Genomic DNA, 57,671 nt, shown 5'->3' with positions numbered 1-57,671 from the left:
TCCGGAAATGAGAGTTCATCCAAATCAAACGCCGGCCCTTTGCTCGGTGCGGACTTGCCTTCGGACGGCGGTAAGAGAAGATGCATACGCCCAGTCTAGCCAAGCCGCAAAATCGACATAACCGAGCTCTGCGTTCAGAAAAACCCGGCGTTAGAAACATCACAAAACCCTTGTGCGACAAAGGCCGCATTGCTATCTTCTTTTACACACTTACACAGAAGGAGTTTCATTGACTGCCAATCTCAACAACGCATCCGGCCAGCCCTGGGCCGACAACACCCATTCGCAGACAGCCGGCGTGCGTGGACCTGTGCTGCTGCAGGACTACCAGCTGGTCGAGAAGCTCGCGCACTTCAACCGCGAGCGCATCCCAGAGCGCGTGGTGCACGCCAAGGGCGCAGGCGCCTACGGCACCTTCAAGCTGACGAAGGACATGAGCGAATACACGAAAGCCGACGTCTTCAACGGCGAGGGCAAGGAAACCCCGATCTTCCTGCGCTTCTCCCAGGTGGCCGGCGAGCTCGGCTACCCCGACACCCTACGTGACGTGCGCGGCTTCGCGCTGCGCTTCTATACCCAGCAGGGCAACTACGACATCGTCGGCAACAACACGCCGACCTTCTTCATCCAAGACCCGCTGAAGTTCCCCGACTTCATCCACTCCCAGAAACGCGACCCGCGCACCCACCTGCGCAACGCGACCCGCCAGTGGGACTTCTGGGCGCACTCCCCCGAGACCGTGCACCAGGTCACCTACCTGATGGGCGACCGCGGCAACCCGGCCAGCTACCGCACCATGAACGGCTATGGCAGCCACACCTTCAAGTGGGTCACCGCCGATGGCACCGCCTTCTGGGTCAAGTACCACTTCATGAGCGAGCAGGGCGTGGTCAACATGAGCGAGGAGACCGCCGCCAAGGCCGCCAGCGAGGACACCGACTACCTGCTGCACGAGCTCTTCGACGCCATCGAGTCCAAGAACTACCCGTCATGGAAGGTCTGCGTGCAGATTCTGCCTTACGAAGAGGGTCTCAACTACAAGCACGACATCTTCGACATCACCAAGGTCGTCTCCCACAAGGACTACCCGCTCATCGAGATCGGCGAGTTCACCCTGAACCGCAACCCCGACAACTACTTCGAGGACGTCGAGGAGTCCGCGTTCGCGCCGGCCAACTTCGTGCCGGGCATCGAGCCCTCCCCCGACAAGATGCTGCAGGGCCGTCTCTTCGCCTACAAGGACGCCGCGCGCTACCGCCTCGGCGCCAACTACGAGCAGCTCAAGGTCAACCGCCCCTTGGGCGAGGTTCACAACTACGAGCGTGACGGTTTCATGTCCAACAATGCGCAGGACGGCGCGGTCGACTACGAGCCAAACAGCTTCGACGGCCCGAGAGAGGACACCTCCGCTCGCAACCACGGCGACCAGCTCGAAGGCAAGACCGGCAACTATGCTGCCTACGAGCCCGACAACTTCGGTGCCGCCGGTGCGCTCTACAACGTGCTGAGCGAGGAAGAGAAGCAGCGTCTGGTCGCCACCATCGCCTCCAACCTGGGTCAGGTCGAAGGCGAACACGCCGAGGAAATCAAGATTCTCGAGACCAAGCAGTTCTATCAGGCCGACCCGGATTACGGCACCCGTGTCGCCGAGGCGCTCGGGCTGAATCTCGACGATATCAAGTGAACATCAATATCAACTAGTCAATAGAAAATGCTCCTGAAAAGGGAATCTCCTTCTCACCTAACGCGAGATAGTAGGTTCCCTTTTTCTATATCCTTATTTTTATTCTTGCCTCATTTCATACCCATCGTTGAGAAACGCCTCCTTCGGATCGGCAATTTCGTGGCTTTGTATTCAAATGTGTCTTTATTGAAAAACGATATGCCTTTTATCGAAAAACAATATGAAAAGATTATGATATGGAATCAGGAAGAAATCAGCCAGTCAAGGAGACCATATGGGATCCGAACAACCCAAAGAAACCCCGAACGCCCGGACTCTGCCGCAAAAATCCGGAAACAGCAAAAGCGGGCACAGTGCACACATGTCGCACCACACACTTGCCATCCTGCTTGAAGTCACCGACGCCTGCGTAGTCGCCGCGTGTCTGGCGCTGACAATCATCGTGATCCCAGCCGCGGAAAAGGTCGATGAGCTCAAGCAGGGATCGGCCGTTCTCACCGCCATCGGGATGTTACCTTTGGCCGTGGTAGCCGTATGCGCGTGGAAACTGTTCTCGGCAATCGGACATGAAGAAACCTTCACGTCCACCAACGTCCGCCGGATACGGATAATCGCCATGGCCTTCACCATCTCCGCGACGGTGTGGCTGGTCGAGCTCATCGTCTCCCTCGTCGCCGTCTCCAACAGCCGTCGGCTCGTCATTCTCGGGCTGGGCATGGCGTTTCTCTTCTGCCTTGTGCTCGCGGTGGTGTCCGCCGCTCTTGCCTCGCTGACCGCCACCGCGACGGAGCTGAAAAACGAAAACGATCTGGTGATCTGACATGGGACATATCACGGTAACCCTGGACGACATCCTCGCCGACCGACGTATGACGCTCACCGAACTCTCCCAGCGCGTAGGAGTGACGGTGGCAAATCTTTCCATTCTCAAAACCGGAAAGGCGCGTGCGGTGCGGTTTACGACTTTGGCCGCCATCTGCCACGAACTGGATTGCCAACCCGCTGACCTTTTGCATTATGAAGCGGAGGAATAGTCAAACCTTCCATATTTTTCGTCACGAAGCAGTGATTCCACAACAACCATAACCACACGATTTCAAAAGGAAGTCAGTCATGGATAAGGACAACTCTACCCAAAATCAGCCTGAATCCGCCAAAAACGCCGCACCCGTCAATTCCGCGAATCTGGCAAACCAGACAACCAACAAGCCGAACAGCGCAAGCAAACCAGCCACCGGCCCCAACTCGAACCCATATCTGACCGGCCCAAACGCGAATCCTTACATTACCGGCCCTAATGCCAACCCTTATTCCGCCAACTCCGCAGTGCAACCGTCAATAGCTCAAGCGATGAATCCAACCAACACCGCAGCACAGGGATCCGGCACAACGACCGCAACCGCCAAGGCTCCGCTTGCGCCGCTTACCAAAGCCGACAAAGTCTCGCTGCTGTGCGCATTGGGGCTTTCACTGCTTTGGTGTGTATGCGTCTCACCCGTCCTGTTTTCGGGATATTTCGCGTTAACCGGCGGCGCGGCACTCAGCGTCTGCCTGCTCGCCTTCCTTGGCTGCGCCTGGTGGTTGAGGCGAAAGCAAGGAACGCAGGCGGCGAAAAAGACAAACGTCCTCAAAGGAGCGAAACGGCTGAAACTGCAGATGCCGAAATCCTCATATGCTCTGCTGTTCTGCACGATTGCGCTCATGCTTGTTCCCGCATTCTCCCAAGCCGCTTGGATCAGGCTCATCAATGCCTGCGCTCTCGCCATCGCGCTGCCGCTCACGTTTCTGTTGTTAAGCGGCGCGGACGACAACGAATTGTTCCGCTTTCGTGGAATCTTGCACGGCCTCGGCACCTTCTTCGTCGAGCAGTTCCGTCACTGGTCGGTTTTGGGTCGGGTCGCTTCATCGTGGATGCACGGACGCGGCCGGACGGTAGGCAGCATTGCAATCGGCGCGATGTGCGCGGTCGCGGTGCTGTTCGTGGTGATTCCCGCACTTTCCTCCGCTGACGAAAACTTCGAATGGCTCGTCAATCGTCTTTTGGCAAACTTTCTCCATATCGATCTCGGACCTCGAGCTTTCGACATCGTTCGTTTCATTATGGTTATCCCAATCACCTTCTCGCTGCTCTTCGCCTTGCGCCACCCACGCCAAAAGACCGCTAATAGCGAGAATGCAACCCAGCACTCCGTCTCCACCTCGATGCTCAACACGATGCTCGCCATGCTCGACGCGGTCTATCTGGTGTTCGTGGCCATTCAGTCCTCGTATCTTTTCGGTGGGATCGACACGCTCAAACGGTTCGGCGGCTACGCCGCCTATGCCCGTGCAGGATTCTTCCAACTTGTCGGAGTCACAGCCATCAATCTTGTCATCGTGATGGCCTGCACCTATTTCCGCAAAAACCAGAAACGCGCGATATCCCTGCTTACGCTGGAACTCGTGCTCGTCGCTTCGACGGCAGTGATGCTGGTTTCCGCAGCTTGGCGCATGAACCTTTACGTACACAAATACGGCCTCACGCGCCTGCGCATCCTTACCTACTGGGGCATGGTGGCAATCGCTTTTCTGCTTGTGGTAACCGTGGTGAAACTGCTGCGACCGCGTTTTGAATGGTTCCGTATCGCTTTTTTCGGCACTCTCGCGCTTTGGCTTGTTTTCGCCTTCATCCAGCCCGACGCCATCATCGCCAACGTCGATGTGGACGGCTATCTCAACGGCAGCATCGAAGAGGTTGACACAGGTTATCTGGCAAAACTCCCCTCGTCTGCCATCGACCCACTGAACCGTCTGAAGCAACAAGCCCCGAACAAAACGACAAAAGATGCCGCCCAAATCGCGCTTGAACAAGTCTATGAAAACGCGAACGAGACAGTGTGGTCAACGTGGGGAATCTAGTTTCGGGCCAGTTTCTCTATAACTCACGATACCAGCCAAATAATAACCGATGATATTAAAAAATGGAGTGCGACCCGCATATCAATGCAGATCGCACTCCACAAAATCAGCCTGATCTATCTGCCTTGCTCAGCCACTAGGCAAGCAAGAAAATCAGACGACCGAAGCAAGAAGCTTACTTCTTGTCCGAGCCGGACGACGGAGGCGTAAGCCCCTGCGACATGGCCTGCGGAATATAACCGGTTACCTGCCCGTTCTGAATGGAGAACACGTACCAGTCATCTTCATTCCCCCAATCCGTCGGAATGACATAATGACCGACCTGCTCATTGCCACGATACAGATCCACCTGAGCGCCGGAAGTACTTAACTTATCGCCGGTGTAGTGATTGGTACGGCTGTAGTTGTGCACATAATAGCTGTACGTACCGTTGGCGTCCACGTCGAAAGTGACCGTTTCGGGACCATAGCTTGTTACGTCGTCACGATCCAGCCACGCGACACGCCTACTGCTGTTGTCATAGGCGTTCTTGTTGCGGTAATAGACGTGATAGTGAGCATTCGGCGTGTTGCCGATGAGGTGGGAATCCTCATCCGCGGGCTTTTCGCCCCACGTGAGCACCGCGCGATACTCGCCTATCGAGGACGTCGGTGTGGACAGCGAGCTGACAACATTCAAATCAAGATTCGAAGTCATATTGATATGCGTTGTCCAATCGATGTAACCGGGATGGGTGACTTTCACATCGTACTCGCCAGCAGGCAGGCCCATGGCGAACTCACCACGATCGTTGGAGGTCGTGGTCTTCGAGATACCGTTGCCGGTGACGACGATGGTGGCATCGGGAATGGCGTTACCGTTCGTCGCATCACTGACTTTGCCGGTGAGATCGTAGGTTTCGTTGCTCGTGTCGGAGGTGCCGCCGGTCCCGCTATCAGCCGGGCAGGTATGATCGACGTCGAGCTCGCTGTCGATGACCGTCGTTTCGACGTCACCGGAAGCCAAGGTCTTATCGAAGAGGGTCTTGTCGATGACGGGAACGGTGAACTTCGCCTTGACCTCGCCGTTGCCTATCACCTTCACGATGAACTTCCACTTGACGGCGACATGCCCGGCAGAACTGGCGTTGCCATCATAGTTGGCATTGGCCGTGGCCTTTATTCCCGCATTGATTTCAGGGCCGACCACGTCATAGATCTTCAGCGCGGCGTGCACGGTCGGGCCCGCTTCGGCGTCGACGCTACCGGACAACGAGGTCTCGTATCCGTTAGGACCACAAGGGGTGTTCTTGCTTGCCGAATCATGGTTTTCGTCGATCATCTTCCAGTTGCCGTCGGAGAATTCCGCACCCTTTTCGAACGAACGTTCCTGGGCGTACGAATACTCGACCTTCGCCGAACCGTTGACCTTCGCCGCGAAACCGAGCGAGGCTTCCGGCACAATCACGACCGGCACAGGGCCGACCGAGAAGCTGATGGTGGAAAGGTGCAGGTGCGCGACATCGTCATTGCTATAGCTTGCCGAAGCCTTGCCGAATGCCGACAGGGAGGCATTGGTTTTCTGATCACCGGTGATGGAGGTTCTGAACTTCTTGAGTTCCACCTTCGGCGCCCAATCAAAGGCCACGTCGACATCGAGCGTGAAATGCACGCCGAGCGTAACGGCTTCCTTGGCCGAAAGGGCGATGCCACTGCTGGCTTGGGCCGCTTTCTTCGCCTTGCTGTCGCCGTGATGCTGCTTGGCGTAATCCGTCGGCTTTTTGGCATCCGGATCGTCGTTGTTGCTCACGTTCGGACCCGGGAAGCTCATATTGAACGACGCTTCCACTCCGGCGCTCGCATCGGCATCAAACCGTGGAGCAGGTTTTTGTGATGAACCGGATCTACTCAGCTGGCCGGCAGACACCATGTTGACCCGTTGCTTGTCACCTGGCTTGACCACGATGTCAGAATTGGAGTTCGGTGTTTCCGTCGCGCTGGCGTCGGAGCCCATAGCGGTCTGATTATGATCGATATGTACCTGCTCGAAGACATCAGTCATCGCGGCCGACGTGGTGAAGACGATCCACCCGTGATCGCTGCGCTCGACGGTCAGGACACGCCTGATGAAGCCTTCGGGAACATTGGTGCCGACACCGGAAACGATGACCTTACCGACATCGAAACTCGGCTTGTTGGCAAAGACAATGTTGTCGCTGTTGACCTTCAGAATCGTGTTGACGCCATCATCGGGATTGATCACCACCGTATCGGGAGTGACCAACGTCTTTTGGGCATCCGGCAGAGTGACACGGACACCGACCTTGGATTCGGCCTGTCCCTGATCACGTGAGATGCCGACGGCCTTGTACGTCACCTGCTGGCTGCGAGGCGAGGCGACACGCATCGTCCACTTCGCACCGGTGGCCGTGTACTGCACATCGGCAGTGCCGATCTTGACCGAGTTGCCATACACTTCGACGCGATCGATGGCCGAACCGGACTTGACCGTACCCTTCAGAGTGACCATGCCGGTCTTCGCCAAATCCACATTGGCTCCCTCGCCGGGAGACGTGATGGCCAGATCGACCGAGCTCCTGGCCGTGCTGGGCGCACCGAGAACGTCGCCCAAAGGCAGGACGTTGACATTCACCGCATCGCCGCGCACACTCACCGGAGCTTGGGTGGCCGAGGATTCGACCACTTCGACCTGAGGCACCGCACCTTTTTGTCCATCGACAACAACACCATGGGCACGGCCGTTGAGGTTTTCGCCCACGTCGACGAAGGTACGGGCGGTATTCGCCGTCTGCTTACCGGCGCTGACCAAAGCCAGCGACAGCGCACGGTCCTTGTTGCCAGGAACGTTGACTTTGCCCTGGGCATCCGGCGAAGCCGTGCTCTTGGACCAATTTGCACCGGAAACCGGCACATAACTGCCCTCGACGTTGGCATGCTCTCTATTGGCGGCGGAGCCGGAGACCCAGCCACGCAGCGAAAGCCCGATAGTGCCCGGGGTCGTCGACGAGATATGGATCTCGCCCTTTTCGACATCCGGCACGACAAGCGTGGAGACCGCCGTACGGCCTTGCGGCAACGCGAACTGCTGGCCGGCAATCGTGACGGTTCCGGCCTGCTGCAAGGTGATATCCGCGGTGACATAGACGGCACGCACGTCAACACTGGGCACGCCACCCAAGCCAGTGACCGCGACCGTCTGCTCGGCGCCCAATGCGGCGGTGGCACGAGTCTTGAGCGTCGAAAGCGCCCTGGTGAGACCAGGGGTATTGTCGGAATTCTTGAACGAAGCGAGAACCTCGACGCGAATGTTGGCATTGGCCGAGGCCGAAATGGCAGCCTTGCCGCCGGAAATCGGGGCAAGAACCGTGGTCGACGCATCCTGGCCGGCGGACGCGATGAGCGCCGCACTGCCTGCAACGGTTATCGTCGTATCCTGAGCCGGAGCGAACACGCTCAGACGCAGAAGCGCCGAATCATATCCGTTCATGCCCGGCAACGCGACGCCATCATCGCTGTTCGTCGGAACAGAACCCACGCCGATTGAAGACTCTACGGCAGGGACGTACTTTTTCGACGAGTATTCGGCTTTGTTGACAGGAGTAAGTCCTGACGCGTTGGCACTGGTAGCTCCCGTCATGCCCATTGTCAATGCAAGGGCGGAAGCGACACTCAGTGCGACTGCTTTCTTAAGTCTGGAAGATGAATGCAGAATGCCTTTCATCGTGCCACCTTCTTCCTTGCATAAACCAGAACTGCGCCGACAGCGAGCGCTCCGAAGGCCATCGCAACGACCGGCAAAACCTCGGAACCGGTTTGGGCGATCGGGTCTTTCTTGGCAACCTGGCCGGTTTGTGTATTCTTGCCGGTCTGCGCGGTCTTGTCGGCTTGCGCGATCAGGCCGACATTGATGGTCTGCGGCTTTTCGGTGACACCGATGCGACCGGAGAATTCATAGAGAACGGCACCACTGCCATCTACGAAAGTAAACGCGAACAATGCGTTCGTCGGCTTATTCGCAGACAGGACGAACGAAGCCTTGCCCTCTTGCGCCGGCGCTATGGCCGTCAGGCCGCTGGGCGATGGCTTGAATTTCAAATCCGTCTTGTTGCCATTGTTGTTCATAGTGCCTTTGAAAGTCGTCGAGGATGCTGATGGAGTTTCAACATCCACCCACACATTCTGGGTTCCGGCTGGCACCGATATCTGCGAAAAATCATTCGCAAAAGCGGGTTGCGGGCAAACTATGGCCGCCAACAACGCAATACACAGCGTTGCCAACGTACAGATGGCCCCTCTTTTTCTAGTCATAACTTCCTCTTACTATAGATAACTCAACTTCGAATAATTTCTATTCGAATAAAGATTATCAAAGTGTGAGGATTTTCATAAATTATTGCTCGTCCCATGCGATTTGCCTCAGTAATTGCGTCATAAACAAGTTCGACTGTTGGAACATTTCTCGCAGGAAAAACAAGACCCCTCAAAAGTTCCAACCACCAAGCAAATGCCGTCTCAATGACGCCTTCGGCACTATGAACAAAAGGCCTATCGCACGTGGATCCCTGTACTCTCTAGATCAAAACGCGGCTTTTAGTTTTTGACTAATCATTCAAAAACTGGTATAGTGCCAAGTATGGCAAGACCAAGAAGTTTTGATGAGCACAAAGTACTCGAACAGTGTCGCAAGGTTTTCTGCACACACGGATACGATGCCACCTCAATCGATGACCTCGTTGGCGCAACCGGGCTCAAACGCGGGAGCCTTTACCAAGCTTTCGGCAGCAAGCGCGGGGTGTTCCTGAAAGTGCTGCAAAGTGCGTTGAATGCCGCGTCTGGGAACAAATCGGCAAATACATCCGAATCCAGCGAAGGCGAAAGCGACAACGTTTCCGCTGAAGCCACTTCCCCATCGACTCAACCTGAGGTTAGTGGAAAGACGATTCGGCCTGAACCCCAATTTCCCGCAAACAGCCTTTTCTCAGATGACGTTCTGACGCTTGTCATCATCGCCTGTCTGGAACTTGCGCCCCATGACGCAAAGGTTCGCGACATCATCGTCAAATGGCGCTCTCTGATTCCACGGGAACAAGCGGTTCTACTGTCACAAGCTCTCGGAGACAATCTGCTGAATCGTGCTGGGATTGCCGTCAAACCGACGCACGACTGAATCAACCAAATTTCTCGTTTATCCGAATCAACCAAATTTTTTAAAAACAACCATTACAAAAAGGAAGTATCACTATGTCTGGAATGCAGAATAATCAGGAAAATGGCAAAAACACAAGCCGCAACGACTCCGGGAACACGGGCAGCAATACCGTGACCATCGAGGGGAAAACCCTGAAAGTCGTTCCTAACGGTCTCAACAAACTCTGGTCGCTCAAAGGCAATCTGGAGATACCGTTGACCCACGTGGCGGGCGCGACGCTCGACCCCGGATTCAATATGTCCGGACGCCAGGCATTTCGCGATCCCGGCCTTGCCACGCCCGACAAAAAGGCCGGCACGTTCAAATTCCCCGACGGCGATGTCGAGTTCTGGAACATCGCCCAACCCGAACAGCCACTGGTTATCCAGCTGCGCGACGAAAAGTACAATCGCCTGGTGCTTGGTGTCGCTGACCCGCGCCAAGTCGCAGATGTCATCAACGCTGCTATTGAGTAAAAGACCGAACCGAAAAATTCAATCGGCGAATACGACATCTCCGACTGGCAGGCAACGCCGCTACTCGAGTTTCATGAGCAAGACCAATCATGGCACATGTCGCAAGGCTATCCGCGCATTCCGCTGACCTTCTCGATTGTGGCGCGAAAGGCCTGAGTTTCGCAAAGATGCCCACAAGTTCTATCAGGCCATCGGCTATACACACTCGACAAGATGCAGGCCCGATTCGGCAAGCGGTTGAGGTAAGCAGGGGTCAGTTCAGTTTGGAGTATTCTTCCGGATCGACCGGTTCGAGCCACTCGTTCGAAGCGCCCTCTTCAGACGTCATCACGGCTATGTGAGAGAACGGCTCGTTTGGGCTGGCGCCATGCCAGTGCTTGGTTTCCGGCGGTACGACCACCACGTCACCGGGACGCAGCTCGCGTACTGGTTCGCCCTCGAACTGGCAGTAACCGCGACCGCCCACAGCGATGAGAATCTGCGTCGCCTTGTGGTGGATATGCCAATGGTTCCTGCAGCCGGCCTCGAAGGTCACGTTGGCGACCTTGGCCTGATCCGTGCCACCCAGCGGAGCATTGTAGCTCTGACCGTCAAAATACTGGGCATAGACATCGTTGGGGTGGCCCATCGGGAACGGGCTCGGGTTCGTGAATGTTGTTGCCATTTTCTTTATCTCTTTTCTATTGAAATTATTGGTTTGCGATACGCTTCTTAGCTTATTGGTTTTCGAACAAACCAGGCTGCATATCAATCGACGTATCGGTGGTTATCGATAAAACTGTTGAGATAATCAGCGGCCGCTGAATACAGGGAAATCGCTGGCCTCGCCATAATCCTTGACCCTTGGCATATCGCGCAGAGTCTGCATATCTTCGGCGCTGATGCTGAAATCAACCTCGGCGTTGGCTTTGATATGCGCTTCGGAAGATGCCTTGGGAAGCGGCAATGTGCCAAGCTCGAGGCAGTAACGAATCATCAGCTGCGGAACTGAGACGCCGTAACGTTCCGCCATCTCGGTGAGCGTCGGGTTGCCCGCCATCTCACCGTGAGCGATCGGCGAATAGGCCTCGACCAGAATATTGTTCTTCTTGGCAGTATCAAGCAAATCGAAACGCGTGTTGCCCACATGCGTGAGCAGCTGGTTGACCGCCGGCTTGATTTCGCAGTGTTGCAGAATGTTGTCAAGATCGACGTCCTCGAAGTTCGAGACTCCAATGCCACGCACGTTACCGACCTTCACGGCCTCCTCCATCGCCCGCCACGCCTCGAGGTTGCCTTCGAAGCAATGGTCGCCTTCGTGGAAATGAACCCACGGTTCGGGCGCATGGATGAGCAACAAATCGATGTAGTCAATGTCGAGGGTTTTAAGCGAGGCTTCGATGGAATCCTTGGCAGATTGATAGTCCTTGTGCTCGGCCCTCACTTTCGTGCTGACGAATACATCCTCGCGCTTGAAACCCGAAGCGCGCACACCTTCGCCCACGCCATGCTCGTTCTCGTAAGCCTGAGCCGTGTCAACGTAGCGATACCCGCATGCGAGCGCCGTTTGCACTGCTACTCCGACTTTGTCGTCGTCAATCAGCCAAGTTCCGAAACCCAGCTTGGGAATCTTCACCCCGTTGTTCAATGTGTAGTTTTCTTCAAGTATTGTCATCATTGTTCCTTTCGAACCGTTTTATCGTCTTATAGCGGCATCTATCGCCAACTATAAAAACTTCAAGCACTTGAGGTCAATACAGCAGCCCGTAAGGTGTCATGATCGGACGTGAACACCTAACCTTGAAAAAATAATATGAACAAGAGAACACTCATCGTTTACTTCGATACCTTCACACGAATATATTCGCATATTTCTTCCTATTAATTTCATCAAACTAATCGACTATGACGAATTTGAAGAAACGTTACCCAAAAACGCGAGCTCCCGCAGTTTCAACATGGAAAATATTAAGATTACCGATATGAGCGAAATCAACATACGACAAGCCGACAGGAACGATGCCTCAGCGCTGCAGGAACTCAACAACGTTTGTCTAGGATACGACTATCCCCTCGATCGCACGCGCGAGCGGCTCGCGGAACTGCTGGCTAACCCGGGTTGTCGCATTTTCGTGGCCGTTCAAGACGGAAACGTCGTTGGCTACGTTCAGGCCAACACCTACAAAGCGACCTATGGCGACCCGGCGGTAAACGTCATGGGGCTTGCGGTTTCACAAGCGGCGCGCGGCAAAGGCGCGGGACGCAAGCTGATGGAAGCCGTCGAGACTTGGGCACAAAGCATCAATGCCGAGGAAGTGCGGCTCAATTCCGCCGAATTCCGCAAGGACGCCCACAAGTTCTATCAGGCCATCGGCTACACGCTAGACAAGATGCAGGCCCGATTCGGCAAGCGATTGCGGTAGCGCACAGCACACCGATTAAAGAACGCGGCACTCAATAAAGTTATTCGAACGTTCCTTCAACCTTACCCATACCGACCACTTTGCCGTCCAACTCGGCTTTGAGTTTACGGTAAGAGATCATGGGCCCAAGCCCAAGCTGCCTATCAAGCGCATAGACGGTGAACTCGTAGCGGTGGCTGGTTCCTTTCGGCGGCTTCGGCCCGCGGTAACGATGGCAGCCGTACGCCATTCCCTGAACCGCATCGCCGATTCCGGGCCGCGCTCCCCTGGCGATACCTGCCGGCAAAGTGTCCATAACCGGCAAATCCCAAATAATCCAATGTGTCATTTCGCCAAACAACGGATGACTCATGTCGCGCAGCACAATGGCCAGCGACTTGGCTTTATCCGGGATACCCGAAAACGTAAATTCCGGAGAAATATCGCTGCCTCTCCCCGTGAACTCCGCCTTAAACTTGCCATTCTCATCGATCCCGCCGCAAGCAACTTCAATCCGCTCCATCGCGCTTTCTCCCTTTGCACCTAAATACTCAATCGACCTATAAGCAGTAGATTATCATTATTATTTATTCAGAAATAACATTTCTGTCGAGAGGAGCATAATGCTGACGCCAGACCACGAGGATGTGAAAACCGGAAAGAAGCAGGCCGCCATCCGGACGCTGGCGCATTTTCTCGCCTTCATCCTGATATTCCTCGTGCTCTATGTTCCCGCCTTCATGTTGGTCAAGCACGTTCTACACATCCAACGCCACGACAGCGGCGAGAACCATGCAATCCTGTCCATATCGGTATCGGCTCCGCTGGAAGTCGTGGCGGTCGTCATCGCCTACCTCATAGTGGTGATGTTGCTCGAAAAACGCAGGAACCCTTACGAACTACGACTCTCCCGGCTCCCAGGCCTACTGGTTGGAATGTTCGCGGGCTTCAGTGCCATCGCCCTGTGCATCGGTATCCTCTTCCTTTCCGGCAGCTATCGCGTCATCGACTTCAACCCGTACTACTCGCCGTGGATGGATATCTTCGTCATGGGTGTCTGCGGCGGCATCGGCGAGGAAATCGCGTGCCGCGGCATCATCTTCAGACTGCTCGAGGAATGGATCGGGACCTGGGGCGGCGTTCTGGTTTCCGCCCTACTGTTCGGGCTCATGCACCTGAACAACCCCGAAGCGACACTATGGGGAGCACTCGCCCTCGCGATAGAGTCCGGCGCACTGTTCGCGGCCATATACGCATGGACCAGATCACTGTGGTGGGTCATCGGCTTCCACGCCATGTGGAACGTCGCCGAGGGCCCGATATTCGGCTCCGTTGTCTCCGGCCTCGGCAAGCAATCATCATGGCTCACCGCCAAATGGCAAGGCCCCGCAATCCTAACCGGTGGCACCTTCGGTTTCGAGGCCAGCATCGTTCCGGTGTTGGTGTGCGGAGCGATTGCAGTGTTTATATTGGTATCACTGCAGAAACAAGGGAAAATCGTGAAGCCATTATGGAATCGCAACGCAAAAAGTCTATAAAACAACGACAATTACTACCGGCAACCTTAAATTATATAGATTAATCGACAACCTAGAAGCATCTTCAGAAAACTGTCAAGAATTAGATTAAATTTTAAGACTCAATTTGCTAAACCATCGGACACTATCAACTACCAATAATTACTAACGAAATCTATAGTTTAAATCTATCAGATAGTCGGCCACTCAAAATTAGATTGGCCCACGCTATACACAAAAACGTCCAACAAATGTATTGAATCAACTAATAATAAAATCATAATCACAAAACAACAGATACTGCGAAACTGTAATCATGGCATCCTCTGTTTAATTCATTCGTCTATTGCCTGCACACATATGCGCCTTTCAAGCACTAGTTTCTGGAAAAGGTTCATGCCATGGTCTTTGTTATCCAGTGTCTCACCGTAAGCATTGATCAGTTTCTCTACTTTCTCTATTAAGCCAGATGGATCATAATCTTTCAGGGGATATCCGTATCTATCCTTTCCATCATTATGCTTTCTATATAGGAAACAGAGTTTGACCTCATCTCGGTTATAAATATCGAAGTGATCGAATAACGCTTGAAAATAAGAATAGTCAGCGTCACCTAGCGAATGACCAAAAAATTTTATATAGATATCTTGGTGATTCGAATGGACCGCATCGATATCGAAGATATTCTCGTCTAAGTTAATCCTCAAATTTGTTAACGCCCTGGCAGGCTTAGTGAATTTGAAAATCTGTGGATCTTCTAACAAGTGACGTTTCTTTTTATTCCGAATTATCGGGTCGATACCAAAAATATTGCTATTTGGCTCATCTTTCCTCCCGATTTTTCCGTGCACATTAAGTACCCTTAAAGTTACATCTGTTAAAGATTTACCTGTTAAAGATTTATCTTCATTTATAACATTCTGATAATTAACACGAATGGGTGTAGTGTAATTGAACGAAAGTAAGGTGTTTATCGTACCAGTTTTCTGCTTATCATCAAGACCGTAACGAACGATTTCATTATATGTTTTTTGAGCCGCTATTTGATAACTTTCACCTGATTCCAATGGCTCACTCTGAATCCGATTAAGATAATCTGCAAAAACCTGTTCAAATACTTTTAAATCGTCAAACAGTACATCATCAAAAGTCTTATCAGGAATTACATCATCAAAACCAGAATCTAACGCATATTCAGTTCCGTCCGAAGAATAATACTGCTGATTTAAATATTCAGCTACATGGTCCATACTAATCGAGTTAGCTGCAAGACCAGTATTAAGGAAAGAGTCTGAACTATCAATTATGTAAATACCGGGAGCACGAAATTTGACGAGATAATCTCTACCGGCATCTTCATTCGAGACCCATTTTTTAATAATCGACTCAATATCAGACCAATTATACATATCCTTTAATCCTGAACCCCGCGTAATCGCTTGGGCATATTCAAACAAAAATATAAAATCCCAGATTGTGATTTTATATTTATTATTGTTTTCACCATATTTTTTAAAGAGATCAAAAGCTTCGTTTCCGCCTAAATCTTCTATATCCACACGAGGGTCTTCAATTTCAAGCGGGAAACCAAAAATCTCTAAGAAACGATCTCTAAAAAAATCTGGATATGATGATTTTAATCCGAGACATGTATCAAATCCATTACCAAGCACTATCATCTGTCGCGTCATTGCATTCCCTTAATTCGACCTATGTATTGCACCCAGGTTACACCTCCTCGCAGCTGATTCCAAATCTGTTACTCAGATAAGGCAATCTCAATCCAGGACAGCATATGCTGAATCATAGTTCTAAAAACAAAGGTGTTGAACTCCAGGCGTGCAAATGGAAAGTTGGAGATGTTTTCCTGTTTTCGTTGCCTGATTATGCCATGTGGATTGGCTATAGTTTACTGGACGATATGATGAGGGACCTTTGAGATAAGGAGACCATGATGGCCGACCCGTATCACCCGAGGCATTACACCGATGAGTTCAAGAAACAGATCGTCCAGCTCTACGAGGACGGCAAGACCGCCGGGGAGATGCGGTCCGAGTATGACCTGTCGCACTCCACGCTGCACCGGTGGGTGGAGGGGATCCGCAACAGCGGGTCCACGCATGCGGCGGACAACCGCATCCCGGAGCAGAACGAGCTGACCGAGCTGCGCAAACAGAACACGAGGCTGAGGATGGAGGTGGACGTTTCAGAACATGCGGCGCCGGTATTCGCACGAAAGCGGGCGTGGTACGGTCCAACGCCGGTCGTTACCCGGTACCGGCGCAATGCAAAATACTGGGCGCGCCCAAGTCTACGTACTACTGGATGCTGGAGCATCCGGAGGCGGATCGCGCCGACCCGCTGGAGGAGCGTGTGGCGCGACAGCGGCGGCGGCTACGGCTCGCGCAAGCTCAAGGCCGTTCTGGAACGCGAGGACGTTACCGCCTCCAGGCGCAGGATATGCCGGATCATGCGCGAAAGCGGCATGGCCAGCGCCTATGCCAGGCCGGCGTTCAGACCCCGGAAATCCAAAGTCAACGAGGCCGCCCTGCCCAACATCCTCAACCGGGAGTTCCACGGCCACGCGCCGCACACGCATATCGCCAGCGACCTGACCTACGTGCGCGTCGGCGGCGAGTGCAGTACATCTGCCTGCTGGCCGACCGCTCGATAGCCGGGCACGCCGTAGGCCCCGTGCGCGACGCCGCCTTCGTGCTGAGCGCGTTCGCCACGTTGAGGTTCCCATTGAACGACATCGAGGTGTTCCACACCGACCGCGCGGCAGCGAGTTCGACAACGGGAAAATCGACGAGATGCTCGACGTGTTCGGCATCCGCCGCTCCCTCTCCGCCAAAGGCACCCCCTACGACAACGCCGTGGTCGAATCCACCAACCGCCTCATCAAGAAGGAGCTGATCTACCGCAACACCTACACCACCGGCGAACAGCTACGCCACGACGTCAACCAGTACGTCTGGTGGTACAACAACCAGAGACTGCACTCGACCCTCGGCTACCTCAGCCCGGCCGAGTTCACCAGACAAGGAAAATCCCTCACAAAACCGTCCAACTAACCGTTGACAATTCAGCATCACTATACAAAAAAGACTAAGCCTCCCATCCGGTCTCCAACTTTCCGTCCGCACGCCCCCTGGTAGGACTCGTTCTCGTTACCAGCGAACCAGCGGTTCCTCCTCAGCTCCTGGCTGATGCTCGACGGCGAACAACCACTCGCTCGCTGTCACGCGCATCAAACGGCACGCAAACACAATCCCTCTACAGTTTTCTTTCCTCTTCCGACACGTGCCGGTAGCAGGATATAACGAGTGCAGCACCCTTCACGATGACAGAACATAAGCAATTTCATCATCGTACGAGTATTGCATTTCTATTGAGAACTCAGATTCCAGTACAAATGAGCTCCTATCAATTCGGGACTTCTATTTGAACAAGATACAACGGCGGGTCAGGTGAACACCAATAGAAATTCTGAACAGACTATTTTTGTCCTCTTTTGTAAAGAATTGTAGGCAGAACCACATCATTCCAGTACGCTATAGAATATGGGCGAAGAAAAAGTCGATTATGTCATTGACCTTACCGCTATCGAGAACAGGAAAGACACTCCTGACCTCAAAACGGCAATCAACAGAGTAGCAAAAATAATGGCAGCTCAGCCGTCGGCATGGGCAGTCAAGGTTCCTTGGAATGAAATTGCCGCAACAATACCTGCATTCAATATACCCTCAATAAGACAGTCAATCGTGTACGCCTCCAATGCTTTGTCAGTACAGTCCACCGCTATAGCAGCTAATCTTCCTGGCATCCAAGCCGGCATAATGAATTTCGCTGCAAGTACGAAACTTGTAGACAAAGCCCTTTCAACAACACTTTCGATGAAACCCATACTTGATGGCCTCATCAAGCAAATGAATATGGTTTCTCAGCTGCCAACACTTATCAACAGCAACATAGTACAAGCACTCCTTGCATCGACCAAAGGACTAAAGAACATCCTTTGGTATTCGCTTCCAGACAACCTCAAGCCTGTATGTATGGAAAGTAATATGGACGCAACTGAATTCGTCCAAGAAATCGTGGCTATCGGACTGACTGAAGGAATCCCGTTCTTTTGTATTGTCAACAGTAAACTCGCAGGCAGGCTTTTTCGAGCCAAGTCCGAACAAGAACGAAGGAAAATCCTCTCGGGCTCACTACGAACCGTGCTTAGGAACTGCTCACAATTTCTGGACATCAAACCCCATACAAAAGTGGAGCAAAAGTATATCAGCTTGCTGCAGGAAGCAATCAGCGTGATTGAAGATGGCCATCTCGCCGCCGGAACGACACTTCTTGCTCAAATTGGCGAAACACTATCAGGCCGAATTAACAATCCACGACTACAAAAAGCAATACTCAATCAAAGATTGCTAGAGCAGAAGAAAGGAGAGTCGAAAGCCGATTTTCAGCAACGTCTAGGCAGAGAGGAAAAAGAACGGGAAAAAGAGGAGATAAACAATCAAGACACGAGAACATCCTTGGCATTGGCACCCATGTATCCGTCTTTCGTCCATTACCATCTTGACAAAGGTGATTCCATTCCTTTCAGGTTTTCCAGGCATGCAGTAAGTCATAACATTGACAAGGTTAGGTTCTCAAAGGTCAATGCCGCTCAAGGACTTTTATCGGTCTTCGGCCTTGCCTGCTACTTATTTGATTGGGACATCAAAGATGAAGTATCTAAGGATACAACAAAATAATCATTGATTTCCTTTTAAAGCAGCGTAGAAAAATAAGCCTTTTCCTCCCTATCAAATCCCAAAACCTAAAGTGCGCAAGCTACCGGACACTACCCCATTTTCAACTAGACCACTCTCCAAAATGATAAAATAGGGAAAGAGCGAAAGTGCTTACTTACACGAACTGAGCAGGTCTTAACTAGCCAAAGACCATGTTACTGCGCTAATCAGTAACTAATAAATAATCGATGACGGCCATAATCATGATGTCAGTGACAATGCCGTCTGTCTAAGCAATTAAGGCGTTAATAATCCCTACAACGGGTTTTTCTGGATGCGCCGGGTTTCATTAGTCTTTTGTCGACAGCTTGATGAGTGGTTTGCGGTTGCCTTTGACCGCGAACGGGAGGGTGTTGACCTGCTCATATATGTTTCGAACGAGCTTTTCGATTTCTTCCGCATGGCCAGTCGAGGACAGAAACTGGGAGACGGCTTTATCGTAGTGGTTCTTGTTGTCGGTATTCAGCTGCTTCCAATTGATGTTTTTGAAATGCTCCAGCAGCGGTCGGGAATCCGGCGGCAGACTGATTCTTCTCTGCTCGATGAGCACTGCGATGATGGGATATCCGGCATAATGCTGCCAGTATGTCGCGTTGTCATTGGAGGAATACAGTCCGTTGGAGATCATCACCGTATACCGTTTCGTACGGGCCGATGAAGTCACGATGGCCTTCGATTCCGGGCCGCACAATTCCACACGACCATCCGCCACCGCGCTCAAAGCCTCGTACATCTTCGCGATCGGGGTTGGCTTTCTCAAAATATCGGGCATGTAGAGGTCTCCTTTCAATACATCGTCCGCAAAAGCCTCAAGCTGTATTTTTGAAGAAGTACGGTAATTCATCTGGTAAGGAGTCGGCATCAGGCTTCGGATTGGCAGGGGCCTTCACCGAACTGCCGGCGGTGTTTGGTTAGAGGACGTGCACTATCAGGTTAACCATATCGTCTGGGGCGGTCTAACATGTCGGCGAGCAGATGTCGTCCGAGTAATCGACATGCGCAGTGATCCACCGTCCGGTGTCGTTGCGGACGATGACCTTGTAATTCCCGTTGGTGCCCACACGAGTCTCCCAGTTTCTTTTGGCCCCATGAAAAGACCCACAATCGGTGCCGTCACTGCTCAGGACCTTGACCGTCACATCTGGGCTGTCACTACTTACGTGGACGGTGACCGAATCGAGTTCGTCGGCATCGCGCCGCATCTTGAACACCTTTTCCTGATGGGGATAATAGATAGGATCCAGCACCTCGGATTTCACCGTCAGCCCAGCGAGCAAAAGAACGGCCAAGAGAACGACGGCAAGTATGACGGCGATAGCCTTGCGACGCTTAATGGTGTTTCCGAATGTGTGCTTTGTCATGGTCTTTGATTCCCTCATCGATGTCTTCGGCGTCGCCCTGGTTGTCGCCGTGGAAATTGGGATGCAGTTTGCTCCAGTCGGATATCACTTGGGCCGTTCCGGCGCCACCATGCAGTGTGCCCGGGTCAAAACCGACGCTGGACCCATAGTATCCGTAGAGATAGTTGCCGAGGAAGTCACCTTTGGGTGTACCGTCCTTGTTTGTGGGGTTACCATCCCATCCTCTCGACCATATGGAATAAGTATCTGTGTCGTGCATCCTGTTCTTGAGATCCAGCGGATGGCCGGTTTGTACCATGTTGTAGAATTGGCCATAGTCCCGGGTGCCGGAGATTTTGGCGACATCCCCACCGAGGTTCCTTGCTGTCTTACGGATGTCGATGTGAGTACCGTGCAAAGCCTTGGAAAGCTTCTTCTCGGCTTCGATAAGATGCGGGTCGAGAGGCTTTCCTGGCTCGGGCGGGTATTTTCTCCTCGTTTTAGCGTATTCATCAAATGCAGCCGGGGCGAGGGAGTGCAGCCATGTCTCGTAGACTTTTTCGATCCTGTCTGCCTTTTCCTGCGGATTGAGGTTGGAATCATTCTGGATTTCCTTGACCTCGGCACGGTAGGAGCTTGGCAGCCTGTTTGGATCCGCTCCTCCGCCCAGCTTATCCTTTTGCAGGGCTGCGAGCCATCCCATGTCGGTACCTGCCGGAAAGATGATAGACCCATCGGCTGCGGCATAGGAGCTGTTGATAGCCTTCACGCCACGCATCGCGTCATTAAACACCTGTGCACTGTCTTTGAACAACGGGGCAATGTTGTCCGCGAACGTTCGCAGAGCGGAAAGCTCCTCGTTGTAGTCGGCGTTGAGCTCGTCAAGCTTATCGAGCTGCATATGCAGTCTGTGGTATTGGTTTCCCAAAGCCGATGCTGCTGACGCGGAAGATGAGGCATTGAATGAGTCAATCGCGGCCTGGTTGTCTTTGATCCGCTGTTGGACGGTGCCGATCATTTTGTTAACGGCGTCGAGGCGCTTACGGACGGCCTCTTCGTCGATGTGGGTGTCAACCGAACGTACTGTCGTATCGGCGGCCCGGTACAGTTTCAGGTCTCCGGCGATGTCGTCAATAGCTTGGTCCAGCTTGCGAATCATCGGATCGACATACGCAACGAACATCCCCCTGCCAGCCGTGTATGCCACACCCTTCAGCATACCAGAATCGACGATTTGCTCGAGGTGGGTACTGCCCTTCGAAAGACGGTTAAACACCTCTTTCGCGCCTTGCAGATTGGCACTCAGTGCTTCCATAAGGTTGTCAGAGTCTTCGGCATCATAGACTACCATCGCTGCCCCTTTCCTCCCCGGAGCAGCGCGTCGGCCTCATTCTGTATACGTATCGAGGCTTGACGACAGGACCGGGCAAGCTCCTCTTCGCCGATCTTGGAAGTCATGCGCACGTCCCGTTCCACATTCCGAATAATGTCCAGCTGCGCCTGCGTGTGAGAAGAAAGATGGCCGTTCTGCGTATACAGGCCGCACGCCTGTCGAACGTACGCTGAATACTCCCCAACGAACGCCTCTCCACGCACAATAGTCCGACGACTCAGGTCCTCAAGATTCTCCCGGCGCGGTTCAAGGCTCCTTACCTGTTCGAGATCCTCTCCGTCGTCGCCAGCACAATGGCCAAAATTCGGTGATTCGTGTCGCGAATAATATCCCATCCCTATTTCCACCTCCTCGCGACATCCACATCACATTCCTCGATGACATTCGCAATCTGTGGGAACTTGTTGGCCTGCTCCAGCACACACGACACGGCAGCGGACACATTGTCCATCAGCGCGTTGCCTACATCACGCCCCGAAAACATTCCAGGCACCGTGCTCGACCCGAAATTCACCGATTGGTTCGCGAAACCCGAGGCGTCAAAGCCCCGTCAACTCTCCAATCGCCTCTTGTGCACCGGCTGTGCTCGATTTGATGGTTCCTTCAGCCATAAGACACCCCCTGCAGACACCAATCAACAATAACATAAAATGACAGAAATCAATACAAAATATATCGCACCCAATAACGATAAAATTAGGGATACCGGCGAAAACATGTGTCGGGCCGTTGAAATTTCAACGATTTCAGTCGGGATGACAGGATTCGAACCTGCGACATCCTGCTCCCAAAGCAGGCGCGCTACCAAACTGCGCTACATCCCGATGTGCCCGTAAAACAAAGCACAAATAATAAGTATAGCGCAACCCCGGCCATGCGACTCGCTAAGATAGACAACGGCATATAATATGGCACGCAAGCGGGAGGACAGGAACTGCAAAGCGCAAACGTCCACGAACAAAACAATAACGCATGAACGCTCACGAACGCGAACCACGAAACACGGTAAGCGAACAGATATAAACACCGATACTTGCGGAAACGCAACGTCAACGGATGAGTCGCGAACGTGACTCACGAAAATGCGAACGCTAGCAAACAGACCACAAACACGAACGCCGACGAAAAAACGAACGCTAGTGGGTAAGCTGCGAATATGGCAGCAAAAACACAAGCCACAACAAAAGATGACGAAGGGTAACGAATAACAATGGGACTGCATCAGCGCACGGAGACCTCGGGGCTCGTCTCCTTCATCATCTGCGCCATCGCGGGAGCGAGTATCATGGAGCTGTGCGTCTCGCTACTGCCGGCCGCATGGATGATCAGCCGTCGGCAGTTCGTCATCGCCTCCATCATCATCGCCGCGTGCGGCACCATTTCCTTTATCTTCGGCTACGCACGGCGCTCGAGCTCGCTCAATACCCACAACCGCTGGATAGAAATCCTGCGCCGCCTGGTCGAAATCCTCGCCCTTGCGACGGTTTATGCCTCCACGCTGTTCCTCACCTCATTCGCAATCCTGAGCATGGCCAACAACCTGATGGGCACGATGTTCCTTGAATACATCATCCCCATGTGTGCCGGCTTTGCAGGCATCGCCGGGTACGTCACCTTTGTGCAAGCAGAACTGATGGACGCCAAAACACTGGCCGGTCTGTTGCCGCTTTTTGTGGTCGCCGGCGTGAGCGTCGCGGGCCTGACCACAGACGATCCGAACTGGTACACCAACAATTTCTCGCAGCTCGGCGACCGCACCACCTTCGCCGCGCACATGTTCAACTCGACGCTGATTCTCGCTGGCATCTGCATCATCATCGTCAGTTACTTCGCCATTTCCGAACTCGTGACCTCATACCGCCAGCGCCGCGAATGGCATCAGGAGCAAGGCCCGCTGCGTTCCAGCCACATCAAACACTACAAAGCGCGTCTCATCTGCCTTTCGATCATGCTTGCCTTCTCCGGCATCGCCTTTATAGGCATCGGAACATTCCGCTATACGCCGCATCCCATCCTCCACAATGTTTTCGCCCGCGGCATCGTCGTCGTCATGGGTCTGCTTCTGCTTACGCTCCCCTGGCTTGCACCGCAGCTTTCCCTCGCCATTTACGCAGCCGGCTATCTTGCCATCGCCGTCTGCGGCGTCGTGCTCGCGCAATGGTTGATGGGTGCCAACACGATGACCAACGTCGAGGCACTGGCCGGCCTCGTGTTCCTCGGCTGGTTCATCATGTTCTCGCGTCAGATAGCGGCCATCGAAGCCGATCGTATCGCCGAGCAGGTCATGCATATCGACCAGGAAGAGACTTCACCAGACTTGGCCACCGCCCATGTCGCCGACACCATCCCGTCTTCGGTCGACAAGAACCACCGCATGCATTCGCGTATCGCAGCCACTCAGTAAAGGAGAGGCATGCAGGAAACCCGGTCAGAGAAGGTTCGGTCCTCTCTTTCCATCCGCATTAAAACAACATCAATATTGGAATATTGGATTGACGATTATTCAAAACTTCGTTTCGTTGATGCTTTCCTGACCAAATTATTTTCGTAATATGCCATGAAGTGGAGCCATAGTCTTAGTTCCGCCAGCATACGAGCAGATGGCCACTATATCGAAAATCGTACCGTTACTTCCCAGCTGCCAACCGCTCGCGCAACCGACGAATCTCCTCGTGCTGGATGGCGATGGTGGAATCCGCAGCCTGAATGCCGATGCCGGTCAGTTCCTCCCACGTCACCCACGTGGACTGAACGTGTTCATCCTTGTCGAAATGACGCGATTCCTGCTTCCATGCCGACAGGTGAATCACGAAAATATGCGCCAGTTCGTTGGTCATGCCGCCGGAGGAATAGAAATCACCGACACGTTCAAGCCGCACCGAATTCTCGTCTTTCGGCACGACTCCCGTTTCCTCTTGCAGCTCACGCAACGCTGAAACCTCGGGTTTTTCGCCGTCTTCCATCAGTCCCGCTGGAAAACCGTAAGTAAATTTATTTGGACCGACACGATATTCGCGTTCCAGCATATACTTGTCCCGGACTTCGTCGTGAACCAGCATCACCACTGCCTGCGGATGGACCAGAATCTGCCGGCGCACTGGCACTTCCCCACCGTCGGTTTTCGCGAGCGCCAGCCTGCGGTCATCAATATGGAAAATGGCCCCACGGTAGACGGTTTCGCTGGAAATCAAGCGTACCGGGGCTTCCATGTTGACACCGTCGGTCGAGTCCTGCAAACGCTTATTGACCCGCTTGCGGATAGATTCTGTCATTTCTACATCCATTATTCTTCCCAACTTCCCCATCTCCACTTTTGACGTAGATGAACCTCAATATACGAATATATTAATATCAACTACTTTTCATCAATGTAGAACAAAAACATACAAGCCAAAGCAGAACTAGATACACCAACCCACACGGTATATTCCAACAGATACTTGATGACTAGTTCCGCCCAAGCACCAGTTGCCATGGGTCAGTGACGATACCGACGCGTTCCGTCTCAGGCCGGAAACCAGTGGCCTTCTCAACTCCATCGGCGATATCGTCAAGCGCATACCTGAACCACATCGACTCGATGGCCGAATGTGGCGTGTTGATGAGTGCTGGCTTCATCGTGGCATGGTTGAGCGTCGCTTCATAACAGGCCTGTTGCAGCGCGTCTGTGGCCGGGTGATGGCGCAAGTCGCTGGTCACATAGACGTCGGCACTGCTTTCCCGCACTTCGTCGAAATCGGAATCCCCAGAACCGGGCAACACGGCAATCTTCTGAACGTCAGCATCCAAATCGCCTGCAACCTGAATACCATAATTCGTCTTTGGTACTTCCGCTGCAACGCGTTCGGCAAACACACGCAACGTCATTGGCTCCGCTAGAGTACCGACACGCCCGAGCCCTATGGCATGACCATTTTCCTCGCCAGCAGACACCAGTGGCGTTTGATCCTGCAATCCGAACGCATCGGCCGCGGCCTGGGCGACCCCACGGTAGGCGACATCGGCGTTGGTGTGCCCGACCCACAGCCCACAGTGCGCACGATACAGTTTTCCGGCGATGGCCCCATGAACACCAAGCCCGGAAACCTCGTGAACCGCGCGGAAGAACAGCGGATGATGGCAGATGAGTAGATTGGCATCCATCGCAATCGCTTTGTCGACCACGGCCATGGTCGGGTCCGCGGCGAAGACAATCTTGCCGACGGTATCGTTCAAATCGCCGACTATCAGCCCTGGAAAGTCCCAATCCTCGGCATATTTGAGCGGATACAGCTGTTCCAGTACTTCGACGACTTCAGCAAGCCTTGGCTTCTTCTTCTCTGACATGTTTCCTCCGAACTATTAGCCATCTTCTGAACTATTGACAATCCATTTCAACCAATACCGACAATCGAGCACGCGACCAAAACTGACATCACTCATGAAACAGCTTCGTCACGCTTTCGAGCATCTACGCAAGATGGCTCCATTGCTTCCACAATAGAGCCATCGTCAAACACTTTTACCAGCTGGCGTGCGGGTTCAAAAATACCAGCCTCAAACAGATTGAGCGGTAACGACTACCGGAGACGAGCCATATCAGCAGTTTCCGCCAGACGCTAGCCCACCATCAGTGCGCAGCGGCCTGCCAATCGGAGCCGATGCCGATGGAGACATCCAGCGGCACGGCCAGGTCGACGGCGTGCTCCATAGCGTTACGCACCAAATCACTCACCTGCTCACTCTCCCCCGGCGCAACTTCCAGCACAAGTTCGTCGTGAATCTGCAGGATGACACGGCTTTTGACCCCGGCCTCACGAAGTGCATAATCGGCGCGAATCATGGCGATCTTCATAATATCGGCGGCAGACCCTTGAATCGGCGCGTTGAGCGCCGCGCGTTCAGCAGCATCCCGCACTTGGCGACGAGTGGAATTGAGCCCCGGGAAGTAACGGCGGCGACCGAACATCGTCTCCGTATAGCCTTTCTCACGCGCGGTGGCGACGAGCGATTCCAGATAGTCGTGCACCTTGCCGAACGTGGCGAAATACTTGGATTTCAGCACATCGGCCTCGGCCGGGCTGATCTTGAGCTGTTGCGAAAGCCCGTATGTACTCAGTCCGTAGGCCAGCCCGTAGCTCATCGCCTTGACGTGGCTGCGCTGGTCGGAAGTGATTTCGTCGACCGGAATGTCATACACAAGACTGGCCACATAGCGGTGAAAGTCTGCGCCGGACTTGAACGCTTCGATCAGCGATTCGTCACCGGAAAGGTCGGCCATAATGCGCAGTTCGACCTGCGAATAATCGCAGCTCAGCAGCGATTCGAAGCCCTCTCCCGGCACGAACGCCGAACGGATTTCGCGGCCGGTGGCGTTGCGGTTAGGGATGTTCTGCAGGTTCGGATCGACCGAGCTCAAGCGCCCGGTGGCCGCGACGGTCTGCTCGAAAGTGGTGTGGATCCTGCCGTCCTTGGGGTTGACGGCTTCCAGCAGGGTCTGCGCAATCTGCTTCAACTTATTGGTCTCACGGTGACGAAGTAGCGCACCAAGGAAATTACTGGCCTTCTCATCCTCGGCATACTTGACATACAGGTTCTGCAGCGTGGCAGCATTGGTGGTGTACGAACCGGTTTTGGTCTTTCGCGATGGCTTAAGACCCATTTCGTCGAACAAGACCGCCTGCAGTTGCTTCGGGCTTTGCAGATTGAGATCGTGGCCGGCCGCCTCAAAGGCAATCTGCTGGGCCTGATCGGCATCAGCCGCAAACCCGTCGAGCAGCTCGTGCAAGCGCCCCAGGTCCACTTTCGCACCGGCGTCCTCGATGCCGTAAAGCACTTGGGAAACCGGCAGTTCGATGGAGCGCAGCAGTCCATACTGCTTACGTTGATCAATCGGAGCCTTCAGGAAATCGGCGAGCGCCCGGACGATGGCGACATCCTTCACAGCTTCTTGCTGTTCCTCTTTCGGAGCGTCGTCGTCACTGTCCGCTTCCTCTTCACCGCCAAAATCAAGTTCGCCCTGAGTTTGTTTGGGCTTGCTGTCCTCAATGAGACCGAGGAAATGTTCAGCGGCCTTTCCAAGCGTTTCGGCATGGAAATCCGGATGCACCAGATAACCGGCAAGCTTGGTGTCGAAAAGCGGTCGCCGCATGGTCACACCGGCCGAAGCCAGCATATGCAGATGTTCCTTGTATCCGTGCACCACCATCGAGGTATGGAAGACATCCAACAGGAACTGCAACGCCGAACTCATGGCGTCATCGATGGTGCCTTCACCGATCATCGCCGCCTCGTTATCGGCCAACAGCATCACGGTTTCCAGTTTCGCGTTTCCCGGCTTGGAACGCCCGGTCGCGTATAGCACCCAAGAATGATCGACCTTTTCAGAGCAACACATATCACGATCGACTAGTTCCGGCCCTTTGGCACCGTCGATGATGGCCTGTTCATCCGCCTTTTCCGCAGCACGAACCTCGGCATCGTAGCTGTTTTGCTTTTCGATGGAAGTCTGGCCGGAATCATCATTCGGTTTGATGCCCGAATGGCCGCCGTCTTCCGAGCCATCATCCTTTTCGCCAAAAGTCTGAATAATCAGATCGGGGTTGATTTTACCTGCGGGATACACCGACGAGATGTGTGCGTTGATCCAGTCGCCAAGTTCTCCGGCATTGCGGATTTCGGTGACATGAGGATTCTTGATAATCGGCTCATCATCGTCGGCATCAGCCGCGGCCGCTCCAGCCGCCGAATCTGCATTTGCCGGCATGACCCCGCCATTGAAGGACTTGACCAGCCTGTTCTTCGACCGGTTGCTGAACTGGAGCTTGGAGAAGACCTCGTTGACCTTGTTCATATCCATACCGCCGAGCGTGAAGTCATCGATGGTGGCTCCGAGGTCGATATCGCGTAAAACAGCGTTGACGCGACGGTTGAGCTTGACCTGGTCGATGTTGTCGCGCAGCGCCTGCCCTTTCTTGCCGGGCAGTTCGTCGGCGTGCTCGATGATGCCTTCGAGCCCGCCGTATTGGTTGATCCACTTGGCCGCGTATCCATCGCCCACGCCCGGAACGCCGGGAATATTGTCGGCAGTCTCGCCGCGCATGGCCGCCAAATCCGGGTATTGCTGCGGGGTGACATGGTATTTTTCGACGATGGCGTCCGGGGTCATGTGCTTCAAGTCCTTGAAATGATGGCCGGGATAGAGCACGGTGATATCGTCGTCGATCAGCTGGAAGGCGTCGCGATCGCCGGAAAGCACGAGCGTCTTGTAGCCGGCGTGCTCGCCCATCGTGGCCATGGTGCCGATGATGTCGTCACCTTCGTAGCCCTTCTTCTCCACGTATTTGACACCCAACGCCTTGAGCAGGTCCTGGATAATCGGCAGCTGACTCAGAAGCTCCTCAGGTGCCGCATCTCTGGTTCCTTTGTATTGCGGCAGCATCTTGTTACGGAACGTGCCGCCTGCCATATCGAAGGCGACAGCGAGATGATCGGGCTTCTCGTTATCGAGCACCTGCGCAAGCATGGTCGAAAATCCCCATACGGCATTGGTCGGTTGACCGGTGGAGGTGGAGAAGCTTTCCACAGGGAGGGCGAAAAAGGCGCGGAAAGCGAGGGAATGGCCATCCACCACCAGAAGCTTGCCTTTGGATTTTGCGGTATTTTCTGACGATTCTATCGAACCGTTCGCTTTCGAGGTGCCTTCAGCTTTGTCTGGGTTACTCATCTTGTCGCTATTGCCGGCTTTCGCGGTATCGTTCGCTTTCTTCAAGCTTTCATTGTCACTCATAAGTTCGCTGTTCCTTGTAATCGCTGTTTTATACGCCGTGTTGTTTCACTGTTGGTATCCACTATACAAATATCGCCTGCCGATTCATAGGCGAATCGACAGGCGACTTCATAAAATTTTATGACTGAGCTCAGCGCTGCTGGGGTTCCGGCTTCGGATCGCCGTACTTGGCGATGATGGCCATAGCAAGACGCTTCTTGGGGATACGCTGATCCATGGAAGTCTTCTGGATCCAACGGAATGCACCCTGTTCGGAGAAGTCCGCCTTGTCCATCAACAGGCCCTTGGCACGATCGACGAGCTTGCGCTCCTCAAGCGTGTCCTCGGCCTTCTTGAGCTTTTCTTCGGCTTCCTTGAGCTGGGACTGGGTCTCCTTGAGCTTGCCTTCGTTCGCTTCGACGGTGTCGAGCAGATCGTTGATCTCGGCGAAACGGCCCATGGCCACTTCCAGCGCCGGCAGCAGCTTGGATTCCTCATACGGCTTAGTGACGTAGGCCATGGCACCAGCGCCGGTGGCCTGCTTGACCAGATCGGGCTGGGAATAAGCGGTCAGCATGACGACAGGGGCGATGTTCTCGTCGCAAATGGTGCCTGCTGCGGTGATGCCATCCATACGCGGCATTTTGACGTCCATGCACACGACGTCCGGGCGCTCCTTGCGGGTAAGTTCGACGGCTTCCTCGCCATTGGCGGCCTCGCCGACGACCTTGTAGCCATTGTCTTCAAGCATGGCAACCAAGTCCATACGGTTCACGGATTCGTCTTCGGCCACGACGACGGTGCGCTGACGCGGCTTGCCCTCTTCTTCGGTTTTTTCTGCCTTGGCTTCATCTGCGCCGGATTCGATATTATCGGTGGCAGCGGCCTTCAATTCCTCATCAGTCAGTATCTGGTCCATATCATCATCCATTTCTATAAACACTTCTGCACCCGTGTCTTCGCGCCTTCTCAGTCTCTTGTGACAAATGTCGAGTACATAAGGATATTGATACTATGATATATCAATCATTCAAAAGTGATAAACCCACTCAACGTGCCCTTGGTGGGACTCGAACCCACACTGCACAGATTTTGAGGCTGTTTCCTCTACCAATTGGGATACAAGGGCTTGTATCGGGCCGCAACCCCGAAGATTGCAACCCTTTAAAAATAGCATAATCAAGAGACGTCAGAGTGTCGATTTCGTCATCTGCGTGTCTTCTCGCGTGTTCTGCTCATTGACTTGAGCCAAAACAAGAACAATCCCCGACCTCCAAAACGTTTCCGTTTTAAAAGGACGAAGATTGTCTTTGAAAGGAAAATCAGGCTTTCAGCTAACGGCTATACCGTTTCGCCTCCAAGCCATTCCGAACTTCAGTCGGCATCGCAGGCGCCCACGGTGTGGACGTAGAGCGAGTCGGTGCGACCGGCCTGATGCGAGCCCTGCGCGGAGCTCAACACGACGATCTTGTCGCCGTTGACGACCTTGCCGGCATCGCGAAGCAGCTTGTCGGTGAAAATCATCAGCTGATGACGGTTCATGTCGTGGTAATCTTCGTTGACGCAGAACGCTTCGGTACCCCAGCTCAGAGCCAGCCAATGATAAGTATGCTCGTTGTTGGTGATGCCGTAAATCGGGGCGGCCGGACGTTCGCGGGAAACGCGGTGCACGGTGGAACCGGTCTGCGTGTAAGCCACGATGGCCTTGGCGTTGATCTTGTCGGCCAGATCGACGGCGGCAGAGGAAACGGCGCCGGTGCTCGACATATCGAGGTTGGAGATCGACGGGATGCGATCGAAGCCGTGCTCGGTGGCGTAGCCGGAGATGCGGGCCATCGTGTTGACGGTCTGTGCCGGGTACTTGCCAACGGCGGTCTCGTTGGAGGTCATGGTGGCGTCGGCACCGTCGAGGACGGCGTTGGCGCAATCGGAAGCCTCGGCGCGCGACGGAATCGGTGAATTGACCATGGAGCCAAGGACCTCGGTGGCGACGATGACGGGCTTGGCATATTCGCGGGCCAGCTCGATGCAGCGCTTAGTGACCAGCGGGACCTGCTCGAACGGCATCTCAACGGCCATGTCGCCGCGAGCGACCATGATGCCGTCAAACGCCTTGACAATGTCTTCGAGGTTGTCGACAGCCTGCGGCTTCTCGATCTTTGCGACGATCGGGATGCGACGGCCTTCCTCGTCCATGATCTCATGGGCGCGGTCGATGTCGGTGGCGAAACGCACGAAGGACATGGCGATGATGTCGGCGCCGGTCTGGATGGCCCAACGCAGGTCGGCCTCGTCCTTTTCGGTCAATGCGGGGAGGCTCACGGCCACGCCCGGCAGGTTGATGCCCTTGTGGCTGGAAACGGGTCCTGCCACGACGACCTTGGTGTGCACGTTGTTGCCTTCGACCTTGGTGACCTCAAGACGGACCTTGCCGTCATCGATCAGGATCGGGTCGCCGGGATGGCAATCTCCGGGAAGACCCTTGAACGTGGTGGAAGTGATGTGCTCGTCACCCTCGACGTCGTCGGTGGTGATGATGAATTCCTGGCCAGCGGTGAGCTGAACCTTGTCTTCGCCGTCTGCGTTCTTCTTGAACCAACCGCAGCGAATCTTCGGGCCCTGCAAATCGACCAAAGCGGCGACGTTGCGGCCAGTGGTCTTGGAAGCCTGACGAACGTTGTTGTAGACCTTCAGATGATCTTCGGTGGTGCCGTGCGAACGATTCAGGCGCGCGACATCCATGCCGTTCTTGACCAGCTCGGTCAAGTTCTCCAACGATTCGCTCGCCGGTCCGATGGTGTCTACGATTTTTGCTTTCCTCATGAATACCTGCCTATTCTTAGCTGACATTTTGTATGGCGGGAATCAACCCGCGACATATAACCAGTCTACTAGCATTCATAGGCATTGGTTGCCGTTCCGCCGACTTTTATGTGAGCGTTCACATACATCGTATAACGACAGCTATTCCGCCTTTGCGGCATCCTTCTTCATCTTGATGACACTGGCCAGGGCCGCCGTACCAATGGCGACGATGATGACGGCAAGCGATACCCACGTCGGGATTTCAGGCACCTGTGTAATCGGATGTCCCCCATTGATGAACGGCAGGGAATTGCCGTGAAGCGCTTCCATCACCAGCTTGACACCGATGAAACCAAGCACTACTGCCAGGCCGTATGGCAGGTACTCGAGCTTGTCGAGAAGCGCGCCAAGCAGGAAGTAGAGCTGCTGGAGACCGAGGAGTGCGAAGATGTTTGAGGTGAAGACGATGAACGGGTCTTTGGTGAGCCCGAAAATGGCGGGAATCGAGTCGAAGGCGAACATGACGTCGGTGGTGCCGATGGTCAGGAAGACGATGAGCATCGGGGTGAAGAACTTCTTGCCGTCGATGGTCGTACGGATTTTTTCGCCGTCATAGTGGTCCGTGATTTTCACCACTTTACGCAGCGCACGGATGATGGCGTTTTCGTGATATTCCTCGTCGTCATCGTCGCCGGCTACCAGTTTCACTGCGGTATAGATCAGGAATGCACCGAAGATGAAGAAGACCCACGTGAAGCGTTGGATGACGGCCGCACCTACCAGGATGAAGAGGCCGCGCAGAATCAGAGCGATGGTGATGCCAACGCTCAGCACATACTTCTGCAGCTTGCGGGGCACGGCGAAATTCGTCATGATGATGACGAAAACGAAGAGGTTGTCGATGCTCAGCGAATACTCGGTAAGCCAGCCGGAATAGAACTCAAGCGCGGGCTGCGAGCCGGAAACCCACCAGACCAGGCCGCCGAAAATCAGGGCCGCCACGACAAAGAACGCGATATGCTGCACGCACTCCTTGGTGGAAGGCACATGAGGCTTACGACCGATGACGAACAAATCGACGACGAAGAAAATCGCAAGCACCACGTATGTGGCGATCATAAACGCAAGGGGTGTTTCGGCCATATTCCTACCCTAAGGGGTGCCGGTGACCTGAAACGACGAAAGTTTGTTGTAAACCTAACTTTTTGTGGTTGGTCGTTGGGGGTTGGGATAAACTTTCACGGGACACTTTGGCTGAGCCGTCAAGCGGTCAGTCCAGTGGACAGGCCGTAAACGAAGTGAGCGCGATACTCGAGCGCGAAGGCAAAATCACTGGATTTTGCTCGGCCAAGCCTACGCCCGAGAAAGTTTATCCCAACCCCCAACTCATGTCCCGTAAATATTGAGTTTATATTTTTACTTCTGGGCTTCGGTAATCTGTCGAAGTTCCTTTTTGAGGTCACGGATTTCATCACGCAAACGGGCGGCGAGCTCGAACTGGAGTTGTTCAGCGGCGGTGTGCATCTGCTCGCTCATCTGGCGGATGAGGTCGGCCAGGTCCTGCGCGGGCAAGCCGGCGTTGACGATGGCGTCATGATTTTTCTTGAGATCCGCGTCGTCCAAGCTGGTCAGGGCGATGCGCTTGTCGCTGCCGGCACGCTTCTCATCGCGGTAGCCACCAGCCAGAAGCGTCTCGGTGTCCACATCCTCCTTAGCCAGCATGTCGGTGACGTCGCTGATCTTCTTGACCAACGGCTTCGGATCGATGCCGTGTTCCTTGTTGTAGGCGATCTGCTTTTCACGACGACGGTTGGTCTCGCTGATGGCGGTCTCCATCGCGTCGGTGACCTCGTCGGCATACATGATGACGGTACCGGACACATTACGCGCGGCACGACCGATGGTCTGGATGAGCGAACGATGCGAGCGCAGGAAGCCTTCCTTGTCTGCGTCCAAGATCGCGACCAACGAGACCTCGGGCAAATCAAGGCCCTCACGCAGCAGGTTGATGCCGACGATGACATCGATCTTGCCCTCGCGCAATTCGCGCAGCAGTTCGACACGGCGAAGCGTGTCGACATCAGAGTGCAGGTATTCGACCTTGATATCGCGTTCCAGCAGGTAGTCGGTCAGGTCTTCGGCCATCTTCTTGGTCAGTGTCGTCACCAGCACGCGCTCATGCTTGGCCACGCGGTCTTTAATTTCTCCGAGCAGGTCATCGATTTGCCCCTTGACCGGACGGACGATGACTTTCGGATCCAAAAGGCCAGTAGGCCTGATGACCTGTTCCACCACACCGTCGGAAAGCCCCAACTCATAGTCGCCGGGCGTCGCGGAAAGATAGACAGTCTGACCGACACGGTCAAGGAACTCCGGCCATTTCAGCGGCCGGTTGTCCATTGCGGAAGGCAGGCGGAAGCCGTTTTCGACCAGCGTGCGCTTGCGGCTGGCATCACCTTCATACATGCCGCCGATCTGCGGGACGGTGACATGCGATTCGTCGATGACCAAGAGGAAATCGTCGGGGAAGAAATCGAGCAGCGTGTGCGGCGGGCTACCAGGCTCGCGTTCGTCGAAGTGACGGGAATAGTTCTCGATGCCGGAGCAGAAACCGACCTGTTGAATCATCTCAAGGTCGTAGTTGGTGCGCATCTCAAGGCGCTGGGCTTCCAATTCCTTGCCTTGTTTGCGCAGCTCGGCCGTGCGGTCGATGAGCTCCTCTTTGATGGTTTTCAACGCGTGCTCGGTGCGCTCGGGGCCGGCGATATAGTGTGAGGCCGGGAAGATATGGACTTGCGGCTCGTGGGCGATGACGTCGCCGGTCAGCGGATGCAACGTGGAGATGCGGTCGATCTCGTCGCCGAAGAATTCGATGCGGATGGCCAGTTCCTCATAGACGGGAATGATTTCGACGGTGTCGCCACGCACACGGAAGGTGCCGCGGGTGAAGGCGATGTCGTTGCGTTTGTATTGCATGGCGACGAACTTACGCAAGAGCGCATCACGGTTAATTTCCTCCCCCTCATGCAGGAAGAGCATGCGGCCGGCGTATTCCTCCGGCGTACCCAAGCCGTAGATGCAGGAGACGGTGGCCACCACCACGCAATCGTCACGGGTCAGAAGGTTCGCGGTCGCCGCGTGACGCAGCCGCTCCACATCGTCGTTGACGTTCGAGTCCTTTTCGATATAGGTATCGGTCTGGGGAATGTAGGCCTCGGGCTGGTAGTAATCGTAGTAGGAAACGAAGTAGCTGACAGCATTGTCCGGCATCAGCTCGCGGAACTCGGCGCACAGCTGCGCAGCCAAGGTCTTGTTGGGTTCCAGAATCAGCGTGGGGCGTTGCAGCTTCTCGATCAGCCATGCGGTGGTCGCGGTCTTGCCGGTGCCGGTGGCGCCCATCAGCACCACGTCGTTCTCGCCGTTTTCGATGCGTCGCGCGATCTCGTCGATGGCCTCGGGCTGGTCGCCGGAAGGCTTGTACGGCGCCTTCACCACGAACGGATGATGCGTACGCTCGATATTGAACCCCATACCTGTTTCGATTCCTTTCGACAGCCAGCCTCTTGAATGAACCCGCTAAGCCAAGCAAGCCCATATTCCGTCACTTCAACAGTTATCGACGGCTTTCAGCCGTATTCCCAATGCCTTACTTTATGCGAATCCCGCCTCGTTCACTGCCATTGTGCGAATAGCATATCAAGACGGTCGAACATTTGTTCGATTGACTGTGTGGAGTCGATGACCACGTCGGCGATGGACTCTCGTTGCTCGCGGCTTGACTGATGCTGTATCCTGCCCTCGGCTTGCTCACGGGTCATCCCCCGCGTTTCCATCATCCGTTGGATGCGAATTTCCTCGGGTGCTTCGATAGTGAGAATATGGTCGAATTTGAACGGAATGGTGTCAATGACTTCTGCCAACAACGGCACATCATGAACGATAATCGGGCCTGAAGAAGATTTCTTCGCGATTTGCTGTTCCACTTCTTGGGCACGACGATAAATCAGCGGATGCTCGATATCGTCAAGCCGTTGTTTGGCGTTCGGCGTAGCTTCGGACGAGAAGACATGATCCGCCATCCACTTGCGGTTCAGAGAACCATCGGATTGCTCTGCCTCGGAGCCGAATTCCTCAACGATTTCACGGATTCCTTCGCTGCCCGGCTCGACAACTTCACGGGCCAATTGGTCGTAATCGATAAGGAAGGCCCCACGTTCCTTGAGATGCGCGGCGACAGTGCTTTTGCCGGCCGCGATGCCCCCGGTCAATCCGATTCTCATCCATCCCCCGATATCGTTGACTTTGACAAGAAAACAAGAAGGTCGGCACAGGCAAAAACCTGCACCGACCAATCTCACGAAATCACCGTGAAATCATCAAAAATGATTTCACTTCTTTTCCTTGAGGAGCTCCTCACGAAGAGCAGCGAGCTTGTCGGAACCGGCAAGCGTGCCTTCGGATTCGTTCTCCGAAGAGTACTTGGTGGACTCCTCAACAGCCTTCTCCTCGCGTGCACCCTGACCATCCTCGGCAGCGGACTCAGCCGCGCCTTCGATTTCCTTGGCGACGAAGGCCTTATGCTGCTCCCACAAATCGTGGGCGGTCGCATACTGGTTCTCCCACTCCTCGCGCTGCTTCTCGTAGCCGGCAATCCATTCGTTGGTCTGCGGGTCGAAGCCTTCGGGGTACTTGTAGTTGCCGTCCTCGTCGTAATCGGCAGGCATGCCGTAAAGCGCCGGATCGAAGTCCTCGCTGGCGGGATCAACGGAGTCGTTGGCCTGCTTCAAAGACAGGGAGATACGGCGACGGTCGAGATCGACGTCGATGACCTTGACGAAGATCTCTTCGCCCTGCTTGACGACGGTCTCCGGGTTGTCGACGTGACGGTTGGCGAGCTCGGAAATGTGGACCAGGCCCTCGATGCCATCTTCGACGGAAACGAACACGCCGAACTGCACGATCTTGGTGACCTTGCCCTTGACGATCTGTCCGGGAACGTGGGTGCGTGCGAAACGCTGCCACGGATCTTCCTGCGTCGCCTTGAGGGACAGCGAGATACGCTCGCGATCCATATCGACGTCGAGCACCTCGACGGTGACCTTGTCGCCGACCTTGACGACCTCGGACGGATGGTCGATGTGCTTCCAGGAAAGCTCGGAAACGTGGATGAGGCCGTCCACCCCGCCGAGATCGACGAACGCGCCGAAGTTGACGATGGAGGAAACAGTGCCTTCACGGATCTGACCCTTCTTGAGCTGCGCCAGGAAGGTCTCACGGACCTCAGACTGGGTCTCCTCAAGATACTGGCGACGGGAGAGCACCACATTGTTGCGGTTCTTGTCGAGCTCAAGAATCTTGGCCTTAATCTTCTGGCCGATGTAAGGCGAAAGGTCGCGGACACGACGCATTTCGACCAGCGATGCAGGCAGGAAGCCACGCAGGCCGATGTCGACGATCAGGCCGCCCTTGACAGCTTCGATGACGGTGCCTTCGACAACGCCGTCGTCGTTCTTGATCTTCTCGATATCGCCCCAGGCGCGCTCATACTGGGCACGCTTCTTGGACAGGATAAGACGTCCTTCCTTGTCTTCCTTGGTGACGACAAGGGCTTCGACGGTGTCGCCGACTTCAACGACTTCGTCAGGATTGACATCTTTCTTGATAGAAAGTTCGCGGGAGGGAATGACGCCCTCGGTCTTGTAGCCGATGTCAAGCAGCACTTCGTCGTGATCGACCTTGACGACCGTGCCCGTGACCAGATCACCATCATCGAAATTCTTGATGGTGGAATCGACTGCCTTGATGAAGTCTTCTTCGGTGCCGATATCGTTAATCGCGACCTTGGTGACTTCGTTATTGTTCTCTGCCATTAAAAGTGGTTTCTTTGTTATTAGTTGGATGGATATTACCTATTAAGTTATGTTGGCGACCTTGCGGCCACGCAAGTCATAAGAATACTAGTCGCCCTAGTCAAAGCACTCCGACAAATCCGGGCGTGTCGCACCCGTTTCAGCCGATTTTGCGCTCGGCCATCTCCACGACGTTCGCCAGAAGCATGGCACGGGTCATCGGCCCTACTCCCCCCGGGTTCGGCGTATAAGCAGAACTCAAAGCGTGGCAGGCCTTGTCGATGTCGCCGCGCACACGATATCGTCCGGCTTCCTCGTCATAAACACGGGAGACACCGACATCGACCAATACCGCCCCCGGCTTGACATCTTCGGGACGCACAAACCCGGCGCGGCCGACGGCGGCGACAATGACATCGGACGCAAGCAAATGTTTCTGGATATCTTTGGTGCCGGTATGGCACAACGTCACGGTGGCGTTCACGTCTTTTGCGGTAAGCATCAAACCGATGGTGCGCCCGACGGTGATGCCGCGGCCGACAACGCAGATGTCCCTGCCTTTCAGATCGATGCCATAATGCTTCAGCAACACGATGATGCCACGCGGCGTGCAGGGCTGCGGCGCGGGGTTGTTGCCGTCGATATGCGTGACGAGCTCGCCCAGATTGGCGGGGTGCATGCCGTCGGCGTCCTTGGCAGGATCGATGTGGGCGACGACTTTGTTGGAATCGATGCCTTTGGGCAACGGCAACTGGACGATATAGCCGGTGCAGTTCGGATCGGCGTTGAGCCGTTCGACGGCATCGATGATCTCCTGCTGGCTGGCGGTCCCGGGCAGCTCAACGGCAATCGAAGCGATGCCGACCTCGGCGCAATCCTTGTGCTTGCCAGCCACATATTTGCGCGAACCGACATCATCGCCGACGAGAATGGTGCCAAGACCGGGCTCGACGCCTTGTGCTTTGAGCGATTCGACACGTTCCCGCAAATCCTGCTTGATTGCCGCCGCAGCAGCCTTCCCGTCCAATTTCAGAGGAGTCTGTTCCTCGCCTGTCATACCGATTCCTTAATACGTGAAAGTAATTTCGACATTCCGTGCGGCCGTGCTGCAGGCCAGGCACCATAGTTATCGATTGTAAGGTGAAGGGGCCCACAAACGCAGGCATGTCCATCGCCCACGCCATATCGTTTGCTTATAACCGTTTATAAGCTTGCGAAAGACTGAGCACCAAAACCCAAGATCAAAAGTACGACGATGAAACAAACAACCGCAAACCGTGTTGCCGTAATCCATGATTCCCGATATTTTCACAACCATAATCGGCAATCCCCGGATATCAGATGAATGGTCATATCGTATTTGACAATGATTTTCATTTTCAGTATATTGCCGTATCATTATACTTTAAATAAAACCAATGTGGATTTGCAGCAACGGATTCGATTAAGGGGTCACTATGAAACGATTCGGATGGCAGACGAAGGCTACGGCCATACTGGGCTCGCTATGCTTGGTTTTCGGCCTTGCGGCCTGCGGCAGCGGCAACGACTCCCAGCAGCAAGACAAGACCAATAACAGCTCCAAGCAGGCGGACGGGCCTATCAATGTGGTCGCCTCAATCAACCAATGGGGTTCACTGGCTAAGGAAATCGGAGGCAACGACGTCAATGTGACCTCGATCGTCAACACCGTCTCGGTCGACGCCCATGATTTCGAGCCGCAGACCACCGACATGGCCAAACTGCAAGGCGCCGAAATCGTAGTGGTCAACGGCGCCGGATACGACAACTGGGCCAGTAAGTCCATCGCCAAAGGAACCACCAGCGTTTCGGCGGCCACGGCGGTCGGCGCGAGTACCGGCGACAACCCACACCTCTGGTTCTCCAAGGACGCGCGAAAGGCGACGGCGACGGAACTGGAGGACGCCTTCGCCAAGGCGAGGCCCGCCAAAGCCAAGCAGTTCCAGGCACGTTTGAAGACGTGGAAGGCAAACGAAACCAAGCTCGAGAATTCCATGAAGGAGTTCTCACAGAAGCACCAGGACGCGACTTACGGCGCCACGGAACCGGTGGCCTATTACTTAATGGACGACCTCGGTTTCACCGACAAGACGCCGAAAGGCTATACGCAGGCGGTGAGTTCTGAGGGCGAACCCGCACCGAGCGACCTGCAGAAGTTCCAGCACCTCATTTCCGGACGCGAAGTCAATCTGCTCATCAACAACACGCAGGAAGCCAGCAACACTACCAATCTGCTGACTGGAACGGCCGGACGCACCGAAGTGCCCGTCGTCGACGTCAGCGAGCAGATGCCGAAAGACCAGACCACGCTCACTGGTTGGATCACCACGTTGATGAAAAGCATCGACAAGGCCATGGCCGATTTCAAGGCCAGCGAAGCCGACCATCAGAAGGTGACAGACGGAGACAAAACCGACAACAGTGACGGTTCGGGGCAGTCCGGACAGTCCGGCAATTCGACGAATTCCAATCAGCAGACGCCCACGGCTCCGTTCGATGGTTCGGTGCCATCGAACGCAGGTCAGACCGACCCTGGCAAGTAATCGGCCATAATAAGGTATGGTTTTACCGAGCCACCGACGAATGCGCGGTTGGGGAACAGTCGAAAGTCATGTTTCCCAACCGCGCATTGCATATCCCACAACAAAAATATTTCAATTCATCAACCGTGAGACACCGATGTCAAGGCGTCGTTACCGGTCATCGAGCAATAATTTCCTGATACTCAGTGCCGTTATAGGGCGCTTGAACCCATACTTTCGCCTAGCGAACAATTCACTTCTATTTGAAAATGATTCTCAATTTCAATTATATGATATAGATATCAATCCTTAAGTAGTGTTTCCAACGCCTATGGCCGAAAGAAAGACAAGATGAATACACAGACTGAGACCAAAAGCCTCCAGAATGCCAAAACAGACGGCGACAAACCGGCTTTGGTCTTCCGTGACGCAGGCATCAAACGCGGCGAAAGAATCATCTGGCAGCACGGCAATTTCTCTATTCCCGCAGGCTCCATCACCGCCATCGTCGGCACGAACGGTGCAGGAAAAACCACGATGATGAAGGCGGAACTCGGCCTGCTGCCACTGTTCAACGGCAGTCTCAACGTACTTGGTGGACCGGCCGGCACGACCAACCATCTCATTGGCTACGTGCCGCAGAACTACGCCGGCGACATCGAATCGAACCTCACCGCCGAACAGTCCGTGTTGCTGGGGCTGACTGGCACGAAGTTCGGCATCCACCCCACCACGCGGGCGCAACGTGAACGGGCGCGCGAGGCCATGGCCTTCACCGGCGTGGACAACAAACGCCATTACCGGCTTTCCGAACTTTCAGGAGGCCTGCGCCAGCGCGTCGCCATCGCACAGGCGCTGGTGAGCGGGCCGAAACTGCTGATGCTCGACGAGCCGCTGGCCAACCTCGACCTGGCCGCCCAACGCGAAACGGTGCATGTGCTGGCCAAACTCAACCACGAGATGGGCATGACCATCCAAGTGGTGGCCCACGACCTCAACATGCTGCTGCCTATCCTCGACGGCGCGGTTTATCTCTTGGACGGGCACCCACACTATGCGAAGATGAACGAGGTTCTCGACGCCGATCTGCTCACACACCTTTACGGCACAAAAGTGCAAGTCGTCACCACGCCGCAGGGCGACATGTTCGTCACCCCCGGCCCCGACGAGCCCGACAACGTCACCCCGGACATCCACAAACCGGCGGAAGTGGCAGGGTTCCATCACCATCATGGAGAAATCTCGCAGCATCGGAACTCTCACCGAGATCGGGAAGCCAGCGGCGAACAACCACGATATTTCGAAAAGAAGCTTTCCCGTCAATCAGGAAAAGGCACGCACCGAAATGATGGGAATGAAGGAAACGAGCGGCAGGAGGCAAGGTTATGAGCCATATCCAATTCGGCTTCAACCATGAATGGATGACAACGCTTTCGGCGCCGTTCATGCACAACGCCTTCATCGCTGGGCTTTGCATCGCGCTGGCCGCCGGGGTGATGGGCTATTTCACCATTGCCCGTCATTCAACCTTCGCCGCGCACGCGTTGGCGCATATCGGACTGCCGGGAGCCACTGGAGCGGTTTTGCTGGGACTACCGGTCTCGCTCGGGCTCGGCATCTTCGCTCTCGGTGGGGCGCTGACCATCGGGGCGCTGGGCAAAAAGGCCTCGCAGCGCGAAATCGCGACCGGCACCGTGCTCGCCTTCGCCACCGGTCTGGGTCTCTTCTTCTCGCGCATGTCAAGTTCCGCCTCGCAGCAGATGCAGGCGATTCTTTTCGGCTCGATATTGACTATTACCAACGATCAGGTGCTGGGCTTCGCTATTTTCGACGTGTTGCTCTTGGCGGTGATGGCTGTGGTCTACCGGCCGTTGCTTTTCAGCTCGTTGGACGAGCAGGTGGCGCAGGCCAAGGGCGTGCCGATCGGCGTGATGAATGTGCTGTTCATGGCCATCATGGCCGGCGTCATCACCATCGCCGTACCTGCGGTAGGCACGCTGCTAATTTTCGCGCTGGTCGTCACCCCTGCCGCCACGGCAAACATCCTCACTAGTACGCCGCTGCGTTCAATGGTGCTTTCCAGCATCCTGTGCCTGGTCTCGATTTGGGGCGGACTGGTCATTTCGGTCATGTTCCCGACTCCCCCGAGCTTCGTCATCGTCACGATTTCGACGCTCTTCTGGATCGTCGCCAAAGGTGTGGAAGCGTTGCGCCGCCACTGAAAGAGTCTTAAACAAGGTTCCGACTATAGGGTTTACCAGGTTATTGCCGAAAGATGGATTATCAGTTAAAAGTCAGGTTATAGACCAAAATTGCGTCATAACGTATCAGCACCCAATAAGTTGAGGGCCATCTCTTCAATACCGAGATGGCCCTCAACTCTATAAAATCAGAAAATCAGAAAGCGCTTTTACCGACAAAACCGCCGAGATGCTACCTCTTTTTCTTGGAATTCTTGGCTTCTTTGTTTTCGGCTTCGATTCTCGCCAACGTCTGGCTCGCCGGCTCCTCAGGAGCCTGGGTATGATGCTTGGCATCATCCGGTGCGGGTTGAGCGTATCCAAGGTTGACGTCAAGCAGGTGCTGGGCTTCATCCTCTTCGATATGCTCGGAAAGCGCAATCTCAGAAGTGAGAATATTGCGAGCGCGCGTGAGCATACGTTTCTCACCGGCAGAAAGACCATGCTCGTCGACATCGCGCTGGGCCAGATCACGCACGACCTCGGCAATCTTGTTGACCTCGCCGGTGGCAATCTTCTCAACGTTCAGCTTGTAACGACGCGACCAGTTCATTTTCTCGTTGTCGACGATCGGCGTACGCAGGATTTCGAAGACCTTGGCGACTTCCTTGCCGTCGACGATATTGCGAATGCCCACCTTCTTGGCATTGTCGACCGGCACTTCGATGACCAGGCCGTCGCTGGAAAGCACTGAAAGTTGCAGGTAGTCGCGCGTAACGCCTTTGACCGTACGTTTTTCGAAAGCTGTCACCTTCGCCGCACCGTGACGCGGATAAACGACAACATCCCCAACTTTGTAATCCATGGAACCTCCGGAACGCTTCAAACGCAATGTGTATTAGTTTTTCACGCGCCGCGGACGTTTATCCCCGCCGCGAACCCCCAAAACCTTACCGAAACGGCTGAAAACCTGACTTTACGGCAAATTGGGTGCAACGGCACCTATAATAAATTATTTGTAGCAATGTTTTTGAAAGGCGGAGGATACATGCTCAACACTTCGGCACATCAGAAGACGCCGCGTACCATCTTGGTGGTCGAGGACGAGCCAGATCTCGCCACGGCAATCGCACAGCGCATCACAGCCAACGGTTGGACCGCTCGCGTGGCGGGAGACGGGGCGAGCGCCGTACGCGCCGCAAGCCAGATCAAGCCGGACCTGGTCATCATGGACATCATGCTGCCCGTCATGGATGGCATCGAAGCTACCAAGCGCATCATCGCCGAGCGCCCGGTGCCAGTGCTCATGCTCACCGCCCGTGATTCCGAAGCCGACAAGGTGATGGGGCTTTCCGCCGGAGCCGACGATTACATGACCAAGCCGTTCTCCCCCCGCGAACTTATCGCTCGTTGCGAGGCTCTGCTGCGTCGCGTCGAGCGCGCCACCCTCATCGCCAAGAACAACGAGAATGAAAAAGTGCTGGACTTCGGCACACTGGTCATCGACCCGCGCCAACGCATCGTGACCCAAGACGGCAAACAGGTGCATCTGACGCCTACCGAATTCGATTTGCTCGCCACCCTTGCCCGCAAGCCGAAGTCCGTCTTCAAGCGTGAGAAATTGCTCGAAGAGGTGTGGGATTGGCCTGACGCTTCCGGCACCCGCACCGTCGATTCGCACGTTAAGGCGTTGCGCCACAAACTTGGCAGCGATCTGATTCGCACCGCTCACGGCGTCGGTTACGCGTTCGAGCCTCCAGAGGAAGGCAACGCCACGACGGCTTCCGTGAAAGAGTAGAAAATTCAACAGCCCTACGGGGCTGCTTTTCATATAACCTTCGTTTTTATTTTATATATCTTATTTTTAGAAGACACAGTTTAGAAAACCCAGTCGAGAGAACACAGTGACCACAGCGATGAGCAACCATACACATCAATCCGGCAAGAAGATATTGGACAACGAGCGCCCGATAGGTTTGTTCTCATCACTCAAAGCCGAGCTGAGCGTCATCATCGTCATCGCCACGGCTATCGCGTTTGTCATGGCTTGGTTCCTCCTGAAAATGGGGCTGAGCGGCTGGATCGCCATGCCGTTGACGCTTGTGGTGGCGCTGGGCATCACCTATTTCTTCTCCCGTGGGTTGACCGCTCCCCTGCGCCAGATGCGCGACGCGGCCAAGGCCATGAGCGAAGGCGACTATACAGTACGTGTCAAGGTCGGCACTCGAAGCAACGACGAGGTGGGCCAGCTCGCCCGCTCGTTCAACGAGATGGCCGAGGAACTCCAGCACGCCGACCAGATGCGGCGCGACATGATCGCCAATGTCTCGCACGAACTTCGTACTCCCGTCTCAGCCCTGCAGGCAATGCTCGAGAACCTCGCCGACGGTGTGGTGGAGCCCACCCCTGCCAATCTTGAGGGGATTTTGAACCAGACCCATCGGCTTTCCGACCTCATCGCCTTCCTCCTCGATCTTTCGCGCATGGAAGCCGGTGCGGCAAGCCTCAACATCGAGCAGTTCAATTTCGCCGACTTCATCGACGAAACGCTGGAACCGCTGGAAATCGCGGATGCCGGGCACGCCCATGACGTCGACGTGCATGTACCGGATTCCATCGAAATCGAAGGCGACCAAGACAGGCTGCGTCAGCTGTTCACCAACATCATCTCCAATGCCTTCAAACATTCGCCCGACAACACTACCGTGCTTATCGAGGCACACGAAGACAAGGCGCACGGCACCATCGTGACCAACGTCGTCAATTTCGGCTCGCAGATTCCCAAAGAGGCGCGCGCGGACATCTTCCGCCGTTTCGTCAAAGGCAAGTCCGGTCCGGGCACCGAATCCGGCGGCACCGGCCTCGGACTGTCGATCGCCCGCTGGGCGGCGCAACTGCATGGCGGCAATGTCAAAGTCGTCGATGACGACCGCGGCACCGATTTCGAAATCACTCTGCCGAAATTCCATATTGTCTCCGACGAGTCCGTTGCAGAAACCACTCTCTGACTTTCACTCAATCGAACATTTGTTCTATTTTATTGTCTTGACCTCTTGACACAATGATATTCGAACAAACGTTCGATTATTGGGAGGTGCAAGATGACAGCAAGCGCATCATGCAAATTGACGTGCAGCAGTTCAGGGCAGGATTGCAGAGTCAGCCAAATTTTCCGTTCGACGCTTGCACCGACACCCATTCCCATCGCGCTTGAAGCGGTGCACGCAGGGTTCCCGTCGGTGGCACAAGACTACTTTGCAGGCGATTTCAGCTTCGACGAGCACATTATCCGCAACCCAGACACCACCTTCATCATCACCGTCGCAGGCGACTCCATGGAAGGGGCCGGCATCTGGGACGGCGACCTGCTGGTGGTCGACCGTTCGCTTGAACCGCAGGCCGATGACGTGGTGGTGGCCGTCCTCGACGACGAGCTGACCGTCAAACGCCTCGTGATGCGCGGATCAACGCCAATCCTGCATCCCGAAAATCCCCGTTATCCTGATTTCTCACCCGAGAACGCGGAAGAACTGGTGATCTGGGGCGTGGTCATCGGCAACTTCCACACCCAAAGCCGTTCGAGCCGATTCGGCTCCGCTCTGCCGGGCGTCACCCGTCCAGGCATGTCGAATACTTCCACATACGATTCCGGCACCCCCGAAAAAGCCAACGGCACCACCGGGCTCGCCGAGCACAGCCGAGGATGGTCGAGCGGCGCCACCATCTATCCCTTCCCACAACGCCAGGGTTAGCAGACGACATGAGCAAATCGCTTCAGGTGCTGGCCGATGCGAATAGCTTCTTCGCCTCATGCGAACGCGTTTTCGACCCGAGACTGGCCAATAAGCCGGTTGTGGTGCTTTCCAACAACGATGGATGTGTGGTGGCTCGCAGCGCGGAGGCGAAACGGCTGGGCATCAAGGAGGGCACGCCATGGTTCAGTATCCGCGAGGAGGCGCAACAAGCCGGTGTGGTGGCACGCAGCTCGAACTATGAGCTCTATGCCAGCCTTTCAGCACGGATGATGTCGGTGATGAGCCGGTTCATGCCAGGCCAGGAGATCTACTCCATCGACGAATGCTTCCTGAACCCTTCAACGGATGCCGCTCAGACTGTGCAGATTTCGAAGGCTATGCGCAAATCCGTATTGGAGGGAGTCGGCGTGCCGGTCAGTGTCGGTATCGCGCCAAGCAAGACGCTGGCCAAAGTGGCCAACCACTGGGCCAAACGGCACCCTTCAAGTGGCGGAGTAAGTCTGTGGAGCGAGATCGAGACGCAATACGGCGATGCGGCCCTTGCCTCCATACCGGTGAGCGACGTATGGGGTGTCGGCAGACGGCTCACCCGCAAGCTGCAGGCCATGGGCATCGTCACCGCACTCGACCTACGAAATCAGGATCCGGTGTCCGTCAGGCACCGTTTTTCCATCACCTTGGAACGCACCGTACTGGAGTTGAACGGTATCCCCTGCATCGTCGGCGATGCCAGCGCCAACGATGGCAAACGCAAATCTGAGATATTGTGCTCACGGATGTTCTCAAAACCCGTCACCGACATGGCTCAGCTAAACCAGGCCTTGAGCGTTTACGCGCAGAAGGCCTGCCGGAGGCTGCGCCGTCAGTCGAGCTTGTGTTCACATGTCGCCGCCTTCTGCGCCACGAGTCCCTTCGGGCCGGAAAACAGCTATCAGTCGTTTCATGCGACCACCACCTTGCGCGACCCGAGCGACGACCCCTTGGTCATCGCCAAGGCCGCATGCGAGGCCATGCGCAGCAAGGCCGACCCGCATGCCCGTTACATCCGCGCAGGGGTACTGCTGCTCGGTCTGCAGGATGCCAAGGATTTCACCACTTTGCACGGGTTCGAAGCCAGACGCGACAGCCACAATCTGGGAGCCGTCATCGACGAGGCCAACAAGAAATTTGGCACGGCCCGGGTTGGTATCGGCTATGGCGGGATGCGCGGGAAAGGGCGCGGCGACGAAGACACCGGGGCTTCATGGACGATGAGGCGCGAGATGCTTTCCCCTCGCTGCACCACGCGTTGGGATGAGATGGCCGTGGCCCATGCCAATTAGGAAGTGTGGCCAGCAAACATGGCAGGCAAGCACAACGAATGGCTGCCAACGAACTCCGCTATTCGTCTCGGTTCGGCGTACAAGCCAACGCAAGCCCGATGACGTTAGAGGCGCCGGCCGCACGCAACGCGGAGATGCACTGTCCCATCGTGGCACCAGTGGTCATAATGTCGTCGATAACGATAAACAACGAGTCGTCGCCTTTCAGATCCTCAGTGACGCGCACATGCCCTGCGATCCTTCGCGAACGGGATTGAGCGCTTGACGCCTGGACGGATTTGCCCTGTACACCTTCAAGTTTCAGCACCGGTTTCGCCACAGCCGAAAAACCCTGGCGATCCAAGCGCCGTGCCATCAACCTGACGAGCGGCAGTGTCTGCCAACGGCCGCGACGATGCATCGAAGAGGCCGAAGAAGGCGCCGGGACCAAAGCAAGAGAACGCGTGCGGCTATAAGGGCCTTCTTGTCTAAGTACTTTCAGCGCCAAATCGGCCAGCAATAAGGCGAAGGCACAATCACACTCTTCATCGCCGTGGTCTTTCCAATTAAGGATCGCCTGACGAACCGCACCTCGATACCAAGAGCATCCATAGCAACACCCGGCATTCCCCGGCAACGCCTTGCGATAAACATGTCCGAAAAGTGACGCGCAAGAAGGGCAAAGCACCTCGTCCGGTTTATCGCATCCGGCACAGCCTCGCGGCAGCAAGACATCACGAATGGCCGCAAACCAAAATCGTAATGCACCAAAAAGTCGCGAAGCTACAGTTCCCATATTCCAAAGCTAGCGGATTCTCGGTGAGAACCGACGCAAAACCGACCACTGTGGTCGGATGCTATGGGTTATCCACTTTCCGGGCGTGTCGCAATAAAGTATGCACAATTTCAAAGGCGAACCCAGATGCCTCGACTACGACAAGGCCACGATAAGACGGTCACAGACCTGAAGCGTGTCTTGCGGACCAGCTACGAGAATCGGCTTCGTGCCAATGACGGCCGCAGGATAGTCGTTGCCGTCCGGGTCCATGCGGTCGCCAATGAAAACGACCTGATCGACATTACAGCCCAGTATCCCGCAGAGCTTGCGCACGGCATAGGCCTTGTCGACCCCACGCGCCGAAATATCGATGCTGGTCGAACCGCCGGAACGCACCACCAGGTTCGGCAGGTCGGCGGCCACCGCTTCGGCGAGCCGGTTTTTCTTGCTATTGCAAGGATCCCAGCCCTCCTTCTCGTCGACCGGAGCTTCCTGCCCCAACGCGGAAAACGTGATCTGACTGCCACGGTCCTCGATACGTGGCCCCCAAGTATGCTCCAACCAGATGCCCTGCTCTCGGGCGTGGCGTTCGATGGAGGCGATGGCGCGCTTGCGGTCGGCCATGTCCAGTTCGTTGGCATAGACGCACTTCCAAGCCCCGTCATTCCAACGGTAATAGCGCGTACCGCTAGTCGGCATGACATGGATGCGGGAGCGGCAGGCATCCGACTCGAGCACGTCGAGCACCTGGCTTTTCGCCAGCTCAAAACGGCCGCCGGTGATGACGGCCACATCGATGAGACGCGTCAAAGCGGAAAAACGCGAGGCCATGTCGGCATGCATCGGTTTCTTCGAGCGGGCGAGCGTGTTGTCCAAATCGAAGGCAACCACCTTGATACCACTCACAAGTTCGGAAAGATCGTGGTCGCGCCATGTCTCTATCGCCGCATTTGCCCCTGCTGCCATCGATGCTCCGTTCGTTTCGTGGGCTGCCCCAGCAACCAATACCCCTTTATGTTACGACCACCAATGCCTATGGCGCACCATAGAATGAAACCATGTTGCGACCACCTTGGCAGACCCACGTCTATCGAAACCGGCACGGACGCGGCTCGAGAACTCCGATGTTCGGTGTGCGTCTGCCCCGTTACCGTACCCGAAGCGGCATGTTCGACGATATGGTTTCCTCCCAGATTCGACGGCTTCTGGCGGCGTGGCCCGAGCTCGTGCGTCCGGTGCAGTTCGCCGTTGAGGACGTGCCGCCTTCCACGCCCGCACCTTGGGAACCCAAACGCAACCCGACTTCGCAGTCTTTTGCCGCAAACCACGGCATCCCGGCACGTATCGTGCTCTACCGTATGCCAATGCAGATGCATCATCCGAACAAGGCAGAACTGGAATGGGCCATCCGCGACGCTTTGGTCGCAAGGCTCGCCGATCTCTATGGCCGCAGGCCCGAAGAAATCGACCCCGACTGGACCGGCACCGAGCTCTAGCACATTCCGCTTCACCGATTTTCGCTTTTACGGCATTATCTCGAAATGACAACGGCAGAAAATACCAGCAGACAACGCCAACATCTCAGCGCACGATTCCGGCGTTGTCGTTGACCCAAACCTTCATGTTGCGCGGCTCGAGACCCGAAGATGCAAGGTAGGCGACCGAAGCGAGCTTGGATCCCTGAACATCCGACTGGGTAAGCCTCACGCCCATCGATACGTCCTTGCCGTTTTTCAGCGTGAACATCACGGCGTTTTCGTCGACGTCCTTGGCCGCGACACTCGTTCCGGCGTTGCCCGGAATGCTGACTTGTTTGCTTCCCGCAGGTTTGCCGGAAGCATCATAGCCCTGCAGCGTGGCCTTGGTCTCGCTGCCGGAGGTGTTGAGCAACGTGATCGTGCCGTCGGTATGATCAGGAATCACAACAGCCGATTGGGTGAAGCTCTGAGAAGGCGAGACATAGGCGAAATCGGTGCCGGAATCCCCATTTTGGGTCACTTTTGCGCTGACATCGACGGGACTTGATGCACTGGCCTGAAGCCCGGTCACTCCGTCGGGAGCCTTACCTAAATCCACGGCGACGACTTTGCCGGCTTCAAGATGCTGCGTCTTGGCCGATGAGGCCCCATTGCCGTCGATCCACGAAAGGTTCAAATCCGTGGTCTGCTCGGCACGGGCCAATACGGTCACTGCGTCATCACCGGTAATCCCCGGCAGATAGGCCTTCGTCGTCGCAACATTCAGCGGCACCGCATAATCGGAACCCTTGGCATTGAGGCCATCCAGCTCAACGCTGCGCACGATTGCGGCAATCGGGGTCTCCTTGCTCTTGACCTTCACGAAAAGCGCCTCATTGCCGGGAGCTGCAGCGGAAAGTTCCACATTCGTTTCGCCGTTGGCGCCGATATTGACGACGTTTCCGGTGGAAAGCTGCAAAGGCGTGCCATGCTTGGTGCTCCAGATCTGCACCTGCAGCGAAGTGGCCTTCGAGGAGAAATTAGCGACGGACAATTGCTGTGTCGCCCCGGTGGTGGTGGGCCCCAAGAGAAAGTCCTGCTCGAGCGCAGGCGCGACGCAAGTGGAGGCCGCCAGACCTTTCAAATCGCCGTCAGTGGCCCATGAAGCCACAGATGCGGCGGCACCGGTACCGGATTTCGCCGCCAGAAGACGTGTCTCGAACGCCTGCGAGCCGTGATCGGCGGTGCCGGAATAGGTCTTGACCATCGCGGAATCGACGGTGTCTTTGCCAGTAAGTTTCTTGTTGTCTGCCTCACTGCCGTTGGTCACCGCGCCGACGCTCGCCTCGTAGACCGAACCGAAAGCGGAGTATCGCGCTGACGAAGCCACGTTGCCTTCCGAAGACTGGAACTCGCTGTCGCCATACTTGCCGTTGTCCGAAAGCGCCATGCGAGAGGGACAATAATAGGTCAGATCCGTCTGCTCGACTTGCTTGGCAGCGGTGGCATTGCCGGCTTTGGCCGAATCGACAAGCCAGCCCGGCATAGGCAGCAGCACCACAGCCACAATCAACACGACCAGCACCACGACGGTGACCACGGCCAGCACGACACGCGAAACCGTCCGAGTATGCGATGCGCCTGCCTTCACCGCTTCGGAACCGTTGGCGGCACCTTGCACCCGCCCGGCACTAACAATGTCCTGAAAATGCTCGGAACTTCCAGATACCCCCGGAGCGGCCGGAGGGGCCGGCGGGCCCGGAACAACTTGCTGAAGAGAGGGAACGGCAGCGCGACGCTTATCGCTATCCATGTCATTGTTCATAATGTTATTCCTGTTCTTCATGCCTGTTCCCGCCCGTATCTGCGAGTTCTGGGTATCGCCACCAGAACATAAATCACCATGACTATGCCCAGACACCATAGCCAGGTCTTGCGCCAGACGCTATGCCGCGCAACGTCAATTCCCTTCATCGGCACGCCTTGTTTCTTTTCATCGACTTTCGTCAGCCGGTAATAGGTTCCGCTCGTTGCGTTCACCAAGGATTGGGCACCATCGCTGGAGTTGATGTTGCTGATCAGGCGCAGCGTGGCGTCCTTGTCGGATGTGGATTCGTCGGCGGAAACGTAAATGCCCCCAATTCCCAGCTTGGCAAGGGAATCGATGGCCTGATCGTTGCCGTTGGAAAGCAATTCACTACTGGCCTTCGCGATCAGGTCGACGGACAAATCGCTGGCGCCGGAAGCGAGACTGGCCTTCCACGCCGGTGAGACGTCGACCAAGTCACCGCGCCGTGAGCGCATCACAGAGAAATCGATATGGTTGCCGGCAACGGCCTGAAGTGCCAGAATGCGATGATTTTCCTTATTCTGCAAATAATCCACGGCCACCATGGGCAATCCGGCATCGCTTGCCTCGACTTGGTTGCCCCGAGAGAGCATGCCGAATGCCCCGGCCAGCAAGGTGCATAGCGCCAGCACAACGACAAGCACCGCACGACCGAATTTGATGGCCACGCCTTTAATCTTGCCCTTACCAGCATTGGTTTCATTGTTCTGTTTGGACTGTTCGCTTTCCGAAATCCTCAAAGGCACGAAACGTTTGACCGCACCGCCGGAAACGATGCAGGCGCAGGAAAGCAATGCCAGAAGCGTCAGCACGACACCGGGAAGCACCGACGCGGCAAAGGCGTCACCGCTTTCGACGGACACGCAGATTCGGGAAGCAGCCATGGCCAGCACGAGTCCGGTGATGGCGACGAACCACATCATTCTCGAGGCGCGCAGCGCGAACGGCAGCAACAGCGCGACCAACGCCATCACCACGATGATGCACAATGCAGCCAGAACCGCCACGGCCTCGATACCCTGCCGACTGAAAAGCTGCGAGCTGATATCACCCCCGAAGGGAAGGGCGAAGGCGCGTGAAACAACCTGTCCGAAGGAAAGCGAGGCCGGTGCAGTATTGGCAGAAGGCTGGATGACATCGGCGAAAAGCTGCCGCCACGCCCCGACATTTGCGTAATGAACACTGTTGACGAGTGTCGGCAGCAGGAGCGCCAAGCCAGGCACCGGGATAAGCAGGAGCATTAACCGATGAGAACGGACGACCACGAGGAAAAAGACCAAACAGACAATCAGCGGGAATATCAGCTGCGGTTCGCAGGCCACGGTGACGGCGAAGCAGAGCGCCGCACAACCCGCGGCCTGAACGGAAGCGTGCGAGCGCACGAGATCCTCAGTGCCGTACATTCCCACAGCCCTGAACGTGAAGGCGAAAGCCGCCGGCAGGAACACCATGGTCATCAGCAACGGGATGTTCGCACTACCGAAGGCCCCCAAAGCCAATGCCAAGGCGACCCACAGCAGACCGACGACCACACGCACCCAGTCCGAGCGGGTGAAAACGCCAGCCAATGCCCAAAAAGCCAGAGCCATGGCCGGAGCAGCAAGGAAGAACATCAACGAAATAGCAATGACCGGGTGTCCGATAGTAACAACCGAAACCGCCAGCCAAACCATCAACCAGGGAGCGGGAGGCGCCGGCACCCCAATGCCGATCCCAAAGGCCCACGGCGTACTGGCCGCTGAAAGCAAGGTCGAGAAGCTCGCCCCGCTGGCCAACAACGAAAGCGAATACAGACTTGCGCCGCCCAACACCTGACGGAAAACGCCCCATTCAAAGGCGACAACCACCACAAAAGCCACAACGGCCATGAGGGCCGCACCGCCGAAACGCCGCACGGCGCGCATCCGCAGATGGTTTTTCGCCAGCGGACTCAGGAGCTCGGTATGCTGCTGGCTGTCGAAGGCGCGGCTACGTTTGCGCCATTCCTCAATCTGTTTGTGGTCGGCCGTCAGCAGATCCAGTGCCGCCGTTCCGGCTCCGTGACGTATCTTCTGTTGACGCCGTGCGTGAACCATCTGTGGCAGCTGCCCGAGCATGCGCCACGGCAGGCACAGGATGCACCACGCCCGCCACGGGCTTTTGGCAAGAAGCGCGCCGATGGCATGCCAGAGGGCACGGAAGAGATTGAGCACCCACATCAACGGCCAGAAGAGGGCACGGATATCGGTGTAATAGTATTTCTGCGCGGCGTCGAGAACTGAGGATGTGGTATCCAACGGGCTTTCCTCGTCGATGGGTTCTCCGACACGGCTGCGAATGCCTTCGAAACGTGCACGACGGTGCGCGATATGGGCCTGCGGCACCACGATGACGCGCCCTCCACCCTCGCAGATGCGCCGAGAGAAATCCGCGCCTTCGGCATAGGTCGTGAACCACGGATTGATTTCTCCGGTCTCTTTTTTGGTCTGCAATGGCATCAGGGCACCGGCCAGCGAGACCGCGAACACGTCGGCGCGTCCGTCGTACTGCTCCTGATCGGGTTCGCCGTCGACCACGAGGCTTTCCAGGCAATGTTTGCCGGCATAGCTGCCAACATCATGAAGCTCAGTACCACCCCAATCAAGCTGTTTGGCGCCGATCAGCGAAACCGTGGGCGTATTGTGCCAGGCCTCGACCAGAGCCTCGAGGCAATTCTCGCCCACGGGCCTGGAATCGTCATGCAAAAGCCAAAGAGCACGAACGGAGGCGGGAAGGCTGGCATAACGGAACGCCTTGGAAACGGCATCGGAAAAAGAACGCGCCCCGGCGGAACGCACCAGTTGGACGTCCACGCGTTGGGGAGGTTCCGGCATCAACTGCTGGGCCGCCCCATGGCCGAGCTTAGGAACGGACGAGATGGTGAAACCGGTACGCATCGGCTGGGCCGTACCACCTGTGCAATCGGCGATGACGATGGTGCGCGGCAGGACTTTCTGGGCCATCAACGCACGCAAGGTCGCGGGGAAAAACCTCACATCATGTTCGACACTGATAATCGCGGCAACACTTCGATCGACACTCTGCCCGCTTATCCGGGGCCTGGAAGCGATTACCTCGGCCACAATCCGCTTGATATCGACACTGCCGTTGGAACTCATGTTCCCCAGTGTAGACGAAGGCCTCGCTAGTACGCCGGAATACACCGATACGGAGAAATTTTGGTTTATATGGAGGGTTATGTACAATAAATCGTCGTGCCCAAAGCGGCTTTTACATCGAATTTTCAGGAAAAATTCAACCTCTAGGCATACAATGCCCTCTAGGAATAGTGAATTGCAGTACCGCAGCGGCCTCTGAGGCTTCGGCTGGCGGGTAAACAGAAAGGCAAGATATGGCTTCACACCGTATCAAAGACCTCAAAATACCTAACCTCGGTGGGTGGCACTCTCCCAAACCCATGCACGGAACCGCCTATATCGTTCGCCACAGGCTGCGCAGCGGCATCATCATGACCCTTGTGGGTATCCTCGTATTCGTTTTCACTGCGGTGGGCGTCGCCGCAATCGCGTTGGCCCGTTCCCCCAAAAGCATCAAGCCCATCCTCCAACCGCACGTCAACGAGGAAAAGCTCGTCGATCCCAATGAGGGCAAAGCCATCGAATTCCTCGTTTTGGGGCAGGATACCCGAGAGGGCGGCGATAATGCCGCGCTCGGCGGAAGCGACGACGAAGGCGAGCACAACGCCGATACCACGATGGTGGTGCAGATCAGCGCCGACCGTTCCTATATCAACATAGTTTCCATTCCGCGTGATTCCCTGGTCAACGCACCCAGCTGCCAGACCTCCAAAGGTGTCATTCCCGCCCAGCGCAATGTCATGTTCAATTCCATTTTCGCTACCGGCTGGAGCGAAGGCGGCGACCTGGCCAGTGCCGCAAGCTGCACGATGAACGCGGTCAACGCGCTGACCGGTCTCAAGCTTGAGCATTTCATCGTCGTCGACTTCCAAGGGCTGCAAGGCATGATCAACGCCATCGGCGGGGTCAACGTCTGCCTGCCGACCGACACGAAAGACGATTACACCGGCCTTGACCTCAAACGCGGACTCCAGCATCTCGACGGCACACAAGCCACCGAATACGCCCGTATGCGCCACGGAACCGGCACCGACGGCAGCGACATCATGCGCACCGCCCGCCAGCAATATCTGGTCAAGGAAGTACTCACCGAAGCGTTGTCGAAGAACCTTCTGACCAACAGCCAACAGCTCTACCGGCTTGCCCACGAGGCCTTGAAGTCCCTGAACATCTCCGCCGGCCTCTCCAACGCCACCACGCTGGCCGGTCTTGCCTTGAGCCTGCACAACCTCAAGCCAGATCACGTCTACGCGCGCACCATCCCCGTCGTCCCGGCGCCCACCGACCCCGATAACCGCGTGGTCTGGGCCGACAACGCCGACGATACATGGAACGCGCTGCGCAAATACAAGCCTCTGACCCAGCAGGACACCGACTCTGCGCAAAGTTCGGACGGACAAAACCAGAGCCAGGATCCCAATAGCCAAAGCACGAACGGACAAAGCCAGGATTCCAACGGCACGCAAGCCCAGCAGCAAGGCACGCCCGATCCGAAGACCGGTCTGATCACGACCTCCGACGGCAGGCTCATCGACCCGATCACCGGAGGCACGGTAGACAAAGACGACGGCATGATCCATGACCCGGTCACCGGCCAGTACATGGGCGTCGCCAACCAGTACCTCAACGCGACCGTATGTGCGGTTCCTGCGCAGAAGTAGGGCAATTTTTCATTCCTTACACGTTTCCGCGAGTAAAAGTAGTAACTGCTTTTATCTTTCGGGAGGGTTTATGGTCAAGCAGTCTGGTGGATACGACGCGCAGGGCACCCCACCCAGCTTCATACCCTCGGGCGCGCGCAAGCGTCCGGATACGGGCCGGGTGCCGGCCGCAACCAATCCGCCACAGACCCCTCCTGCATTTTCGCCTATCAAGCCGCGTAAACGGGCGGCGGGCCATCCGCCGGTCCAGCAACCGGCAACTTCAGTGGCTCCAGCAGTTGCAACTCCCAGGTCTTCACGTGCACCGCGTCAAAGCGCCGGTTCCTCCCGCGTCGCTTCCCCGGCACGTTCCTCCTCATCCCTGAATTCCGAAAGAAATTATGGCGGTTCCGTAATGCCACCGCAACGTCCCAACCGTGCACAGCCTTCAGGCTTCGGCGGCGAAGTGGCCAAGCCGCATAAAAAACACCACTGGATACTCACCACGTTATTGGTCATCATTCTGGCAATCGTTTTGGCGCTTTTCGGCTGCTGGAACTGGGCCAATTCCCAGCTTGACAAAACCGATTGGCTGACCGGCAAGGCCGACACCGACGGCACTTCCTGGCTGGTGCTCGGCTCCGACGAACGCGACGATTCCGGCATCGGCGGCAGCGCCGACGACACCCCCGGCTTCCGCACCGACACCATGCTGGTGCTTACCAAGCCAAAGCACGGCAGCTCCTCACTCATCTCGATTCCGCGCGATTCGCTGGTCAAGGTCAACGGAACCAGCATGAAAATCAATGCCGTCGCCGAAACACAGAGCAAGAGAACACTTACCGGCGAAGTCGAAGACATCACCGGGCAGAAAATCGATCATGTCGCCGAAATCAAGTTCAACGGCCTGACCAAGGTGGTCGATGCGCTGGGCGGGGTCAACCTCTGTTACGACACCACGGTCGACGACGCATA

General features: G+C 55.5%; 48 protein-coding genes, 2 tRNA genes and 1 pseudogene (2 of these 51 only partly in view). 23 read left to right on the top strand and 28 right to left on the bottom strand.

The window, feature by feature from the left end:
- On the bottom strand, positions 1–86 hold the 5' portion of the coding sequence (gene yaaA, locus OZX72_RS03955; RefSeq protein ID WP_277159107.1) for a peroxide stress protein YaaA. The gene continues 727 nt to the left of window position 1, outside the view; 86 of the gene's 813 nt are visible here — the first part of the coding sequence; its start codon is at positions 84–86; its stop codon lies beyond the left edge, outside the window.
- 143 nt (positions 87–229) lie between these two features.
- On the opposite strand from yaaA, the gene OZX72_RS03950 reads away from it, so the two are divergent.
- The 4 genes from OZX72_RS03950 to OZX72_RS03935 all read left to right on the top strand — a co-directional run bounded on the left by OZX72_RS03950 (position 230) and on the right by OZX72_RS03935 (position 4,582).
- Positions 230–1,684 (top strand): catalase, encoded by a 1,455-nt coding sequence (locus OZX72_RS03950; protein ID WP_277159106.1) that lies wholly within the window; start codon positions 230–232, stop codon positions 1,682–1,684.
- Between the two features lie 274 nt (positions 1,685–1,958).
- On the top strand, positions 1,959–2,504 hold the full coding sequence (locus OZX72_RS03945; protein ID WP_277159105.1) for a DUF2975 domain-containing protein: 546 nt from the start codon (positions 1,959–1,961) through the stop codon (positions 2,502–2,504).
- Between the two features lies 1 nt (position 2,505).
- Positions 2,506–2,718 carry a helix-turn-helix transcriptional regulator gene (locus tag OZX72_RS03940; protein ID WP_277144521.1) on the top strand — a complete coding sequence of 71 codons (213 nt, stop codon included), beginning with the start codon at positions 2,506–2,508 and terminating at the stop codon, positions 2,716–2,718.
- A gap of 79 nt (positions 2,719–2,797) precedes the next feature.
- Positions 2,798–4,582 carry a DUF4153 domain-containing protein gene (locus tag OZX72_RS03935; RefSeq protein WP_277159104.1) on the top strand — a complete coding sequence of 595 codons (1,785 nt, stop codon included), beginning with the start codon at positions 2,798–2,800 and terminating at the stop codon, positions 4,580–4,582.
- 175 nt (positions 4,583–4,757) lie between these two features.
- Here OZX72_RS03935 and OZX72_RS03930 read toward each other — a convergent pair whose 3' ends face one another.
- Positions 4,758–8,303 carry a carboxypeptidase regulatory-like domain-containing protein gene (locus OZX72_RS03930; RefSeq protein ID WP_277159103.1) on the bottom strand — a complete coding sequence of 1,182 codons (3,546 nt, stop codon included), beginning with the start codon at positions 8,301–8,303 and terminating at the stop codon, positions 4,758–4,760.
- Complete coding sequence (locus OZX72_RS03925) at positions 8,300–8,890, bottom strand: hypothetical protein (RefSeq protein WP_277159102.1); 591 nt, start codon at positions 8,888–8,890, stop codon at positions 8,300–8,302. Before OZX72_RS03925 ends, OZX72_RS03930 begins: the two co-directional genes overlap by 4 nt.
- A gap of 325 nt (positions 8,891–9,215) precedes the next feature.
- On the opposite strand from OZX72_RS03925, the gene OZX72_RS03920 reads away from it, so the two are divergent.
- Positions 9,216–9,749 carry a TetR/AcrR family transcriptional regulator gene (locus OZX72_RS03920; RefSeq protein WP_277159101.1) on the top strand — a complete coding sequence of 178 codons (534 nt, stop codon included), beginning with the start codon at positions 9,216–9,218 and terminating at the stop codon, positions 9,747–9,749.
- Between the two features lie 74 nt (positions 9,750–9,823).
- Positions 9,824–10,246, top strand: coding sequence for a hypothetical protein (locus OZX72_RS03915; RefSeq protein WP_277159100.1), 423 nt, complete (start codon positions 9,824–9,826; stop codon positions 10,244–10,246).
- A 253-nt stretch (positions 10,247–10,499) separates the two neighbouring features.
- Here the strand turns inward: OZX72_RS03915 and OZX72_RS03910 are convergent, their stop codons facing one another.
- Both OZX72_RS03910 and OZX72_RS03905 read right to left on the bottom strand, forming a co-directional pair.
- A complete protein-coding gene (locus OZX72_RS03910; RefSeq protein ID WP_277159099.1) occupies positions 10,500–10,910 on the bottom strand; it encodes a cupin domain-containing protein in 411 nt (136 codons plus the stop codon).
- 126 nt (positions 10,911–11,036) lie between these two features.
- Positions 11,037–11,903 carry an aldo/keto reductase gene (locus OZX72_RS03905; protein WP_277159098.1) on the bottom strand — a complete coding sequence of 289 codons (867 nt, stop codon included), beginning with the start codon at positions 11,901–11,903 and terminating at the stop codon, positions 11,037–11,039.
- 304 nt (positions 11,904–12,207) lie between these two features.
- On the opposite strand from OZX72_RS03905, the gene OZX72_RS03900 reads away from it, so the two are divergent.
- Positions 12,208–12,648, top strand: a complete 441-nt coding sequence (locus tag OZX72_RS03900; RefSeq protein ID WP_277159097.1) for a GNAT family N-acetyltransferase — start codon at positions 12,208–12,210, stop codon at positions 12,646–12,648.
- Between the two features lie 40 nt (positions 12,649–12,688).
- Here OZX72_RS03900 and OZX72_RS03895 read toward each other — a convergent pair whose 3' ends face one another.
- Entirely contained in the window at positions 12,689–13,150 is a 462-nt protein-coding gene (locus OZX72_RS03895) for a YbhB/YbcL family Raf kinase inhibitor-like protein (RefSeq protein WP_277159096.1), read from the bottom strand.
- A gap of 100 nt (positions 13,151–13,250) precedes the next feature.
- On the opposite strand from OZX72_RS03895, the gene OZX72_RS03890 reads away from it, so the two are divergent.
- Positions 13,251–14,165 carry a type II CAAX endopeptidase family protein gene (locus tag OZX72_RS03890; RefSeq protein WP_277159095.1) on the top strand — a complete coding sequence of 305 codons (915 nt, stop codon included), beginning with the start codon at positions 13,251–13,253 and terminating at the stop codon, positions 14,163–14,165.
- A gap of 314 nt (positions 14,166–14,479) precedes the next feature.
- On the opposite strand, the gene OZX72_RS03885 is transcribed toward OZX72_RS03890, so the two are convergent.
- The gene (locus tag OZX72_RS03885) at positions 14,480–15,835 is read right to left on the bottom strand and encodes an AbiH family protein (protein ID WP_277159094.1); all 1,356 of its coding nucleotides are present in this window, start codon (positions 15,833–15,835) and stop codon (positions 14,480–14,482) included.
- Between the two features lie 260 nt (positions 15,836–16,095).
- Between OZX72_RS03885 and OZX72_RS03880 the strand changes: the two genes are divergently transcribed.
- The 3 genes from OZX72_RS03880 (at position 16,096) to OZX72_RS03870 (ending at position 18,904) form a co-directional block, all read left to right on the top strand.
- Entirely contained in the window at positions 16,096–16,818 is a 723-nt protein-coding gene (locus OZX72_RS03880) for a transposase (protein WP_277159093.1), read from the top strand.
- Between the two features lie 139 nt (positions 16,819–16,957).
- Positions 16,958–17,218, top strand: coding sequence for an integrase core domain-containing protein (locus OZX72_RS03875; RefSeq protein WP_277159092.1), 261 nt, complete (start codon positions 16,958–16,960; stop codon positions 17,216–17,218).
- 489 nt (positions 17,219–17,707) lie between these two features.
- Entirely contained in the window at positions 17,708–18,904 is a 1,197-nt protein-coding gene (locus OZX72_RS03870) for a hypothetical protein (protein WP_277159091.1), read from the top strand.
- A gap of 328 nt (positions 18,905–19,232) precedes the next feature.
- On the opposite strand, the gene OZX72_RS03865 is transcribed toward OZX72_RS03870, so the two are convergent.
- The 3 genes from OZX72_RS03865 to OZX72_RS03855 all read right to left on the bottom strand — a co-directional run bounded on the left by OZX72_RS03865 (position 19,233) and on the right by OZX72_RS03855 (position 21,634).
- The gene (locus OZX72_RS03865; RefSeq protein ID WP_277159090.1) at positions 19,233–19,715 is read right to left on the bottom strand and encodes a hypothetical protein; all 483 of its coding nucleotides are present in this window, start codon (positions 19,713–19,715) and stop codon (positions 19,233–19,235) included.
- Positions 19,716–19,899: 184 nt separating this feature from the next.
- Positions 19,900–20,304: a hypothetical protein gene (locus tag OZX72_RS03860; RefSeq protein ID WP_277159089.1), complete on the bottom strand. Its 405-nt coding sequence runs from the start codon at positions 20,302–20,304 to the stop codon at positions 19,900–19,902.
- Positions 20,273–21,634 (bottom strand): polymorphic toxin type 44 domain-containing protein, encoded by a 1,362-nt coding sequence (locus tag OZX72_RS03855; protein WP_277159088.1) that lies wholly within the window; start codon positions 21,632–21,634, stop codon positions 20,273–20,275. The genes OZX72_RS03860 and OZX72_RS03855 overlap by 32 nt, the downstream gene beginning before the upstream one ends.
- A 59-nt stretch (positions 21,635–21,693) precedes the next feature.
- On the opposite strand from OZX72_RS03855, the gene OZX72_RS03850 reads away from it, so the two are divergent.
- Positions 21,694–21,849 (top strand): hypothetical protein, encoded by a 156-nt coding sequence (locus OZX72_RS03850; RefSeq protein ID WP_277159087.1) that lies wholly within the window; start codon positions 21,694–21,696, stop codon positions 21,847–21,849.
- Between the two features lie 164 nt (positions 21,850–22,013).
- On the opposite strand, the gene OZX72_RS03845 is transcribed toward OZX72_RS03850, so the two are convergent.
- On the bottom strand, positions 22,014–22,160 hold the full coding sequence (locus OZX72_RS03845; RefSeq protein ID WP_277159086.1) for a hypothetical protein: 147 nt from the start codon (positions 22,158–22,160) through the stop codon (positions 22,014–22,016).
- Between the two features lie 266 nt (positions 22,161–22,426).
- Positions 22,427–22,500 (bottom strand) — tRNA-Pro (locus OZX72_RS03840).
- 386 nt (positions 22,501–22,886) lie between these two features.
- Here OZX72_RS03840 and OZX72_RS03835 point away from each other — a divergent pair.
- Positions 22,887–24,080 (top strand): ABC transporter permease, encoded by a 1,194-nt coding sequence (locus OZX72_RS03835; RefSeq protein WP_277159085.1) that lies wholly within the window; start codon positions 22,887–22,889, stop codon positions 24,078–24,080.
- A gap of 223 nt (positions 24,081–24,303) precedes the next feature.
- Here the strand turns inward: OZX72_RS03835 and OZX72_RS03830 are convergent, their stop codons facing one another.
- From OZX72_RS03830 to OZX72_RS03780, 11 genes are all read right to left on the bottom strand, one after another.
- On the bottom strand, positions 24,304–24,948 hold the full coding sequence (locus OZX72_RS03830) for an NUDIX hydrolase (RefSeq protein ID WP_277159084.1): 645 nt from the start codon (positions 24,946–24,948) through the stop codon (positions 24,304–24,306).
- Between the two features lie 175 nt (positions 24,949–25,123).
- Positions 25,124–26,002 (bottom strand): Nif3-like dinuclear metal center hexameric protein, encoded by an 879-nt coding sequence (locus OZX72_RS03825; protein ID WP_277159083.1) that lies wholly within the window; start codon positions 26,000–26,002, stop codon positions 25,124–25,126.
- A gap of 283 nt (positions 26,003–26,285) precedes the next feature.
- On the bottom strand, positions 26,286–29,444 hold the full coding sequence (polA, locus tag OZX72_RS03820; protein ID WP_277159082.1) for a DNA polymerase I: 3,159 nt from the start codon (positions 29,442–29,444) through the stop codon (positions 26,286–26,288).
- 130 nt (positions 29,445–29,574) lie between these two features.
- Positions 29,575–30,354, bottom strand: a complete 780-nt coding sequence (locus OZX72_RS03815; protein ID WP_277159081.1) for a response regulator — start codon at positions 30,352–30,354, stop codon at positions 29,575–29,577.
- Between the two features lie 124 nt (positions 30,355–30,478).
- Positions 30,479–30,552, bottom strand: a tRNA-Leu gene (locus tag OZX72_RS03810).
- Between the two features lie 245 nt (positions 30,553–30,797).
- Entirely contained in the window at positions 30,798–32,246 is a 1,449-nt protein-coding gene (gene pyk, locus OZX72_RS03805) for a pyruvate kinase (protein WP_277159080.1), read from the bottom strand.
- A 141-nt stretch (positions 32,247–32,387) separates the two neighbouring features.
- Positions 32,388–33,371, bottom strand: a complete 984-nt coding sequence (locus OZX72_RS03800; protein WP_277159079.1) for a TerC family protein — start codon at positions 33,369–33,371, stop codon at positions 32,388–32,390.
- Between the two features lie 273 nt (positions 33,372–33,644).
- Positions 33,645–35,759: an excinuclease ABC subunit UvrB gene (gene uvrB, locus OZX72_RS03795; protein ID WP_277159078.1), complete on the bottom strand. Its 2,115-nt coding sequence runs from the start codon at positions 35,757–35,759 to the stop codon at positions 33,645–33,647.
- A gap of 140 nt (positions 35,760–35,899) precedes the next feature.
- The gene (gene coaE / locus OZX72_RS03790; protein WP_277159077.1) at positions 35,900–36,508 is read right to left on the bottom strand and encodes a dephospho-CoA kinase; all 609 of its coding nucleotides are present in this window, start codon (positions 36,506–36,508) and stop codon (positions 35,900–35,902) included.
- A 108-nt stretch (positions 36,509–36,616) separates the two neighbouring features.
- Positions 36,617–38,098 carry a 30S ribosomal protein S1 gene (gene rpsA / locus OZX72_RS03785; protein ID WP_277159076.1) on the bottom strand — a complete coding sequence of 494 codons (1,482 nt, stop codon included), beginning with the start codon at positions 38,096–38,098 and terminating at the stop codon, positions 36,617–36,619.
- A gap of 139 nt (positions 38,099–38,237) precedes the next feature.
- A complete protein-coding gene (locus OZX72_RS03780) occupies positions 38,238–39,134 on the bottom strand; it encodes a bifunctional methylenetetrahydrofolate dehydrogenase/methenyltetrahydrofolate cyclohydrolase (protein ID WP_277159075.1) in 897 nt (298 codons plus the stop codon).
- Positions 39,135–39,534: 400 nt separating this feature from the next.
- Here OZX72_RS03780 and OZX72_RS03775 point away from each other — a divergent pair, with 400 nt between their 5' ends.
- The 3 genes and pseudogenes from OZX72_RS03775 to OZX72_RS03765 all read left to right on the top strand — a co-directional run bounded on the left by OZX72_RS03775 (position 39,535) and on the right by OZX72_RS03765 (position 42,842).
- Positions 39,535–40,641: a zinc ABC transporter substrate-binding protein gene (locus tag OZX72_RS03775; protein WP_277159074.1), complete on the top strand. Its 1,107-nt coding sequence runs from the start codon at positions 39,535–39,537 to the stop codon at positions 40,639–40,641.
- Positions 40,642–40,971: 330 nt separating this feature from the next.
- Positions 40,972–41,850 (top strand): annotated as a pseudogene (locus OZX72_RS03770) (ABC transporter ATP-binding protein); the annotation flags it as partial.
- Between the two features lie 155 nt (positions 41,851–42,005).
- A complete protein-coding gene (locus OZX72_RS03765) occupies positions 42,006–42,842 on the top strand; it encodes a metal ABC transporter permease (protein ID WP_277159072.1) in 837 nt (278 codons plus the stop codon).
- A 211-nt stretch (positions 42,843–43,053) separates the two neighbouring features.
- Here OZX72_RS03765 and OZX72_RS03760 read toward each other — a convergent pair whose 3' ends face one another.
- Positions 43,054–43,665: a CarD family transcriptional regulator gene (locus OZX72_RS03760; protein ID WP_277159071.1), complete on the bottom strand. Its 612-nt coding sequence runs from the start codon at positions 43,663–43,665 to the stop codon at positions 43,054–43,056.
- Positions 43,666–43,848: 183 nt separating this feature from the next.
- On the opposite strand from OZX72_RS03760, the gene OZX72_RS03755 reads away from it, so the two are divergent.
- From OZX72_RS03755 to OZX72_RS03740, 4 genes are all read left to right on the top strand, one after another.
- Complete coding sequence (locus OZX72_RS03755) at positions 43,849–44,598, top strand: response regulator transcription factor (protein WP_277159070.1); 750 nt, start codon at positions 43,849–43,851, stop codon at positions 44,596–44,598.
- Positions 44,599–44,716: 118 nt separating this feature from the next.
- Positions 44,717–45,808 carry a HAMP domain-containing sensor histidine kinase gene (locus tag OZX72_RS03750; protein ID WP_277159069.1) on the top strand — a complete coding sequence of 364 codons (1,092 nt, stop codon included), beginning with the start codon at positions 44,717–44,719 and terminating at the stop codon, positions 45,806–45,808.
- A gap of 93 nt (positions 45,809–45,901) precedes the next feature.
- Complete coding sequence (locus tag OZX72_RS03745; RefSeq protein ID WP_277159068.1) at positions 45,902–46,552, top strand: S24 family peptidase; 651 nt, start codon at positions 45,902–45,904, stop codon at positions 46,550–46,552.
- Between the two features lie 8 nt (positions 46,553–46,560).
- Positions 46,561–47,877, top strand: coding sequence for a Y-family DNA polymerase (locus OZX72_RS03740; protein WP_277159067.1), 1,317 nt, complete (start codon positions 46,561–46,563; stop codon positions 47,875–47,877).
- 58 nt (positions 47,878–47,935) lie between these two features.
- On the opposite strand, the gene OZX72_RS03735 is transcribed toward OZX72_RS03740, so the two are convergent.
- Both OZX72_RS03735 and OZX72_RS03730 read right to left on the bottom strand, forming a co-directional pair.
- A complete protein-coding gene (locus OZX72_RS03735) occupies positions 47,936–48,652 on the bottom strand; it encodes a phosphoribosyltransferase family protein (protein WP_277159066.1) in 717 nt (238 codons plus the stop codon).
- A gap of 135 nt (positions 48,653–48,787) precedes the next feature.
- Positions 48,788–49,600 carry an HAD-IIB family hydrolase gene (locus OZX72_RS03730; RefSeq protein WP_277159065.1) on the bottom strand — a complete coding sequence of 271 codons (813 nt, stop codon included), beginning with the start codon at positions 49,598–49,600 and terminating at the stop codon, positions 48,788–48,790.
- Between the two features lie 92 nt (positions 49,601–49,692).
- Between OZX72_RS03730 and OZX72_RS03725 the strand changes: the two genes are divergently transcribed.
- Entirely contained in the window at positions 49,693–50,130 is a 438-nt protein-coding gene (locus OZX72_RS03725; RefSeq protein WP_277159064.1) for a metallopeptidase family protein, read from the top strand.
- Positions 50,131–50,215: 85 nt separating this feature from the next.
- On the opposite strand, the gene OZX72_RS03720 is transcribed toward OZX72_RS03725, so the two are convergent.
- Entirely contained in the window at positions 50,216–51,916 is a 1,701-nt protein-coding gene (locus OZX72_RS03720) for a DUF5719 family protein (RefSeq protein ID WP_277159063.1), read from the bottom strand.
- Positions 51,917–51,933: 17 nt separating this feature from the next.
- The gene (locus OZX72_RS03715) at positions 51,934–55,077 is read right to left on the bottom strand and encodes a glycosyltransferase family 2 protein (RefSeq protein ID WP_277159062.1); all 3,144 of its coding nucleotides are present in this window, start codon (positions 55,075–55,077) and stop codon (positions 51,934–51,936) included.
- Between the two features lie 233 nt (positions 55,078–55,310).
- Here OZX72_RS03715 and OZX72_RS03710 point away from each other — a divergent pair, with 233 nt between their 5' ends.
- Complete coding sequence (locus OZX72_RS03710) at positions 55,311–56,717, top strand: LCP family protein (protein ID WP_277159061.1); 1,407 nt, start codon at positions 55,311–55,313, stop codon at positions 56,715–56,717.
- Between the two features lie 70 nt (positions 56,718–56,787).
- Positions 56,788–57,671, top strand: partial view of an LCP family protein gene (locus OZX72_RS03705; protein WP_277159060.1) — the 5' portion only. 463 nt of this gene lie beyond the right edge of the window; 884 of the gene's 1,347 nt are visible here — the first part of the coding sequence; its start codon is at positions 56,788–56,790; its stop codon lies beyond the right edge, outside the window.

This window comes from Bifidobacterium sp. ESL0769 (assembly GCF_029395495.1).
Classification (GTDB): Bacteria; Actinomycetota; Actinomycetes; order Actinomycetales; family Bifidobacteriaceae; genus Bifidobacterium.
Note: the sequence above shows the minus strand (reverse complement) of the source record. Positions and strands in the feature narration are given on the sequence as shown.

Excerpts from the sequence above, each read along its gene's own strand:
- OZX72_RS03945 (WP_277159105.1), top strand. The coding sequence starts at position 1,959 with ATGGGATCCGAACAACCCAAAGAAACCCCGAACGCCCGGACTCTGCCG.
- OZX72_RS03940 (WP_277144521.1), top strand. The coding sequence starts at position 2,506 with ATGGGACATATCACGGTAACCCTGGACGACATCCTCGCCGACCGACGT.
- OZX72_RS03935 (WP_277159104.1), top strand. The coding sequence starts at position 2,798 with ATGGATAAGGACAACTCTACCCAAAATCAGCCTGAATCCGCCAAAAAC.
- OZX72_RS03930 (WP_277159103.1), bottom strand. The coding sequence starts at position 8,303 with ATGAAAGGCATTCTGCATTCATCTTCCAGACTTAAGAAAGCAGTCGCA.
- OZX72_RS03925 (WP_277159102.1), bottom strand. The coding sequence starts at position 8,890 with ATGACTAGAAAAAGAGGGGCCATCTGTACGTTGGCAACGCTGTGTATT.
- OZX72_RS03920 (WP_277159101.1), top strand. The coding sequence starts at position 9,216 with ATGGCAAGACCAAGAAGTTTTGATGAGCACAAAGTACTCGAACAGTGT.
- OZX72_RS03915 (WP_277159100.1), top strand. The coding sequence starts at position 9,824 with ATGTCTGGAATGCAGAATAATCAGGAAAATGGCAAAAACACAAGCCGC.
- OZX72_RS03910 (WP_277159099.1), bottom strand. The coding sequence starts at position 10,910 with ATGGCAACAACATTCACGAACCCGAGCCCGTTCCCGATGGGCCACCCC.
- OZX72_RS03905 (WP_277159098.1), bottom strand. The coding sequence starts at position 11,903 with ATGATGACAATACTTGAAGAAAACTACACATTGAACAACGGGGTGAAG.
- OZX72_RS03900 (WP_277159097.1), top strand. The coding sequence starts at position 12,208 with ATGAGCGAAATCAACATACGACAAGCCGACAGGAACGATGCCTCAGCG.
- OZX72_RS03895 (WP_277159096.1), bottom strand. The coding sequence starts at position 13,150 with ATGGAGCGGATTGAAGTTGCTTGCGGCGGGATCGATGAGAATGGCAAG.
- OZX72_RS03890 (WP_277159095.1), top strand. The coding sequence starts at position 13,251 with ATGCTGACGCCAGACCACGAGGATGTGAAAACCGGAAAGAAGCAGGCC.
- OZX72_RS03885 (WP_277159094.1), bottom strand. The coding sequence starts at position 15,835 with ATGACGCGACAGATGATAGTGCTTGGTAATGGATTTGATACATGTCTC.
- OZX72_RS03880 (WP_277159093.1), top strand. The coding sequence starts at position 16,096 with ATGATGGCCGACCCGTATCACCCGAGGCATTACACCGATGAGTTCAAG.
- OZX72_RS03875 (WP_277159092.1), top strand. The coding sequence starts at position 16,958 with ATGCTCGACGTGTTCGGCATCCGCCGCTCCCTCTCCGCCAAAGGCACC.
- OZX72_RS03870 (WP_277159091.1), top strand. The coding sequence starts at position 17,708 with ATGGGCGAAGAAAAAGTCGATTATGTCATTGACCTTACCGCTATCGAG.
- OZX72_RS03865 (WP_277159090.1), bottom strand. The coding sequence starts at position 19,715 with ATGCCCGATATTTTGAGAAAGCCAACCCCGATCGCGAAGATGTACGAG.
- OZX72_RS03860 (WP_277159089.1), bottom strand. The coding sequence starts at position 20,304 with ATGACAAAGCACACATTCGGAAACACCATTAAGCGTCGCAAGGCTATC.
- OZX72_RS03855 (WP_277159088.1), bottom strand. The coding sequence starts at position 21,634 with ATGGTAGTCTATGATGCCGAAGACTCTGACAACCTTATGGAAGCACTG.
- OZX72_RS03845 (WP_277159086.1), bottom strand. The coding sequence starts at position 22,160 with ATGTTTTCGGGGCGTGATGTAGGCAACGCGCTGATGGACAATGTGTCC.
- OZX72_RS03835 (WP_277159085.1), top strand. The coding sequence starts at position 22,887 with ATGGGACTGCATCAGCGCACGGAGACCTCGGGGCTCGTCTCCTTCATC.
- OZX72_RS03830 (WP_277159084.1), bottom strand. The coding sequence starts at position 24,948 with ATGACAGAATCTATCCGCAAGCGGGTCAATAAGCGTTTGCAGGACTCG.
- OZX72_RS03825 (WP_277159083.1), bottom strand. The coding sequence starts at position 26,002 with ATGTCAGAGAAGAAGAAGCCAAGGCTTGCTGAAGTCGTCGAAGTACTG.
- polA (WP_277159082.1), bottom strand. The coding sequence starts at position 29,444 with ATGAGTGACAATGAAAGCTTGAAGAAAGCGAACGATACCGCGAAAGCC.
- OZX72_RS03815 (WP_277159081.1), bottom strand. The coding sequence starts at position 30,354 with ATGGATGATGATATGGACCAGATACTGACTGATGAGGAATTGAAGGCC.
- pyk (WP_277159080.1), bottom strand. The coding sequence starts at position 32,246 with ATGAGGAAAGCAAAAATCGTAGACACCATCGGACCGGCGAGCGAATCG.
- OZX72_RS03800 (WP_277159079.1), bottom strand. The coding sequence starts at position 33,371 with ATGGCCGAAACACCCCTTGCGTTTATGATCGCCACATACGTGGTGCTT.
- uvrB (WP_277159078.1), bottom strand. The coding sequence starts at position 35,759 with ATGGGGTTCAATATCGAGCGTACGCATCATCCGTTCGTGGTGAAGGCG.
- coaE (WP_277159077.1), bottom strand. The coding sequence starts at position 36,508 with ATGAGAATCGGATTGACCGGGGGCATCGCGGCCGGCAAAAGCACTGTC.
- rpsA (WP_277159076.1), bottom strand. The coding sequence starts at position 38,098 with ATGGCAGAGAACAATAACGAAGTCACCAAGGTCGCGATTAACGATATC.
- OZX72_RS03780 (WP_277159075.1), bottom strand. The coding sequence starts at position 39,134 with ATGACAGGCGAGGAACAGACTCCTCTGAAATTGGACGGGAAGGCTGCT.
- OZX72_RS03775 (WP_277159074.1), top strand. The coding sequence starts at position 39,535 with ATGAAACGATTCGGATGGCAGACGAAGGCTACGGCCATACTGGGCTCG.
- OZX72_RS03765 (WP_277159072.1), top strand. The coding sequence starts at position 42,006 with ATGAGCCATATCCAATTCGGCTTCAACCATGAATGGATGACAACGCTT.
- OZX72_RS03760 (WP_277159071.1), bottom strand. The coding sequence starts at position 43,665 with ATGGATTACAAAGTTGGGGATGTTGTCGTTTATCCGCGTCACGGTGCG.
- OZX72_RS03755 (WP_277159070.1), top strand. The coding sequence starts at position 43,849 with ATGCTCAACACTTCGGCACATCAGAAGACGCCGCGTACCATCTTGGTG.
- OZX72_RS03750 (WP_277159069.1), top strand. The coding sequence starts at position 44,717 with ATGAGCAACCATACACATCAATCCGGCAAGAAGATATTGGACAACGAG.
- OZX72_RS03745 (WP_277159068.1), top strand. The coding sequence starts at position 45,902 with ATGACAGCAAGCGCATCATGCAAATTGACGTGCAGCAGTTCAGGGCAG.
- OZX72_RS03740 (WP_277159067.1), top strand. The coding sequence starts at position 46,561 with ATGAGCAAATCGCTTCAGGTGCTGGCCGATGCGAATAGCTTCTTCGCC.
- OZX72_RS03735 (WP_277159066.1), bottom strand. The coding sequence starts at position 48,652 with ATGGGAACTGTAGCTTCGCGACTTTTTGGTGCATTACGATTTTGGTTT.
- OZX72_RS03730 (WP_277159065.1), bottom strand. The coding sequence starts at position 49,600 with ATGGCAGCAGGGGCAAATGCGGCGATAGAGACATGGCGCGACCACGAT.
- OZX72_RS03725 (WP_277159064.1), top strand. The coding sequence starts at position 49,693 with ATGTTGCGACCACCTTGGCAGACCCACGTCTATCGAAACCGGCACGGA.
- OZX72_RS03720 (WP_277159063.1), bottom strand. The coding sequence starts at position 51,916 with ATGAACAATGACATGGATAGCGATAAGCGTCGCGCTGCCGTTCCCTCT.
- OZX72_RS03715 (WP_277159062.1), bottom strand. The coding sequence starts at position 55,077 with ATGAGTTCCAACGGCAGTGTCGATATCAAGCGGATTGTGGCCGAGGTA.
- OZX72_RS03710 (WP_277159061.1), top strand. The coding sequence starts at position 55,311 with ATGGCTTCACACCGTATCAAAGACCTCAAAATACCTAACCTCGGTGGG.